Annotated in this window: 43 protein-coding genes, 1 tRNA gene, 1 other RNA gene and 1 pseudogene (2 of these 46 running past the window's edge); 23 read left to right on the forward strand and 23 right to left on the reverse strand. The window is 70.8% G+C overall.

Going from position 1 to position 57,671, the window contains the following annotated elements; all coding sequences use genetic code 11:
• The 4 genes from MB1_RS12145 to MB1_RS12160 form a co-directional block, all read right to left on the reverse strand.
• Positions 1-986, reverse strand: partial view of a sensor histidine kinase gene (locus MB1_RS12145; RefSeq protein ID WP_066907214.1) — the 5' portion only. It extends 208 nt beyond the left edge of the window; the window shows 986 of its 1,194 coding nt (coding positions 1-986); its start codon is at positions 984-986; its stop codon lies off the left edge, out of view.
• 396 nt (positions 987-1,382) lie between these two features.
• On the reverse strand, positions 1,383-4,394 hold the full coding sequence (locus tag MB1_RS12150) for a bifunctional [glutamine synthetase] adenylyltransferase/[glutamine synthetase]-adenylyl-L-tyrosine phosphorylase (protein WP_066907217.1): 3,012 nt from the start codon (positions 4,392-4,394) through the stop codon (positions 1,383-1,385).
• A 234-nt stretch (positions 4,395-4,628) separates the two neighbouring features.
• Positions 4,629-5,966, reverse strand: coding sequence for a type I glutamate--ammonia ligase (gene glnA, locus MB1_RS12155; protein WP_066907220.1), 1,338 nt, complete (start codon positions 5,964-5,966; stop codon positions 4,629-4,631).
• A 59-nt stretch (positions 5,967-6,025) separates the two neighbouring features.
• Entirely contained in the window at positions 6,026-7,534 is a 1,509-nt protein-coding gene (locus tag MB1_RS12160; RefSeq protein ID WP_439646941.1) for an alpha/beta fold hydrolase, read from the reverse strand.
• Positions 7,535-7,926: 392 nt separating this feature from the next.
• Here MB1_RS12160 and panB point away from each other — a divergent pair, with 392 nt between their 5' ends.
• The 3 genes from panB to MB1_RS12175 all read left to right on the forward strand — a co-directional run bounded on the left by panB (position 7,927) and on the right by MB1_RS12175 (position 13,558).
• Complete coding sequence (gene panB, locus MB1_RS12165; RefSeq protein ID WP_066907470.1) at positions 7,927-8,778, forward strand: 3-methyl-2-oxobutanoate hydroxymethyltransferase; 852 nt, start codon at positions 7,927-7,929, stop codon at positions 8,776-8,778.
• A 125-nt stretch (positions 8,779-8,903) separates the two neighbouring features.
• Positions 8,904-9,362, forward strand: coding sequence for a hypothetical protein (locus tag MB1_RS12170; protein WP_066907224.1), 459 nt, complete (start codon positions 8,904-8,906; stop codon positions 9,360-9,362).
• 323 nt (positions 9,363-9,685) lie between these two features.
• On the forward strand, positions 9,686-13,558 hold the full coding sequence (locus MB1_RS12175; RefSeq protein ID WP_066907227.1) for a thioesterase domain-containing protein: 3,873 nt from the start codon (positions 9,686-9,688) through the stop codon (positions 13,556-13,558).
• Between the two features lie 51 nt (positions 13,559-13,609).
• On the opposite strand, the gene MB1_RS12180 is transcribed toward MB1_RS12175, so the two are convergent.
• Both MB1_RS12180 and rnpB read right to left on the reverse strand, forming a co-directional pair.
• Positions 13,610-13,798, reverse strand: a complete 189-nt coding sequence (locus MB1_RS12180) for a hypothetical protein (protein ID WP_066907230.1) — start codon at positions 13,796-13,798, stop codon at positions 13,610-13,612.
• A 137-nt stretch (positions 13,799-13,935) separates the two neighbouring features.
• Positions 13,936-14,353: RNase P RNA component class A (gene rnpB / locus MB1_RS12185), an RNA gene on the reverse strand.
• A 169-nt stretch (positions 14,354-14,522) separates the two neighbouring features.
• Between rnpB and MB1_RS12190 the strand changes: the two genes are divergently transcribed.
• Positions 14,523-16,004, forward strand: coding sequence for a sugar transferase (locus tag MB1_RS12190; protein WP_169801647.1), 1,482 nt, complete (start codon positions 14,523-14,525; stop codon positions 16,002-16,004).
• Positions 16,005-16,061: 57 nt separating this feature from the next.
• Here MB1_RS12190 and MB1_RS12195 read toward each other — a convergent pair whose 3' ends face one another.
• The 3 genes from MB1_RS12195 to MB1_RS12205 form a co-directional block, all read right to left on the reverse strand.
• The gene (locus MB1_RS12195) at positions 16,062-17,246 is read right to left on the reverse strand and encodes a bifunctional RNase H/acid phosphatase (protein ID WP_066907235.1); all 1,185 of its coding nucleotides are present in this window, start codon (positions 17,244-17,246) and stop codon (positions 16,062-16,064) included.
• Between the two features lie 33 nt (positions 17,247-17,279).
• Positions 17,280-18,017, reverse strand: coding sequence for a zinc ribbon domain-containing protein (locus MB1_RS12200; RefSeq protein WP_066907240.1), 738 nt, complete (start codon positions 18,015-18,017; stop codon positions 17,280-17,282).
• A gap of 100 nt (positions 18,018-18,117) precedes the next feature.
• On the reverse strand, positions 18,118-19,254 hold the full coding sequence (locus MB1_RS12205; RefSeq protein ID WP_245650154.1) for a Nif3-like dinuclear metal center hexameric protein: 1,137 nt from the start codon (positions 19,252-19,254) through the stop codon (positions 18,118-18,120).
• An 84-nt stretch (positions 19,255-19,338) separates the two neighbouring features.
• Here MB1_RS12205 and MB1_RS12210 point away from each other — a divergent pair, with 84 nt between their 5' ends.
• Genes MB1_RS12210 through MB1_RS12220 form a run of 3 tightly spaced genes read left to right on the forward strand, consistent with a single transcriptional unit; the run spans position 19,339 to position 21,665 of the window.
• Positions 19,339-20,079 (forward strand): HAD hydrolase-like protein, encoded by a 741-nt coding sequence (locus tag MB1_RS12210; RefSeq protein ID WP_084351623.1) that lies wholly within the window; start codon positions 19,339-19,341, stop codon positions 20,077-20,079.
• On the forward strand, positions 20,076-20,594 hold the full coding sequence (locus MB1_RS12215; protein WP_281190020.1) for a low molecular weight protein-tyrosine-phosphatase: 519 nt from the start codon (positions 20,076-20,078) through the stop codon (positions 20,592-20,594). Before MB1_RS12210 ends, MB1_RS12215 begins: the two co-directional genes overlap by 4 nt.
• A gap of 51 nt (positions 20,595-20,645) precedes the next feature.
• Positions 20,646-21,665, forward strand: coding sequence for an SURF1 family cytochrome oxidase biogenesis protein (locus MB1_RS12220; RefSeq protein ID WP_084351625.1), 1,020 nt, complete (start codon positions 20,646-20,648; stop codon positions 21,663-21,665).
• Here the strand turns inward: MB1_RS12220 and MB1_RS12225 are convergent.
• On the reverse strand, positions 21,647-22,657 hold the full coding sequence (locus tag MB1_RS12225) for a cobalamin biosynthesis protein (protein ID WP_084351627.1): 1,011 nt from the start codon (positions 22,655-22,657) through the stop codon (positions 21,647-21,649). The two genes, MB1_RS12220 and MB1_RS12225, sit on opposite strands and share 19 nt — an antisense overlap.
• A 103-nt stretch (positions 22,658-22,760) precedes the next feature.
• Here MB1_RS12225 and MB1_RS12230 point away from each other — a divergent pair, with 103 nt between their 5' ends.
• Positions 22,761-23,258: a thermonuclease family protein gene (locus MB1_RS12230; protein ID WP_157084034.1), complete on the forward strand. Its 498-nt coding sequence runs from the start codon at positions 22,761-22,763 to the stop codon at positions 23,256-23,258.
• Between the two features lie 94 nt (positions 23,259-23,352).
• Here MB1_RS12230 and MB1_RS12235 read toward each other — a convergent pair whose 3' ends face one another.
• Positions 23,353-24,231: a glycosyltransferase family 2 protein gene (locus tag MB1_RS12235; RefSeq protein WP_169801648.1), complete on the reverse strand. Its 879-nt coding sequence runs from the start codon at positions 24,229-24,231 to the stop codon at positions 23,353-23,355.
• Between the two features lie 259 nt (positions 24,232-24,490).
• On the opposite strand from MB1_RS12235, the gene MB1_RS12240 reads away from it, so the two are divergent.
• On the forward strand, positions 24,491-24,955 hold the full coding sequence (locus tag MB1_RS12240) for a transcriptional regulator (protein ID WP_245650155.1): 465 nt from the start codon (positions 24,491-24,493) through the stop codon (positions 24,953-24,955).
• Positions 24,956-25,003: 48 nt separating this feature from the next.
• Here the strand turns inward: MB1_RS12240 and MB1_RS12245 are convergent, their stop codons facing one another.
• The 3 genes from MB1_RS12245 to MB1_RS12255 are packed head-to-tail and all read right to left on the reverse strand — an operon-like array spanning position 25,004 to position 27,740.
• Positions 25,004-27,319, reverse strand: a complete 2,316-nt coding sequence (locus MB1_RS12245; RefSeq protein ID WP_066907249.1) for a heavy metal translocating P-type ATPase — start codon at positions 27,317-27,319, stop codon at positions 25,004-25,006.
• The gene (locus MB1_RS12250) at positions 27,316-27,531 is read right to left on the reverse strand and encodes a hypothetical protein (protein ID WP_066907253.1); all 216 of its coding nucleotides are present in this window, start codon (positions 27,529-27,531) and stop codon (positions 27,316-27,318) included. Before MB1_RS12250 ends, MB1_RS12245 begins: the two co-directional genes overlap by 4 nt.
• Complete coding sequence (locus MB1_RS12255; protein WP_066907256.1) at positions 27,531-27,740, reverse strand: heavy-metal-associated domain-containing protein; 210 nt, start codon at positions 27,738-27,740, stop codon at positions 27,531-27,533. The genes MB1_RS12250 and MB1_RS12255 overlap by 1 nt, the downstream gene beginning before the upstream one ends.
• 85 nt (positions 27,741-27,825) lie before the next feature.
• Here MB1_RS12255 and MB1_RS12260 point away from each other — a divergent pair, with 85 nt between their 5' ends.
• Positions 27,826-28,833: an AEC family transporter gene (locus MB1_RS12260; RefSeq protein WP_157084035.1), complete on the forward strand. Its 1,008-nt coding sequence runs from the start codon at positions 27,826-27,828 to the stop codon at positions 28,831-28,833.
• 103 nt (positions 28,834-28,936) lie between these two features.
• Here MB1_RS12260 and MB1_RS12265 read toward each other — a convergent pair whose 3' ends face one another.
• On the reverse strand, positions 28,937-29,836 hold the full coding sequence (locus tag MB1_RS12265; protein WP_066907262.1) for a helix-turn-helix domain-containing protein: 900 nt from the start codon (positions 29,834-29,836) through the stop codon (positions 28,937-28,939).
• Between the two features lie 165 nt (positions 29,837-30,001).
• On the opposite strand from MB1_RS12265, the pseudogene MB1_RS12270 reads away from it, so the two are divergent.
• A pseudogene (locus MB1_RS12270) lies at positions 30,002-30,819 on the forward strand (SDR family NAD(P)-dependent oxidoreductase).
• Between the two features lie 26 nt (positions 30,820-30,845).
• Here MB1_RS12270 and MB1_RS12275 read toward each other — a convergent pair.
• Positions 30,846-30,918: transfer RNA gene (locus MB1_RS12275), tRNA-Val, on the reverse strand.
• 144 nt (positions 30,919-31,062) lie between these two features.
• Here MB1_RS12275 and MB1_RS12280 point away from each other — a divergent pair.
• The gene (locus MB1_RS12280; protein ID WP_066907264.1) at positions 31,063-31,563 is read left to right on the forward strand and encodes a hypothetical protein; all 501 of its coding nucleotides are present in this window, start codon (positions 31,063-31,065) and stop codon (positions 31,561-31,563) included.
• A 6-nt stretch (positions 31,564-31,569) separates the two neighbouring features.
• Here the strand turns inward: MB1_RS12280 and MB1_RS12285 are convergent, their stop codons facing one another.
• Positions 31,570-32,034, reverse strand: coding sequence for a peroxiredoxin (locus tag MB1_RS12285; protein WP_066907267.1), 465 nt, complete (start codon positions 32,032-32,034; stop codon positions 31,570-31,572).
• 79 nt (positions 32,035-32,113) lie between these two features.
• On the reverse strand, positions 32,114-32,536 hold the full coding sequence (locus MB1_RS12290) for a DUF3052 domain-containing protein (RefSeq protein ID WP_066907270.1): 423 nt from the start codon (positions 32,534-32,536) through the stop codon (positions 32,114-32,116).
• A 694-nt stretch (positions 32,537-33,230) separates the two neighbouring features.
• Between MB1_RS12290 and aceE the strand changes: the two genes are divergently transcribed.
• The 5 genes from aceE to MB1_RS12315 all read left to right on the forward strand — a co-directional run bounded on the left by aceE (position 33,231) and on the right by MB1_RS12315 (position 40,201).
• Entirely contained in the window at positions 33,231-35,978 is a 2,748-nt protein-coding gene (gene aceE, locus MB1_RS12295; RefSeq protein WP_245650156.1) for a pyruvate dehydrogenase (acetyl-transferring), homodimeric type, read from the forward strand.
• A 3-nt stretch (positions 35,979-35,981) separates the two neighbouring features.
• On the forward strand, positions 35,982-37,451 hold the full coding sequence (locus MB1_RS12300; RefSeq protein WP_084351634.1) for a PucR family transcriptional regulator: 1,470 nt from the start codon (positions 35,982-35,984) through the stop codon (positions 37,449-37,451).
• A gap of 127 nt (positions 37,452-37,578) precedes the next feature.
• A complete protein-coding gene (locus MB1_RS12305; protein ID WP_066907273.1) occupies positions 37,579-38,487 on the forward strand; it encodes an ACP S-malonyltransferase in 909 nt (302 codons plus the stop codon).
• A 149-nt stretch (positions 38,488-38,636) separates the two neighbouring features.
• A complete protein-coding gene (acpM, locus tag MB1_RS12310) occupies positions 38,637-38,942 on the forward strand; it encodes a meromycolate extension acyl carrier protein AcpM (protein ID WP_066907276.1) in 306 nt (101 codons plus the stop codon).
• Complete coding sequence (locus MB1_RS12315) at positions 38,939-40,201, forward strand: KasA/KasB family beta-ketoacyl-ACP synthase (RefSeq protein WP_066907278.1); 1,263 nt, start codon at positions 38,939-38,941, stop codon at positions 40,199-40,201. The genes acpM and MB1_RS12315 overlap by 4 nt, the downstream gene beginning before the upstream one ends.
• A gap of 254 nt (positions 40,202-40,455) precedes the next feature.
• On the opposite strand, the gene MB1_RS12320 is transcribed toward MB1_RS12315, so the two are convergent.
• From MB1_RS12320 to MB1_RS12335, 4 genes are all read right to left on the reverse strand, one after another.
• Positions 40,456-40,959 (reverse strand): DUF3145 family protein, encoded by a 504-nt coding sequence (locus MB1_RS12320; protein ID WP_066907282.1) that lies wholly within the window; start codon positions 40,957-40,959, stop codon positions 40,456-40,458.
• 114 nt (positions 40,960-41,073) lie between these two features.
• The gene (locus MB1_RS12325; RefSeq protein WP_066907285.1) at positions 41,074-41,928 is read right to left on the reverse strand and encodes a serine hydrolase domain-containing protein; all 855 of its coding nucleotides are present in this window, start codon (positions 41,926-41,928) and stop codon (positions 41,074-41,076) included.
• 4 nt (positions 41,929-41,932) lie between these two features.
• Complete coding sequence (locus MB1_RS12330; RefSeq protein ID WP_066907289.1) at positions 41,933-43,495, reverse strand: putative bifunctional diguanylate cyclase/phosphodiesterase; 1,563 nt, start codon at positions 43,493-43,495, stop codon at positions 41,933-41,935.
• Between the two features lie 300 nt (positions 43,496-43,795).
• Complete coding sequence (locus MB1_RS12335) at positions 43,796-49,966, reverse strand: non-ribosomal peptide synthetase (RefSeq protein WP_169801649.1); 6,171 nt, start codon at positions 49,964-49,966, stop codon at positions 43,796-43,798.
• 746 nt (positions 49,967-50,712) lie between these two features.
• Here MB1_RS12335 and MB1_RS12340 point away from each other — a divergent pair.
• The 4 genes from MB1_RS12340 to MB1_RS12355 all read left to right on the forward strand — a co-directional run bounded on the left by MB1_RS12340 (position 50,713) and on the right by MB1_RS12355 (position 54,443).
• Positions 50,713-51,753: an NAD(P)H-dependent flavin oxidoreductase gene (locus tag MB1_RS12340; protein WP_066907295.1), complete on the forward strand. Its 1,041-nt coding sequence runs from the start codon at positions 50,713-50,715 to the stop codon at positions 51,751-51,753.
• Positions 51,754-51,848: 95 nt separating this feature from the next.
• Positions 51,849-52,937 (forward strand): DNA cytosine methyltransferase, encoded by a 1,089-nt coding sequence (locus tag MB1_RS12345; RefSeq protein ID WP_066907298.1) that lies wholly within the window; start codon positions 51,849-51,851, stop codon positions 52,935-52,937.
• A 62-nt stretch (positions 52,938-52,999) separates the two neighbouring features.
• The gene (locus MB1_RS12350) at positions 53,000-53,833 is read left to right on the forward strand and encodes a DNA-formamidopyrimidine glycosylase family protein (RefSeq protein WP_066907301.1); all 834 of its coding nucleotides are present in this window, start codon (positions 53,000-53,002) and stop codon (positions 53,831-53,833) included.
• Between the two features lie 103 nt (positions 53,834-53,936).
• Complete coding sequence (locus MB1_RS12355; RefSeq protein WP_066907304.1) at positions 53,937-54,443, forward strand: hypothetical protein; 507 nt, start codon at positions 53,937-53,939, stop codon at positions 54,441-54,443.
• A 70-nt stretch (positions 54,444-54,513) separates the two neighbouring features.
• Here the strand turns inward: MB1_RS12355 and MB1_RS12360 are convergent, their stop codons facing one another.
• Complete coding sequence (locus tag MB1_RS12360; RefSeq protein ID WP_066907306.1) at positions 54,514-55,905, reverse strand: serine hydrolase domain-containing protein; 1,392 nt, start codon at positions 55,903-55,905, stop codon at positions 54,514-54,516.
• Positions 55,906-56,268: 363 nt separating this feature from the next.
• Here MB1_RS12360 and MB1_RS12365 point away from each other — a divergent pair, with 363 nt between their 5' ends.
• The gene (locus MB1_RS12365) at positions 56,269-56,901 is read left to right on the forward strand and encodes a TetR/AcrR family transcriptional regulator (RefSeq protein ID WP_066907491.1); all 633 of its coding nucleotides are present in this window, start codon (positions 56,269-56,271) and stop codon (positions 56,899-56,901) included.
• Positions 56,902-57,040: 139 nt separating this feature from the next.
• A protein-coding gene (locus MB1_RS12370) for an LLM class flavin-dependent oxidoreductase (RefSeq protein ID WP_066907309.1) crosses the window boundary here: on the forward strand, positions 57,041-57,671 show its 5' portion. It continues 581 nt past the right edge of the window; the window shows 631 of its 1,212 coding nt (coding positions 1-631); the start codon lies at positions 57,041-57,043; the stop codon falls past the right edge of the window.

Below are 57,671 nucleotides of genomic sequence, written 5' to 3' on the forward strand. Positions count from 1 at the left end.
TCGACGGTGATCGCCGCGGCGCCGGAATGCCGCACCGCATTGCGCAGCGCCTCACGGACGATCACGAACACCTCGTCGCGGGTGCGATCCGGCAACCACGCCGATGACCCGACCACCCGGATCGCGACCGAGGTCGACTCGAGGCACATCGCGGCGACCGCCGATTCGAGGGCGACCCGCAGGTCGACGGTCGCGATCGCCTCCCGCTCGCCGGTGCCCGAGCCGTAACCGGCGGCGCTGCCGGCGCCGGGGTCGCGGCCGGAGCCGGCCGGTAGACGCGGCCCGGACAGTCCGGCGCGCAGCGCGGTGGTCAGATCCGAGACCTCGTGCATCGCGGCGGTCAGCGCCGATACCGCGGGCTGCATCGCATCCGCGGTGGTCGAGGCGCCCGCCAGCTGTGCCGCCTCGAGGATCTCCAGGCGGCGGGCCGCGGCGCTGATCGTATTGCCCACCCGATCGTGCAGATCCCGGGCGAGCCGACGCCGTTCGTCCTCGCTACGGCGGCGGTCGCGCCGGAGGGCGGCGTCGTCGTGGCGGCGGGCGGCCTGCTCGAGGTGCATCCCGGTGATCACCCGGAGCACCTCCGCCGCGAGGGCGATCCGTTCGACCCCGCGACGATCCTCGGCGACCAGGGCGCGCACCTCGTGCAGGACCACCGAGAACAGCAGCGACGCCGCCCGGATCTCCTCCTCCGGTGGCATCCCCACGTCGTGCCCGCGCTGCGCCATCAGTCGGTAACCGGCGACCGACTCGGCGACGGACACCCGCTCGGTCGCCAGCGTGACCGTGCAATCGGCGACCACCCGTCGGGCGTGATCGGCGTAATCCGGCCACACCCGGGCGTCGTCCACGATCGGATGTCGATCGGCGATCAATGCCGATCGGTAGCGGTCGACAATTCGATCGGTGCGCACCCGCAACAACTCACCGAATTCGACAGCGGAGATTTGTCGTTCACGTGATCGACAACCCACCTGGTCGATCATTCGACCGGGCGTACGCATACGTTCCGGCGTCGGAAGTGTCGCGGCGCGAACCCCCGCAATTCCGCGTTCCCGAAATCCACGCGGCACCGCCCCGGATTTCATCCGATCCGCGCCGTCGTATTCGCCGGCCGTCATCCAACTCACCGTCATGGCAGCTCCGCCCCCCGCAGCCTGCTGATGCACGCAGTCTAGTGGATATGCCCGCTCGTCTTCCTCAACTTCGCGGATACCGGTCGGTACGAGACTATTCCGGCGTCAGCGGCGTTCGGCCCCACCCGGCCCCGCGAACGCCCGCACGAACAATTGGGCGTCCGCAACACCCGGCAATGGGGAGCGTACTACCGCAATACCGACCCGGCTTTACAACCGCGCAGGACCGCGGTGGCGGCCCGCCCGCTATTCACCGAAGATTCGCTCGACCACCACACGCGCACGACGGGTGATCCGCAGATACTCGTCCAGAAAATCGCCACCGGAAACAGACCGATCGGAAGCAATAACGGCCACCGCATTCAATACCTGACCCGATGTCGGAAGCTGGTCGGTCGGTTTACCTTTTGCCAACACGAGTGCATTTCGCGTGCGGGTGACCAACAACCACGCGTCCCGCAATCGGGCGGCGTCGTCACCGGAGAGCAGCCCCTCCTTCTCGCACGCGTCGAGCGATTCGAGGGTCGAGGTGTTGTGCAGGCTGGGATACCGCCCGGCGAACCGCAATTGGAGCAATTGCACGGTCCACTCGATATCGGTCAGTCCGCCGCGCCCGAGCTTGGTGTGCGTCTTGGGATCGGCACCCTTGGGCAGTCGTTCGGAATCGACGCGGGCCTTGATCCGCCGGATCTCGCGGACCGTCTCGGGCGAGACCCCGCCCTCGGGATAGCGGATCGGATCGACCATGTGCAGGAAGCGGATTCCCAGATCCTCGTCCCCGGCGACCTGGTGCGCGCGCAGCAGCGCCTGCACCTCCCAGGGTTCGACCCACTTGTCGTAGTAGACCCGGTACGACTCGAGGCTGCGCACGAGCGGCCCGCTGCGGCCCTCCGGTCGCAGATCCGCGTCGACCTGCAACGGCGGATCGGCGCTCGGGGCGCCCAGCAGCGTGCGCAGCCGGTCGGCGATCTGATTGGCCCACCGCACCGCACCGCTCTCGTCGGCGTCCTCGCGCGGCTCGCAGACGAACAGCACGTCGGCGTCGGAGCCGTACCCGAGTTCCGCGCCGCCGAGCCGGCCGACGCCGATCACCGCGATCTTCGCCGGCGCCGGCTCGCCGAGATCGCGCACGCTCGCGCGGATCGCCGCGTCGAGCGCCGCGTTGATCGCCGCCGCCCAGACCGACGACAGGGCCTTGCAGACCTGCCGGACGTCCTGGAACCCCAAGACGTCGGCCGAGGCGATCCGGGCCAGTTCGCGCCGGCGCAGCGCCCGCACCGCCGCGACCGCCCGCACCGGATCGTCGTGGCGGGCGGAGGACGCGAGGATCGCCCGGAAGCTGTCCTCCGGTTCGCCGGCCAGCAGCATCGGACCCGCCGGACCGTCGCCGTAGATCCGGATGATCTCCGGGACCTTGAGCAGCAGGTTCTGCAGGTAGATCGAGGTGCCCAGGACGTGCATCAGCCGCTCGGCGACCGGCCCCTCGTCGCGCAGGGTGCGCAGGTACCACTGCGCGTCGCCGACCTGCTCGCACAGCCGGCGATAGGCGAGCAGACCGCTGTCCGGATCCGGGGTATCCCCCAACCATTCGAGCAGCGTCGGCAGCAGCACCCGCTGGATCTGTCCGCGCCGGCCGGGGGCCTCCACCAGGGCGCGCAGGTGACCGAGGGCGTGTTCGGGAGCCTGGTAGCCCAGCGCCGCCATCTGCCGGGCGGCGGCCTGCGGGCTCATCCGCAGCGTCTCGGTGTCGAAGCGGACGACCGATTCGAGCAGCGGGCGGTAGAACAGCTTCTGGTGCAGACGCCGCACCCGGCGGGTATTGCGCTTGAGGTCCTCGCGCAGCACCCCGGCCGCGTCGTGTCGACCGTCCGGACGGATATGGGCGGCGCGCGCGAGCCAGCGCATCGCCTCCTCGTCGTCGTCCGGCGGCAGGGTGTGGGTGCGGACCATCCGCTGCAGTTGCAGTCGGTGTTCGATCACCCGCAGGAATTCGTAGGAGGCGGCGAGGTTGGCCGCGTCGTCGCGCCCGACATAGCCGCCGCGCCCCAGGGCGGCCAGCGCGTCGAGGGTGTCGCGCTCGTGCAGCGAATCGTCGAGGCGCCCGTGCACCAATTGCAGCAGTTGCACCGCGAACTCGACGTCGCGCAGGCCGCCGTAGCCGAGCTTGATCTCGCGTTCGCGCATCGGGGCCGGCACGTTCTGTTCGACCCGGCGCCGCATCGCGCGGGTATCGGAGACGAAGTCCTCACGCTCGGACGCCGTCCACACCATCGGGCTGACCGCGGCGTGATAGCACCGGCCCAGCTCCATATCGCCGGTCATCGGCCGCGCCTTGAGCAGCGCCTGGAACTCCCAGGTCTTCGCCCACCGCTGGTAGTACGCCAGATGGGAATCGAGCGAGCGGACCAGGTCGCCCTGCTTGCCCTCCGGCCGCAGCGCGGCGTCGACCTCGAAGAAGGTCGCCGAGGCGAAGCGCATCAACTCACCGGCCAGCCGCGCGGCGTACCGGTCGGCGGGCTCGGCGACAAAGATGACGTCGACATCGCTGACGTAGTTCAGCTCGCGGGCACCGCACTTGCCCATCGCGATCACCGCCAGCCGCACCGGGCAGGGCTGACCCGGGAAGGTCACCGCGATCGCGACGGCCAGCGCCGCGGTCAGCGCGGCATCGGCCAGGTCGGCCAGGTGTTCGCCGACCTCCCGGAAGGGCAGGACCGGTTCGTCCTCGACGACGGCCGCGACGTCGAGCGCCGCCAGCAGCAGCAACTCGTCGCGATAGGCCTCGCGCAGCAGCAGCGTCGCCTTCGGACCGGTCACCCCCGCCCGGTGCAGCAGCTCGGTCGCGTTGGGACCCTGCTCCGGGACCGCCTCGACCGCGGCGAGCAGCCGTTCGATCAGCTGGTCGCGGGTCGGCAGCCGCATCTCGTCGGTGTCGAGCAGATGCCAGCGCTGTGGCTGGGCCACCAGGTGATCGCCGAGGGTGATCGAGGAGCCGAAGAGCCCGAAGAGCCGGCCGCGCAGCCGCTTGCTCGTCCGCAACCGGGTGTCGAGTTCCGGCCACGCGTCACCCAACTGCTCGCGCATGCGCACCAGGGCGCGCAGGGCGAGGTCGGGATTCGGCGAGCGCGAGAGCGCCCACATCAGCTCGACGCTGCCCTCGTCGTTCCATCCGAGGGTCACCAGATACTCGGAGGAGCGCTCCTCCAGCAGGCCCAAACGGCCCGGACCGGGTATGACGGATCGGCCGGTCGGCGACATAGGCGCGGTACCTTCCCCAACCTCGCGGGCTGTCCCGACGCCCACGGCAGGGTCCGGATGACGGACCTCGGGCCCGGAGGGTCGGGAAGCGGGACCTCGACGACCCGCCGTCACCGAAAATACTGCACGCGAAGCCGGCCGCGGGCGGGCATCACCCATTCCGCGGCGGCCGCGGTCGGTGTGCGCCGCGCTCGACACCGGTGGTGACTCGGGCCCTCGGCGAGCCCCGCCCGGCTACAGGCTCAGGGAGGTCTCCAGCTCGTAGGGGGTGACCTGGCTGCGGTAGGCCTCCCATTCGCGGCGCTTGTTGCGCAGGAAGAAGTCGAAGACGTGCTCGCCGAGGGTCTCGGCGACCAGTTCCGACTGCTCCATCGCCACCAGCGCATCGCCGAGGCTGGTCGGCAGCTCCTTGTAGCCCATCGCGCGACGCTCGGCCGGGGTGAGCGACCAGACGTCCTCCTCCGCCTCCGGGGGCAGTTCGTAGCCCTTCTCGATCCCCCGCAGTCCGGCGGCGAGCAGGACGGCGAAGGCGAGGTACGGGTTGCAGGCCGAATCGGGGCTGCGGATCTCGACGCGACGCGACGACGCCTTGTTCGGCGTGTACATCGGCACCCGGATCAGCGCCGAACGGTTCGACGGTCCCCAGGACGAACTGGTCGGGGCTTCGCCGCCCCGGATCAGCCGCTTATAGGAGTTGACCCACTGATTGGTGATCGCGCTGATCTCCCCGGCGTGCTCGAGCACGCCGGCGATGAAGGCCTTGCCGACCGCGGAGAGCTGCATCGGATCGTCGCCGTCGTGGAAGGCATTGGTATCGCCCTCGAAGAGGCTCATGTGGGTATGCATCGCCGAGCCCGGCTGGTCGCGGAAGGGCTTGGGCATGAACGTGGCCCGCACGCCCTCGTCGATCGCGACCTCCTTGACGATGTAACGGAAGGTCATCACGTTGTCGGCCATCGAGAGCGCATCGGCGTAGCGCAGGTCGATCTCCTGCTGGCCCGGTGCGCCCTCGTGGTGACTGAACTCGACCGATACCCCGACCGACTCCAACGCCTCGATCGCGTGCCGTCGGAAATTCGGGGCGCTGTCGTGCACCGCCTGGTCGAAGTAACCACCGGTGTCGGCGGGTATCGGCGGGCTGCCGGCCTCGAACTTCTCCATCAGGAAGAACTCGATCTCCGGATGCACATAGCAGCTGAAGCCGAGGTCGCCCGCCTTGCCGAGCTGGCGGCGCAGGACGTGACGCGGATCGGCCCAGGACGGGGTGCCGTCGGGCATGAGGATGTCGCAGAACATGCGCGCCGAATGCTGGTGGCCGCCGCTGGTCGTCCAGGGCAGCACCTGGAAGGTCGTCGGGTCCGGCATCGCGATCGTGTCGGCTTCGGAGACCCGCGAGAATCCCTCGATCGCCGAGCCGTCGAAACCGATGCCCTCCTCGAAGGCCCCCTCGAGTTCGGCGGGCGCGATCGCCACCGACTTGAGGTAGCCCAGGATGTCCGTGAACCACAGCCTGACAAACCGAATCTCGCGCTCTTCGAGACTGCGGAGCACAAACTCCTTCTGGCGATCCATGGTCGTCAGGCTAGGCACGGTTCGTTAAGACTGTGTTACGGCCCCCACGTCAGTGGGGGTCAGCAGCTGATTCGACCGACGTTCTCCGGGGTGAGCAGATAGTCGGCGACCACCGAGTCGACGCAGTCGACACCCGAGAACACGACGGTGTGCTGTTCGCCGGTGTAGCTGATCAGGCCGGCGTCGATGCGGTCGGCCAGCGAGACGCCGTCCTGATAGGGCGTCGCCGGATCGCCGGTGGTCGAGACGACCAGTGCGGGCGGCAGATCGGTCGGCAGGTCGGTCGTCGGCGGGGTCGCCGGCGGCACCGGCCAGAAGGCGCAGACGTCGAGCGGCGCCGCACCGGTGCCGGTACCGGAGTCGGCGAACGGGGCGACCTCGCGGATGCGGGCATCGAATTGGGCGGCGACCGCCGGGTCGGTGATCGCGGGCTCATCGACGCAGCGCACCGCGGTGAAGGCGTCGTCGGTGTTGGTATAGCTGCCGTCGGCGTCCCGACCCATGTACTGGTCGGCCAGTTGCAGCAGCCGGTCGCCCTGCCCGGCGGCGACCCCGGCCAGCCCGTCGACCAGCGACCGCCAGAGCGCCGAGTTGTACAACGCCTGGTAGGTGCCCACCATCGCGTCCGAGTAGCCGAGCATCCGGCCGTCGCCGGCCGGGATCGGCTGATCGATCAGCGGGGTGACCAGTGCCCGAAATTGCGCAACCGCACCCGCCGGATCGGTCCCCAGCGGGCAGGCCGGCTGCGAGGTGCAGTCGCGGGCGAAGTCGTCGAAGGCCGCCTGGAAGGCCGCCTGCTGGGCGACGACATCCTCGGCCGCTTCGTAGGCCGCGTCCTGCGGGCTCTCCGCCTCGAGGTCGATCACGACGCCGTCGAGCACCAGCGCGCGCACGTTCTGCGGGAACAGTCGCGCGTAGATCGTGCCCAGGCGGGTGCCGTAGGAGAAGCCGAGGTAGGTCAGCTTCGGGTCGCCGAGCGCCGCGCGCAGCACGTCGAGGTCGCGGGCGACGTCCTCGGTGCCGACCCGGGCGAGCACGTCGGTGCCGACCCGGTCCTCGCACTGCTTGATGAAGTCGCGCGATTCCTGCTCGGTCTCGGCGATTCCGGCCGGCGACATGTCGACATCGAGGTCGGCGCGGTCGGCATCGATCTCCGCGTCGGTGCGACAGCGCACCAGCGGCCGCGACGCCCCGATCCCCCGCGGGTCGAATCCGACGACGTCGAAGCGTTCGGCGACCTTCGGCGGTACCGGCAGGTCCGCCATCCAGGTGCCGGCCGCACCGGGACCGCCGGGGTTGGTGATCAGCGAACCGACGCGCGATCCCGCGGCGCGGCGGGAGACCGCGATCGTCGCGGTGGTCCCGCCGGGGTCGGAGTAATCGAGCGGGACCTCGAGCAGCGCGCACTCGACCCCCTCGTTCACCGGGTAGTCCAGGTCGAGCAGGGTGCAGTCACCCCAATCGAGTTGCTGGTCGTAGAACCGTTCGAGCCCGGCCGGGACGGCCGGACCGGTATCCGCCTGCGGGGCGCCCTCGATCGCGCTCCCGCAGGCGGTCGCCACCACCATCGGGACCAGCACCAGCGCCGAGAGCGCGGCCGGACGCCCGGTACTCCTCCGGCGGGATCGCAGTGTCGCCCACCGTCGTCCGGCGGCCTTGCGCATCGTCGAATCCACCTGCGTGATGCTGCCATGCGACCGAGGACCCGGGGCCCGCGCCGACCGCTCGCGTCCGATTTCCGCGGCTCGGTCGACCGGCGACCCGGCGCACCGATCGACCCGGCATATCGCGCCGAGCTTGTGACGAATAACACAGTCACAGTGCAGGTTCGGCATCGGCGCGCGACCCCGGGCGGTGGCACACTGGGCCGCGTCAACCCATCCCGGAGACCGGTGTTTTCGACCGGCTTCGAGGCGACGAAAGAGGGACAAGGATGTCCACCACGGGTCATGGCTCCCCCATGCACGCAACGGCTCCCTACGGCGGCACCGGCGGCTCGGCCGCGAGCACGGCGCTGACCAAGCCGATCCGCACCCATCACCTGCAGGCGATGAAGGCCGAGGGCGAGCGCTGGTCGATGCTCACCGCCTACGACTACTCGACCGCCCGCGTCTTCCACGATGCCGGGATCCCGGTGCTGCTGGTCGGCGACTCGGCCGCCAATGTCGTCTACGGCTACGACACCACCGTCCCGATCACGATCGACGAACTGCTGCCGCTGGTGCGGGGCGTCGTGCGCGGCGCACCGAACGCGCTGGTGGTCGCCGATCTGCCCTTCGGCAGCTACGAGGCCTCGCCGCAGCAGGCCCTCGAATCCGCGATGCGGATGATGAAGGAGGGCGGCGCGAAGGCGGTCAAGCTCGAGGGCGGCGAACGTGTCGCCGACCAGATCGCCGCGATCACCCGCGCCGGCATCCCGGTGATGGCCCACATCGGCTTCACCCCGCAGAGCGTCAACGGCTTGGGTGGTTTCCGGGTCCAGGGCCGCGGCGACGGCGCCGAGCAGCTGGTCGCCGACGCGCTGGCCGTCCAGGAGGCGGGCGCCTTCTCGGTGGTGATGGAGATGGTTCCGGCCGACCTCGCCGGCCAGATCACCCGCAAGCTGACCATCCCGACCGTCGGCATCGGCGCCGGCGTCGAATGCGACGCGCAGGTCCTCGTCTGGCAGGACATGGCCGGGATGACCAGCGGGCGTACCGCGAAGTTCGTCAAGACGTTCGGAGCGGTCGGCGAGCACCTGCGACAGGCCGCCGTCGCCTATCGCGACGAGGTCTCCCGCGGCACCTTCCCGGACGCGAGCCACAGCTTCTGATCGACGTCCGATCGACCCGGGCCGACGGCCCGATCCCGCACCGGTCGCCCGGCGCCGCGGACCACACCGGCCGCGGCGCCGGCCGGCAGGATGGTGACGGGCGGGATGTTTGGGACGGAGGGTCGATGACCAACCACACGAGGGCGCTGCGGACGACGATCGCGGCGATCTGCTGTGCGGCCGCGTTGGCCACGGCGGGCTGCACGATCACCGTCGAGGGTGCATCGAACGGCTCGGCGACCACGACCGTGCCACCGGTCGCACCCGCTCCTGCCCCGGCGCCGGCGACCGGAGTACCGGGCGTCACCGCCCCGTCGGTCGATTCCGGCGCGGCGCAGCGACTGTGTTCCGATATCGGCGCGCAATTGTCGAATTGGCGTATTCAGGGCCCGACACTCGGGCGCGGCGGATTCAATCTGGTCGTGCAGTCGTGGGCGGCGGCGTCCGGCGGAATCAACCTGGGCGTGCTGACCAATCGGACGGTGATCGACGATACGACGCAGGCGTATTGCCCCGATATCCGCAGCCAGACGCTCGATCTGCTCGACATCCCCACCCTCGCAGCCGGACTGGTCGGTCTGTAAAGAAACCGGCGTGGCGTCCACCCACACGCCAACAACCGACGTTCGGTCGCCTACCGATGCGCGGGGATCAACGGCAGCCCGTTATGCCCGGACGACTCCGGCCGTGCGACTATGATTCGGATCGTTGGCGACTCCGCCCGACCGCGCCCAACGGCCGGCCGGAAGGGTACGTCGGCGCAATGGCACATCCGGGGGGAATCAGTGGCCGGGGGGAGCGTATCGATGCCGGGGACAGGTCTGCACCGCGCGACGAACAGCGGCCGACGCCCGTCGATCGCCGAATGCACCGCTAATCGCCGCATCCTGCGGCCCGGGCGACGCGCATGAGCATCGAGGCGGACGTGGCACCCGAGTCCGCGTCGCATACCCTCGACGAGCCGTTCGAATTGACGGTGCCGCAGCGAGGTATCTGGCTGGCACAGCACCTGGCTCCGATGATCCCGATGGCCTCGGCCTATCGGCTCGACATCAGCGGTCCGCTGTCGGTCGACGTCTTCGCCCGGGCCACCGCGCGCACCGCCTCCGAATTCGCGCTCCCGCTGACGCGGCTGGTGGTCCGCTCCGGCGGCGCCCACCCGGGGGTACCCCGGCAGAAGCTCGACGCCGCCCCCTCCGCTCCCCAACCGATCGACGTCTCCGGCCGGGAGGACCCCGGCGCCGCCGCCCTCGAGTGGATGCGTCGCGAACTCGCCGCCCCGATCGACATCAACCGGGAGCGCCTGGTTCGCCACGCCCTCATCCGCCTCGACGACCACCGGCACATCTGGTTCGTCCGCGTCCACCGGGTCGCGCACGACGGCGGTTCGATGGCCGCGATGCTCGCCCGCGTCTGCGCGCACTACAACGCCGAGCTGATCGGGCGGGTCGCCGAGCCGATGGCCGCCCGCGATCCCCGATCGTCGCTGGACTCCGACCGCCGGTATCGGGACTCGCCGCGCTTCGCCGCCGACCGGGAGTACTGGCACGGACTGGTCTCCCGGCTGCGCCTGCCGATCGGCCCGGCGGCCGCCGTCGCACCGCCGTCGCCGGCCAACGTGATCACCGGCACCGACCTGCCGATTCCGGTGGCGAGCCGGATCGCGTCGGTGGCGATGTACGCGCAGGTCGGCGTCGAGACGGTGTTGACCACCGCGTTCTGCGCCTACCTGGCGGGCCGCACCCGCCGCGACGACGTCGTCTTCGGCCTCGCGCTGCCGACCAGCCCGCGGCGGGGATGCCGATGGCCCACCGGTCCGGCCGCCGATCCGCTGCCGACCGAGGTGCGCTGCGACCGCGATGTCCGTCTCGACCACCTGGTCGCCCGCACGCTGGCCGCCATGCGGCGAACCGCTCGCCATCGCCTCTTCCCCGCCTCGGAGATCCCGGCGGCCTCGGCGAACGCGATCGGGCATATCGGCACGTTCGGGCCGACGGTCAACCTGGTGTCGGTCCCGGCCGAGGTACGCCTCGGCGAGGCGATCGGCCGCATCGAACCGATGTGCACCGGCCCGACGACCGACCTGACCCTCACGGTGTTGATGCCGGGCCCCGGTCGGGCGCCGCAGCTCTACTTCGAGGGCAATCCGGCCCTCTACACGGCCGACGAGTTGGCGGCCGATCTCGCCGACTACGTCGCCCATCTCGACCAGTTCTCGCTGGCCTCCGGCGCGACCAGCCTCGGGGACCTCGTCGACCGGGCCCGCGCCCCCGAGCCGGGACCGGACGCGCGGGTCATCCCGCTGCACCGCCTGGTGTTGCCGCCCGACGTCGGCACGATCCTGCCGACCGTCGAGCCCTCCGATCCCGCCGACCCGAACGAGGCGGACCCGGATCGGCCCGCGCCGGAGGATGTCGAGTCCTACGGCTACCCGGCGCCGCCCCGCATGGCGGCGTCGCTGCCGGACCTGCTCGCGATCGGTGTCGCCCTCGCCCCGGACGTCGCGGCGGTGGTCGACGGCGATCGCGAGCTGACCTATCGGGATCTCGACGTCTGGTCCAACCGCCTCGCCCGCGTCCTGATCAGCGAGGGCGTCGGACCGGAGACGATCGTCGCCACCCACGTTCCGCTGTCCCTGGAATCGGTGCTGGCCACCTGGGCGGTCGCCAAGACCGGGGCCTCGTTCGCCCCGATCGACCCCGAACTGCCCGCGACCGACCGGACCGACCGGCTGCGCCGATCCGGCGCGTCGATGGGCATCACGCTCGACGCGGTGCTGCCGACGGTCCGCGGCACGATCCACTGGATCGTGATGACCTCCGAGGACCTGGTCGACACGATCGGCTACTTCGACGGCTCACCGATCTCCGAGAGCGAGCGGTCGGCCCGCCTGCTGCCCGACAATCCGGTCTTCACCGCGACCACCGACGACGAGGCCGCCACCGGCCTGACCCTCACCCAACAGGGCATCGGCGTCCTGGCCCGCGCGCTGGGCGGCGTCCACCGGATCGGCGTCGGCAGCCGGCTGCTGCACCGCACCCGGCGCGGATCGCTCGAGGCCGCGGTCGAGGTCGCCGCCGCCTGCGCGGGAGGCGCGACCCTGGTGATCGCCCCGACCGGACGCGGCGCCGCGAGCCGAGGCCCGGTCGCGCCCGACGGCATCGTGATCGACCGGGCGATGATCCTGCAGGTCTCGCGGCCCGACGCGGCCGGCCCCTATCTGCTCGACCGTCACCTGGCGCCGGTCCTGGGCCCCGGCACCCGCGGCGAGCACTACCTGCCCGATCCCGGCCTGCGCGGATTCCGCGGCAACCCGGCGCTGACCGCGGTGCGGATGGTCGCCGACCCCTACGGGCCGCCGGGCTCCCGGATGTACCGCACCGACGCCCATCGCCGGCCGGAAGGGGCTCCCGTACGTTATCTTCGCCTGGCTCCCGAGCCGCCGAGCGAGACTTCCCCGGCGCCACCGAGCGTCGACGACACGCCCGGGTCGGCCGCATCGTCGCCGGCCGACCCCGTCGACACGACCGCCCCGGGGGAACCCGATCAGCGGTCGACGCCCGACGGGGACCCGTCACCGACCGACGAAGCAGAGGCAGTACCCATGACCGAAACCGGAACGCACCATCGGATCACCCCCACCCTCGATACCGAGGACGCCGGTGAGCCGCTCGTCGTTTCGTTCGCACCCGATACCGACACCGACGAGGTGACCGCCGAACACGCGACCGTGTCCTCGGCGACCACCGCCGGCACCGGCGGATCAGCACCGTCCGGTACCGGACCGTCGGCTGCCGCCGGGACATCGGGCGGTGGGCTGTCGGGCGGTGGGCTGTCGGGCGGTGGGCCGGCGGGAAGCGGGTTGGCGGGGAGCGCAACCGCCGGGGCGGCGGTGTCGTCCACGAGCGTGTCGTCGTCCACGACCGTGTCGTCCACCACGGCGGCGCCGGCCGAGCCGCGCTCGACCGGGCGGCATACCGCCGAGGCCCCCCGGCCCCTGGCGCCGGTGATCACCCTCTCATCGCCGGAGGGGCCCGGTCTGCGTCCGCCGCTGTTCGTGATCCACCCGACCGGAGGACTGGTCGGGCGCTACCGGCGCATCGCCGAATTGGTCGACCCGGCCCTGCCGATCCACGGCGTCCAGGCCCGCGGCATCGAATGGCCCGCCCCGGAGCCCGCGTCGATCGGGGAGATCGCGCGCGACTACATCAATACGATCCGGCCGCTGGCACCGACGGGACCGTTCCGGCTCCTCGGCTTCTCGGTCGGCGGGGTGATCGCCCACGCGATGGCCGTCGAGCTCCAGAAGCTCGGCGAGACGGTCGACCTGATGGTGATCGACGCCTACCCGCGGCCGGAGGTCGCCGCGCCGATCGAGCTGATGCCGCTGCTGGCGGAGTCGATCGATCTGCAGACCGACGGTGTCGTGACCGCCGCCAGCGCCGCGACGATCCTCACCAGCGAGTTGGACGATCCGTCGATCACGATCGACCACGTCACCCGGATGGTCGAACGGGGGCGGCTGCTCGAACGGCTGGCCGCCGAGCACGACCCCGGACGGTATGTGGGCGATCTGCTGTTCTTCTCCCCCGTCGCGATCTCCGACGACGAGGACGAGGACGACGACTTCGAACCGAAGCCGTGGAAGTGGCGGCGCCATGTGCGCGGAGCGATCACGGACGTGCCGATCGAGACCCGTGGGGCCCTGATGCACGATGCGGACGCCCTGGAGGTCATCGCCGCCCGCCTCGACGTGCATCTGCGGCACTCCGAGTCCTGACCGGGACGAGCGGCGTGCGGTCCGGCCCCTCGGGGCCGGACCGTCGGGCCGTCAGTCGTTCCACTCCCGGTCGGCGTCATCGGCGGCCTTGTTCCGCTCGGCGACAATCTCGAGCGCGCGCTCGGCGCTGGCCTTGTCCGGATAGGGGCCCATCCGGTCGGACCAACTGGCCTGCTTGCCCTGCGCCACGGTGCCGTCGCTGATGCTGTAGTACCACTGATCGTCGGACGAATCGCCCACCCGTCAACTCCATTCTCACGTCGCGCTTCCGGACCTCGGAAGACTCTGCGGCATCCCGAATCCTCCCGCTCGGGCGCCGCTTCACAGTCTGCTACGCGGCCGGACGCGACGCTACGACATTCGCTACACGGGTGAGGCGAACGAGCCGGCCTATAAGCCGGATCCTGTCCTCCGACGCGAGTCGGAGTGACGACCATCCATCTCGACACACCGTCACCGGGTGCCTGTAGCGGTCCACCCGCAGGCTCGGGCGGGCAGCCCTCGAACACCTGCGCCTGCCGCACCGCTGGGGTGCGGCCTTCGACCTTGCTCCGGACGGGGTTTACCGAGCCGCCCCGGTCACCCGGGGCGCTGGTGCGCTCTTACCGCACCGTTTCACCCTGACCCACCTCGCACGCGAGATGGGCGGTCTGTTTTCTGTGGCACTGTCCCGCGGGTCACCCCGGGTTGCCGTTAGCAACCGTCCTGCCCTGTGGAGTCCGGACTTTCCTCGGCATCGAGCCTGTCGGAGTCACCCCCGACGGTTCTCGACGACGCGGCCGCCCGGCCGGCTCGTTCGCGTTGTCGATCGTAGTGCCCCGCCCCGGCCGCCGACCGCCCGCCGCCCCCTCGAAGCCGACACGCCATTGATAACAACGTCATGAAGCGTCACCCTGGTTCGGTTTCCGATCGGGTAACGTGATTCCGGTCCGAAATCTTTCACGTAAACCAAATGGATGGACGATTGGACTGGACAACGGTGGCCGCGGGGGCCGATCGGCAGGAGCCGACCGGACCACCCGCGGTGCACGGCAACACCGACACGGCGAGCCGCCACGAGCCCGAACGTCGCCAACGGCGGCCGGGACGCCAAGTGGAGCGGCCGCGCATCGAATCGATCAGCGGGGTTCGCGCCGGTCTGATCGCCGTCGAGTGCGGCTCCCTCGTGGTGGCCTATCTCCTTTCTCACGTCTCGCCGACGCCATTTTTGATCTTTGCCGCGGTTTTGATCGTCGGCCGTTCCGCGGTCGGCTTTTATCGCCCGCGCCTGCACCTGTCGGTCATCGAATCGGTGCCGGCGGCGATCGGCACCCTCGCCGGGGCGACGCTGGTACCGATCCTGCTGCTGCCCTATATCGACCCCGGCGCGTCACCGCTCGATCTGGCGAATATGGTCGCGATCCACGCGATGCTGTCGCTCCCGGGCGCGGTGATCGCCTTCGCGGCGGGTCGCTGGGTGCGGCGATCCGTCGGCCGACGGGAGCGCACGATCATCCTTGGCGCCGGTCTGGTGGGTCAGGGCCTCGCGCGCACGATGCACGAGTATCCGGAGTTCGGCCTGGAACCGATCGGTTTCATCGATCCGGATCCGCGGATCTCCGACGGGGACGCACTGCCCGCTCCCCTGCTCTCGCATGATCCGGGCGACCTCGAGGAGATCGCGCACCGGACCGGCGCCGGCAGCGTCATCATCTCCTTCGCCGTCACCAAGGAGACCGACCTGGTCGATACCGCGATCGCCGCCGATCAGTTGGGCTGCCGGGTCTTTGTGGTGCCGCGGCTGTTCGAGCTGCACCGGGACGGTCGCGGGGTCGAACGCATCCGCGGCTATCCGCTGATCCACCTCAACTCCGATCCGACCCGCTCGACGAGTTGGTGGATCAAGCGGGCGGCGGATGTCGCGATCGCGGTCGCGACGCTGGTGCTGATCCTGCCGGTGCTGATCGCCTGCGCGGCCGCGATCCTGATCGACTCCGGTCGGCCGATCTTCTTCGGTCAGGAGCGCATCGGCCGCAACGGCAGCCGGTTCACCATCTACAAGTTCCGGTCGATGCGGCAGGCGCCGGCCGGGGTCACCTCGACGACGTGGAGCGCCGCCGACGATCCGCGGGTCGGTCGGGTGGGCGCGATCCTGCGGCGGACCTCGCTCGACGAGCTGCCGCAGCTGTGGAACATCGTGCGCGGGGAGATGAGTATCGTCGGTCCGCGGCCGGAGCGCCCGCACTTCGTCGAGCAGTTCGAGGGTGAGCACGATCGCTACTGGGCGCGACACCGGGTCACGGCGGGGTTGACCGGGTGGGCGCAGGTCAACGGGTTGCGCGGGGATACCTCGATCCTGGAGCGGGCCCGCTTCGACAACTACTACATCGCCAACTGGTCGCTGTGGTTGGACGCGAAGATCGTCCTGATGACCGTCCGCCAGCTCTTCCGCAGCGGCCGCCACTGACGCCAACGATCGGGGACAGTAACTCGCGCTCAGCGACGCCAACTGTCCCCGATCGTGCTATCCGATGGGGTCGAGGTGGGCGGTGTCGTTGACCAGGCGCACGGTGGCGCCCCCGTCCGGGTAGAAGTCCGCGATGCTCAGCGACGCCAGGTCCAGGTGCAGGCGGAACAGCAGGCTCGGCCCGACGGCGAGCGCCTGGCGCAGGATCAGCTTGATCGGGGTGACGTGCGAGACCACCAGGACCGTCTTCCCGGCGTAACGCTCGGTCAGCGCGGCGAGCGCGGCGGCGACCCGCTCCCCCGCCGAATCGAAGCTCTCACCGGCCGGTGGGGGCACCGAGGTATCGGATACCCAGCGGTCGTGCAGGTCGGGGTACTGCTCGCGGGCCTCGCGGAAGGTCAGGCCCTCCCACTTGCCGAAGTCGGTCTCGATGAAACCGTCGTCGGTGGACACCGGCAGGCCGATCTTCCCGGCGACCGCCTCCGCCGTCGCGAGCGTGCGGGCGAGCGGGGACGCGACGATCGCGTCGATGGTGAAGGCGTCGCCGGCGAGCCGGTGGGCGGCCCCCCGGGCCTGACGATGGCCCAGTTCGGTCAGCCGGGGGTTGCCGCGCCCGGAGTAGCGCCGCTCGATCGACAGTTCGGTCTGGCCGTGGCGCAGCAGGATCAGGCGGGTCGGCGCGCCGTCGCGCCCGGTCCAGGCGGTCGGCGCGGCGGCCGGAGCCGACGGGGCCGCGGTCGAGGTCGGGGTCACCGCGGTGGCGGCGGTCCCGGACGTGGCGGTGGAGGTGGAAGCGGTACCGGCGCCGGAGTCCTCGGCCCGATCCATCGCGGCGTTGGCCAGGGCGTCGGCCCGACTGTTGCGGGCCCGCGGAATCCACTCGTAGTCGATGTGGTCGAACTCCCGCGCGATCGTGGTGGCGCGCTCCCGCAGCACCGCCAGATCGGCGTTCTTGACCTGCCACCGCCCGGCCATCTGTTCGACCACCAGGCGCGAATCCATCCGCACCAGGACGTCGGTCGCGCCGAGCCGCCGCGCCTCGGTCAGGCCGGCGATCAGCGCGCGGTACTCGGCGACATTGTTCGTCGCCCGACCGATCGCCTCGTTGACCGTCCCCAGGGGCGGCCCGTCGACGTCGCCGGCGTCGAGCACCAGGGCGCCGAAGCCGGCGGTACCGGGGTTGCCGCGCGACCCGCCGTCGGCCTCGACCACCACCGACCGGACCGTGCCGCCGTCACCCACGGAACCGGCCCCTCACCGCCGAGCGCAACGCGCTCACAGGCCGGACTCGAAGGTGCGCACCAGGATGGTGCCGCATTCCGAACAGCGGATCAGTGCCGTCGGGGGCGCGGCCGCGATCCGGGCGATCTCGCCGCGGTCGAGTTCGAGCCGGCAGCCGCCGCAGCGGCGGGCGCGCAGCAGCGCCGCGCCCACACCGGAGCGTTCCCGCTGCCGGTCGTAGGCCTCGATCAAGGCGGAGTCGATGTCACCGACCACCGCGGCGCGAGCGGTGGTGCGATCGGCGATGCGCTCGTCGAGGTCCCCCACCGCGGCCTGGACGAGCTTCTCCGCCTCGACCAATTGCGACTCGACGTGGTCGAGCTGTGCCCCGGCGCGGTCGTGATCGCTCTGCAGCGCCTCGCGCTGCTCCATCACTCCGAGCATCTCGTCCTCGAGCAGCGCCTGCCGGCGCTCGAGCGAGCCGACCTCGTGCTGGATCTCCGAAAGCTGCTTCGCGGGGGCGGAACCGGCGGCGAGCAACTGCTGATCGCGTTCGAGCCGGCGGCGCACCGCGTCGACCTCACCCTCGAGCCGGCGGATATCGGTGTCCAGGTCGTCGATCGAAATGCCGATGGCGACCGCGGCGTCCTTCGCGGCGTTGCGTTCGCGCGCGAGCCGTTCGACGTCCTTCTCTTCCGGGAGTGCCCCGAGACGGTGCCGCAGCTGCGTCAGTTCGGTGTCCACGGCGGCCAAATCGAGCAGGCGCCTCTGCATTCCGGGGTCGACATCCATCCCGTCACCCTACTGGGCGCGAGCGGTCCGCCCGGCCGATCCGACGCGGGCCGGCGGCACTACGTCACCGACGCGTCGACACTCGGCCTTCTCGATCGGTTCAGCGAACCGCGATCGACCACGGATCGGTGCGTCGCTCGACCACCGCGCAGGTCCAGTCGACGTCTTCCGCGAAGCGCCGGTCGAGGATCTCGCGCGCCTGGTCGCACCACGGGAACTCGCCCGCCCAGTGGGCGACGTCGATCACCGGGCACCCGCCCGCCCGCAGATGCTCGTCGACCGGATGATGGCGCAGATCGGAGGTGACGTATACGTCGACGTCAGCAGCCCGGACCGCGTCGAGCAACGAATCTCCGGCGCCGCCGCAGACCGCAACGCGGCGGACCATCCGATCCGGGTCGCCGGCCGCGCGCACGCCGGTCGCCGTCGCGGGCAGCCGTTCGGCCACCCGGGCGGTGAACTCGCGCAGCGCCATCGGCGTATCCAGCTCGCCGATGCGGCCGAGCCCGGTGTCCGATGGCACCGGCGCCATCTCGATCAGGTCGAAGGCCGGTTCCTCGTAGGGGTGGGCCGCGCGCAGGGCGTCGACGACAGCCCGGCGCAGCGACCGCCGGGCGACCAATTCGAGGCGGTCCTCGGCGACCTGTTCGTCGAGCCCGACCGAGCCGATCGCCGGGTGGGCGCCGGCACCCGGCCGGAAGCGCCCGGTCCCGGAGGTCTGCCAACAGCAACGGTCGTAGTCGCCGACCCGACCGGCGCCGGCGGCGAACATCGCCTCGCGGACCGCCTCGGCGTCGGCGGAGGGAACGCGCACCACCCAGCTGTCGAGCGGCGCGGCCGGCACGTCCTGGATCGGGCGCAGCGGGGTGACCCCCAGCCGCCGGGCGAGCGCATCCGAGACGCCGATCGGCGCGGAGTCGGCGTTGGTATGGGCGGTGTACAGCGCGCAGCCGCTGCGGATCAGCCGATGGATCAGGGCGCCCTTGGGCGTATGCACGCCGACGGTGTCGACGCCGCGCAGCAACAAGGGATGATGCGCGACGATCAAATCGCAGCCGATGCTCACCGCGTGGTCGACGACCTCGGCGGTGACGTCGACGGTCACCAGCACCGAGCGCACCGGCTCCGCCGGGTCGCCGCAGACCAGACCCACCGAATCCCAACTCTCCGCCAGCCGGGGCGGATAGGCCGCCTCCAGGGTGGCGACGACATCGGCGAGGGAGACGCTGGCGACCACGACGGCCAGCCTAGTGGCAGTCGCCGACGGGGCGGGATGTCCGCCGAAGGGCGGGCCGATCCGGCGCCCACTACTGTTCATCGCATGGTCTCGCTCGTCCCCGATCGTCCGCTCGCGCTGCCCCCGGTGGTGCTCTTCGACCTCGACGGCACCCTGATCGACTCCGCCCCCGGCATCATCGACGGGCTGCGGCACGCGATGGAGACGATCGGTCGGCCGATGCCCGACGAGTCGCGGGTGCGCGAACTGATCGGACCGCCGCTGCCGGAGATCCTGCGACTGCTCGGCGCCGGATCGGACGCCGACGATCCCGAGATCGCCCGCGCCGAGGTCGAGCGGGGGCTCGCCGCCTACCGCCGGATCTACCGCGAGAGCGGCTGGTCGCACAGCCGCGTCTTCGACGGCTTTCCCGAGGCGCTCGACGAACTGCTCGCCCACGGTGTGCGGTTGGCGGTGGCCACGTCCAAGGCCGAGGTGGTCGCCGAGCAGGTCCTCGATCACTACCGGCTACGGGACCGCTTCGAGTTCGTGGCCGGGGCTTCCGAGGACGGCAGCCGCACCCTCAAGAAGGACGTGATGGCCCGCGCGCTCAGCCGGCTCGGGGTGGCGGCGGTGATCGGCGGCACGACCGGGGTCGCGATGATCGGCGACCGCAGCCACGACATCGAGGGCGCCCGGCACTGGGGTGTCCCGTGCATCGCGGTCACCTGGGGCTACGGCACCGAGGCGGAACATGCGGCCGCGGACGTGGTCGTCGACCGGCCGAAGGATCTGATCGCCGCGCTCGACGGTTTGGTCCCCGATCTCGGCGGGCGGACGTCGTGACCCCGCCCGAGCCGGGCGTCGTGACGCCGCCCGAGCGTGTGCCGGTTCACGTCACCTTCGTCTGCACCGGCAATATCTGCCGCTCCCCGATGGCCGATCGGATCGTCGCGACCGCGGTCGAGCGGGCCGGGCTCGCCGACGAGGTGCAGGTGACCAGCGCCGGCACCGGCTCCTGGCACGTCGGTGATCGCGCCGATGCCCGCGCCCGCGCCGAACTCGAACGGCACGGCTATCCGAGCGCGCATACCGCCCGCCACGTCGACGACGACATCCTGTCCGCCGATCTGATCATCGCCCTCGACCGCGGGCACGCGAAGGCGCTGCGGGCCCTGGGCGCCGACCCGTCGCGGGTGCGGCTGCTGCGCGAATTCGATCCGCAGGCGGTCGGCGACCTGTCGGTCGCCGACCCCTACTACGGTTCGGCCCGCGACTTCGCGGAGGTCCGCGAACAGATCGAGGCGGCCGTGCCGGGGTTGCTCGAGGAGATTCGCACGCTGGTCGGCACCGACCGGTAACCCCGGCGCCCGCGGCACCGCCGATCGCGGCGGAACGATACGGTGGCTGGTGTGCATCGCCTCGGGTACTTCCTCAAACCGCGCTGGCTGATTCTCGCCGGCGTGGTGGCGGTGTTCACCTACCTCTGCTTCGTCATCCTCGCGCCCTGGCAGCTGGGCAAGAACACCGAGACCGAGCACCGCAACGATCTGATCAGCGAGGCGCTCGACACCCCGACCGCCCCGTTGGGTGATGTGCTGGTCGACGGATCGCTGCCCGCGGACCGCGAATGGCGCTCGGTCGAGCTGACCGGTTCCTATGTGCAGGGCACCGAGGTCGTCGTGCGGCTGCGGTCGACGGCCGGCTCCCCCAGTTACGAGATCCTCGAGGTCTTCCGCACCACCGACGGCACCGATGTGGTGGTCAACCGCGGCTACGTCCTGCCGGACAACGGCAATCGGGTCCCGGCGATCGAGGCCGCCCCGACCGGGACGGTCACCCTCGACGGCCGCGTCCGCCGCCCGGAGCCGACCTCGCCGGAACGCCCGCCGCTGACGGATACGACACCGCCGCAGGTCTACTCGATCGCCCCGGATCAGGTCGCCGAGCTGACCGGTACCGATCCGATCGACGGGTGGATCGCCCTGGCCGACGCTCAGCCCGGCGGGCTCGGCGTGATCGGCCTGCCGCAGCTCGATGCCGGCCCGTATCTGTCGTACGGCCTGCAGTGGCTCGCCTTCGGCATCATGGCGCCGCTCGGTTTGGGCTACGTCGTCTACTCGGAGATCCGGGAACGCCGGGCGGCGAAGGCCACGGCGAGCGGATCGTCGGTCCCGGTGTCCGCCACGGAACCGGTGACCACCCCCGCCGACTCCTTCGCGACGTCGCCGGCCACCTCCCGGGACGGTTCGGCACGCGCCGCCGCAGCCGTCACCACCGTCGCCGAGGCGCCCGCGCCCACCGACGAACCGGCCCCGAAATCCCCGTCGCCCGACACCTCACCCGCGGACGCCCCGGCCGGCGAGACCGCCGATGCCCGCGCCGCGGCGACCCGCGACAAGCTCGACGCCCGCTACGGCCGGCGTCGCTGAATCCGCCGCACTCCGTAGACCGCGCCGAGCGCGACCGCCGCGGCGAGGACCGCCGCCTCCTGGACCCGTAGCGACAACGTCGCCGCCCGACGCACATCGTCGGGACCCGGGTCGCGACCGCCCGCGCCGAGCACCGGGCGCAGCTGGGTGCCGTACCGATAGGGGGTCGGCCCGCCGAGGGAGATGTCGAGCGCCCCGGCCCACGCCGCCTCGCAGACTCCGGCGTTCGGGCTCGGATGGGCGGCGGCGTCCGCCCGCCACACCCGCAGCGCCGCGGCTCCCGAACCGCCGACCACCCGAGCGCGGAGCGCCGCGAGCACCCCGGTCAGCCGGGCGGCCGGGTAGCCGAGGACGTCGTCGGCACGCGCCGCGGCCCAACCGAATCGGCCGTAGCGCTCGGATCGGTGGCCGACCATCGCGTCGAGCGTGTTGACCGCACGGTAGGCGACCACCCCCGGGGCGCCGAGGATCGCCCCCCAGACCACCACCCCGACCGCCGCGTCGGCGGTGTTCTCGGCGACCGACTCGATGCCGGCGCGGGCGAGCGCGGGCCGATCGAGCTGATCGGGCAGGCGCCCGCAGAGCATCGGCAGCCGGCGGCGGGCGGCGGTGAGGTCGGGATCCTCGAGGTCGTCGGCGAGGTCGACACCGACGCGGGCCAGGGTGGTGCCGCCGGTCGCGGCCCATACGGTCGCGGCGGTCAGCCCCGCCCGGGCGAACGGCACGGTGCGGGCGGCCCGGTCGAGCGCCGCGGTCGCCGCGACCGGCGCGCCGACCGCCACCACCCAGAACAGTGCGCCCGCCCACCGGCTGTCCCGGTAGGTCAGTCGCTCCAGGGCGCCCGCCGCGCGGCCGAATCCGGCGACCGGATGCAGGCGCTGCGGGTCCCCCAGCACCCGATCGAGGGCGAGACCGAGCACCAGGCCGGCGATCGTGTCGGGGCCCCCGTCGGCCCATCGAACACGCCTGTGACCGACACGACCGAGCGACATGCCGGGAACTCTACGACGCCCGACGCGCGGGGAAGTGGACCCTACCGCTACCATTCCCCGGGAATGCCGGGTTCATCGAGCGAAAACGAGGAACATGTTCGGAATGCGCAGCATCATTCGTGTCGTTGTCGGGTTCTGCGCAGTCGCGGCGATCGTGGCCGGACCGACGATTCCCGCGGCGTCCGCTCAGCCGGTCACCCCCAATGGTCTGACCACACAGGTTGTCTCGGGTGACACCTTCACCACGTTCAGCTTCCAGCGCGCCTGGGTGCATGTGCGCGTCTTCGGTATCGACGCCGCACAGCCCGGTCAATGCTTCGGCAACGAGGCCACCGCCTTCGCCGCCGCCGCGATGACCTGGCAGCCCACCCTGCTCGAGGCCGATCCCCGGTGGCCGTCGGCCGATCCGACCGGCGTGACCACCCTGGCGCACGTCATTCGCTGGGACGGCTTCAACTACGCCGTCGAGGCCGCCCGCGCCGGGATCGCCCGCGCCGTCTACGTCGGCCAGTTCAAGGACGAGGTTCGCGCCGCGGAGCAGGAAGCCAAGGACGCCCAGCGCGGTATCTGGAGCGCGAACTGCAACTTCGGCCAGGAGTAACCCTCCGGCCCGGACCGAAGGGTCCGGGCGGGCAGGTTTCCCGGTCGTGACGGCCGCTATCGAATCCCCGTGGATCCGATGGCGGCCGTCGGCGTCAGAAGTAGAAGACCCGGTTCTCGATGCTGCCGCGCAGCCGGCCGAGCAGGGTCGCGGCATGGAAGAGCCAGATCCCGGTGTTGTTGCGCCGGATGAAGCGCGGCATCCACGGATTGCGCAGGATCAGGTACCCGATCGTGCGCAGCACCGCGGGCGGCGGGCGGCGCGGCATCCCGTGCTCGCGGTAGTCGGCGTAGAGGCGCGCCTCGACGCGGCCGAGGGTGATCCGCCGCCGCCAATGGGTGTCGAGGGTGTCGCGCAGCCGGTAGGCGACCAGCGCGTCCGGCGCGTGCGCAAGCGTCAGACCGTGGACCCCGAGTCGCAGGCACAGTTCGTAGTCGTCGCCGGCGAGGTCGTACTCCTCGTTCCAGCCGCCGACCTCACGGTAGGTCGAGCGCCAGAGCGCGAGGGTGCAGCCATTGGCCACCGGGTGGTAGCCGAAGACGCGGGCCTGCTCCTCCGGTCCGGGTTCCGGCCGCCAGGCGACCACCTCGGGGGTGTTGATGCCGTCGATCTCGATGACCCCACCGACCGCGTCCGCCTCCCCGGCGGCGGCGACCATCGCGGACAACCAGCCGGGGTAGACGCGGTCGTCGGCGGCCGCGTAGACGAGTAGATCCCCTTGGGCCGCTTCCGATCCCACGTTGCGGGCGTGTGGCGCGCCGTCGCGGTCCGAGGCGTCGACCCATCGCAGGTTGAGTGGGCCGCCGAGGGGATGGGCGGCGAGATGCTTGCGCAGCCCGTCGGTGGATCCGTTGTCGCTGATGATCACCTCGAGCGGACCGGAGTAGTCCTGCTCGGCGAGCGCGTCGAGCTGCTCGTCGAGTTCCGGAAGCGCGTTGTGGGTGGGGATGATGATCGACACGTAGCTGGGCACCCGGGGACCGGGCGTGCGCGGGCCGGTCGCACGCGACCGCAGGGTGGTGCGACGGGAGGGTTCTCGGCCGATCACGGTGGTGGTCGGTCGCGGTCGATGATCGACATTCTCACCTCCCCGTCCGTCGTCCACCATAGGGCGGGTTGTCGACGGATACCACCGTCCGGAAAGCCGGTTTGTCACCGTATGGCCCTGCGGCCGGCCCTCACCACCGCGATCGTCGCCACACGCGGCCGCCGCGACGAGGCACAGTGGAGAGGTGACGTCGACTCCCGAACCGGCGGAACCGGCGGGCGTTGTTCCGGACCGGTCGCTGCCGGTCCCGTCGACACTCATCCCGCCGCTACCCACGGCGTCGGCGGTGCCGCCCCCTCCGCTGCCGACGATCGGGCTCGACGACGTCGTCCATCAGCGGGTGCGATTGGGCGTCCTGACGCTTCTGGCGGACGGTTCGACCATCGAATTCGCGGTCCTGCGCAATACTCTCGACCTGACCGACGGCAACCTGGCGCGGCATCTGTCGGTGCTCGAACGCGCCGGCTTCGTCACGCGGCGCCGAAGCGACGCCAACGGTGGTCGCACCCGCACCTGGATGGACATCACCCCCACGGGGCGCGCCGCCCTCGACACCGAGATCGCCGCGTTGCGCCGGCTGATCGCTCACCTCGACCGAGTCGGCCCACCGCACGACGACGAGCGGGCCGGGCCCGCGCTCGGCCCCTGATCCGATCGTCGACGCCGCGCTCAGTGCCCGACGCCGGCGACGCCGCCCTCAGCGCTCGGAGCCGGCGACGCCGCGGAAGCCGCGCAGCCGCAGGCTGTTTCCGACGACGAAGACGCTCGACAGGGCCATCGCGGCGCCGGCGAGCATCGGGTTGAGCAGCCCGAGCGCGGCGGCCGGAATCGCCGCGACGTTGTAGGCGAACGCCCAGAACAGATTCGATCGGATCGTGCCGAGCGTGCGCCGGGACAGCCGGATCGCGTCGACGACGCCGCGCAGATCGCCGCGCACGACGGTGATGTCGGCGGCCTCGATCGCGACGTCGGCGCCGGTACCCATCGCGATGCCCAGGTCGGCCCGGGCCAGCGCGGGCGCGTCGTTGACCCCGTCGCCCACCATCGCGACCACCCGACCCTCGGCCTGCAGCCGGGCGATCACGTCGACCTTGTCGGCGGGCAGCACCTCGGCGATCACCCGGTCGATCCCGACCTCCGCGGCGACACGACGGGCGACGGTCTCGTTGTCCCCGGTCAACAGCACCGGGGTCAGGCGCAGGTCGATCAACCGCGCGACCGCCTCGGCGCTGGTGGGTTTGACCGCGTCCGCCACGATCAGCAACCCCCGCACCCGGCCATCCCAGCCGGCGACAACGACGGTGCGTCCCGCCTCCCGCGCGGCCTCGGCCGCGGCGGTCAGCTCGGCATCCCATCCCTCGATGCCCTCGACACCCCCCACGCCCTCAACGGCGCCGACGGCGCGGACGGTGCTCCCGGGGGCGACCAGGGACAGGCGTCCGACGGTGACCTCCCGGCCGTCGACGACCCCGCGCACCCCGAGTCCGGGGACGTTCGCGAAGTCGGTCACCGCGGCGGGCGGGCCGATCTGCTCGGCGGCAGCAGCGGCGATCGCCCGAGCGATCGGGTGCTCCGACGAGTCCTCCAGGGCGCCCGCCAGGCGCAGCACCTCGGTGCGGTCGGTACCTGCCGCGGGCACCACGTCGAGCAGCGTCATCCGCCCGGTGGTGACGGTGCCGGTCTTGTCGAGGACCACGGTGTCGATCGCCCGGGTCGACTCGAGGACTTCGGGCCCCTTGATCAGGATGCCGAGTTGCGCGCCGCGACCGGTGCCGACCAGCAGGGCGGTCGGCGTGGCCAGCCCGAGGGCGCAGGGGCAGGCGATCACGAGGACCGCAACCGCCGCGGTGAAGGCGGCCGAGGCAGGGAAGCCCGCGCCGAGCCAGGCGCCGAGGGTGGCGACGGCGATCAGGATCACGATCGGCACGAAGACGCCGGAGACCCGATCGGCCAGGCGCTGCACCTGCGCCTTGCCGGTCTGGGCGTCCTCGACCAGGCGGGCCATCCGGGCGAGTTGGGTATCGGCGCCGATCCGGGTGGCCCGCACGACCAGCCGCCCGCCGGCGTTGAGGGTCGCTCCGGTCACCGCGTCGTCCGGGCCGACCTCGACCGGCACCGATTCACCGGTGAGCATCGACGCGTCGACCGCGGACGTTCCGGAGACGATCACCCCGTCGGTGGCGATCTTCTCCCCCGGCCGCACGACGAACCGGTCGCCGACGGCGAGCCGGTCGATCGGAATGGTGGTCTCGACGCCGTCGCGCAGGACCGCGACGTCCTTGGCCCCGAGTTCGAGCAGGGCGCGCAATGCCGCCCCCGCTCGCCGCTTCGACCGCTTCTCGAAGTACCGGCCGGCGAGGATGAACATCGTGACCCCGGCGCCGACCTCGAGATAGATATTGGCGGCGCCGTCGGTGCGGGTGAGCATCATGTCGAAACCGTGGGTCATGCCGGGGACGCCCGCGGTGCCGAGGAAGAGGGCGTAGAGCGACCACAGGAGGGCCGCCGAGGTGCCCATCGAGATCAGCGTGTCCATGGTGGCCGCGCCGTGCCGCAGGTTGATCCAGGCGGCGTGGTGGAAGGGCCACGCGCCCCAGACGATCACCGGTGCGGCCAGCGTGAGCGACGCCCACTGCCAGTAGGTGAACTGCAGGGCCGGGATCATCGCCATCGCGATCACCGGCACGGTCAGCAGCGTCGAGACGATCAGTCGGGTGCGCAGGCTCGCCAGTTCGAGGTCCGTGTCGGACGGCTGCGGGCCCGGGTCCGCCTGTGGCGGTGGGGGCACCGATGCGGCGTAGCCGGCCTTCTCGACCTCGGCGATCAGGGTGGCCGGGTCGTATCCGGCGGGCACGGTCGCCTTCGCCTTCTCGGTCGCGTAGTTGACCGTCGCGGCGACCCCGTCGAGCTTGTTGAGCTTCTTCTCGATCCGCATGGCGCACGAGGCGCAGGTCATCCCGCGGATGTCGAGTTCGACGCTCGTCGGCGTCGCCGCCGGGGTGGGGGCGCTCATCGCCCGTCCCCCGTACCGGCGTCACCGTGACCGCCGTCGTGCGAGTCCGCGCCGTCGGTGCCGGTGTGCGTGCCGACGTCGTGGGTGCCGCCGGCCGGCTGCCATCGGTCGGCGAAACCGTCCGGGACCACGGCAGCCGCGATCCCGAAGGCGGCGCCGAAGACCAGTACGGCGGCCACGGCGAAGGCCCCGAGCCGAGCGGCGACGTTCATCAGACGCGGACCGCCGCGTACCCCGCCTCGTCGACCGCCTCGACCACCAGCGCGTCGTCCACCGGAGCGGATGCGGTGATCACCAGCGTGCCGGTGCGGGCGTCGACCTCGATGCCGTCGACTCCGCCGATGCGCGCGACCTCCTCGCGGACCGCCGACTCGCAGTGACCGCAGGACATTCCGGTGACCCGATATTCGGTGACCGTCATTGCCCACCCCTTTCGATCCATACCCCCGTTGGGTATCCGACCGCCAGCGTACACCCGTACCCCCCAGGGGTATCAAGGCTTGGTCATGGGAAGCGCTCGCCTGCCGTTAGAGTGGGCGCCGATCATGGACACCGTCTTCGCGGCCACGCTGCCGTTCTTTCTGATCCTCGGGCTCGGAGCCGCGACCAGCTATACGAAGCGCTTCGCGGGTACCGAGCCGGCGATCAACGCCTTCGTCTTCTGGATCGCGCTGCCGGCGTTCCTGTTCGACGCGATCGCGCGGACCGATCCGGCCGCGGGTGTCCCGCCGCTGTTTCTGCTGCTGGCGGCCGGCGTGACGATCGTGATCACCGTCGGCGCCTACGCCCTGGCACACCTGACGCCGGTCTTCCGCCGCGTCGGCCCCGCGCAGTTCTCGCTGGCCGCCGGGTACGGCAATGTCGGCTATCTCGCGGTGCCGATCGTCATCGCCCTGGTCGGCCCCGATGCCGCGTTGGCGGTTGCGATCGGTCAGCTGCTGCACAATCTGGTCTTCATGATCGGCTACCCGCTGATCCGCACGATCGTCGCCCAACGGACGGCCGCCGCGGACGGGGCGACCGGCGGCATCGCGATCTGGCCGATCGTCAAACGGGCGCTGGTGGCCAATCCGGTGGTGCTGAGCATCTTCGCCGGGCTCGCCGTCGCCGTGGCCGATGTACCGCTGCCGTCCCTGATCGACGACAGTGTCGGGATGCTCGGCCAGGCGGCGATCCCCGCGGCGATGTTCGCGATCGGCCTGACCCTGCGCCCGGCGCTGGCGGGTATCCGCGCCGGCGGCATCCCACCGAGCGCGATCATCGCCGCCACCGCGGTCAAGCTTGTTGTTTTCCCGGCGGTTACCCTGCTGCTCGTCCGCCTCTTCCCCGGCGACCTCGCCGGCCCCTGGGGCCCGACGCTGGTGCTGCTGGCCGCCATGCCGGTCTCCTCGACCGCGTTCATCCTCGCCGAGCAGTACGACGGCGACGGCCGCTTCGCCGCGGCGACCATCGTGGTCACCAGCACCCTGGCGATCGTGGCGATTCCGCTGTTCGCTGTCGCCGCCGGCATCTGAGCCGACGGCCGTCACAAGACGCTCCCCACGGGCTCGCCGCGACAACTATCTCCTCGCCCCTGCGCCACGGGAACCTGTTGTGGCGACGATCGGCACCGACCGATCAGCCGCGCCCCACCCGGGAGGCGTTCGCGCCGTCGCGCGCCCAGTGGTTGAGCAGCTGCATCGCGTCGGCCGAGGGGGTGCCCGGCTCCGGGCTGAAGGTCAGGATCGCCAGATCCGGGTCCGCGTCGAGGTGCAGGTTCTCGTAGGCGAGGTCCATGCGCCCGACGATCGGGTGGTTGACCCGTTTGGTGCCGCTGGTATGCCGCCGCACATTCTGCGAGTTCCAGCGGCTGCGGAATTCGGGGACGGTCAGCAGCTCGTCCAGCAGGTCGCGCCGGCCGCGATCGAGCGGGGCGGGGTCGAGTGGGGCCGCCCCGATCTCGGCGCGCAGGATCTGTACACCGTTGTCCGCGATCACGTCCCAGTCGACCCAGAACCGCCTCGACTGCTCCTGGCGCAGGAACTGGAACCAGGTGTGGTTGACCGGATCGCGACCGTCGTCGTACATCTGCACGTAGAAGGCGCGCCCGAGGATATTGGCCGCGACGATGTCGCCGATCCGGTTGACCGCGAACGCCGGGACGGTCTCCATCGACTCCAGCAGTCGGCGGGCCGAGGGGCGGATCCCGGTCACCGCCCGCACCGGCGGGTTGCGGTGGCCGGCGGTGCGCGCGGCGCAGAGGCGGCGTAGGTATTCGCGCTCGACATCGGACAGGCGCAGTACCCGCGCGATCGCGTCGATCACCGAGTCGGACGCCCCGGCCGCGTCGCCGCGCTCGAAGCGCACGTAGTACTCGACCGAGACCCCGGCGAGCATCGCGACCTCCTCGCGGCGCAGGCCCTTGACCCGCCGGGTACCACCGCCTTCGTGGATGCCGACGTCGCCGGGGCTCACCCGCTCGCGGCGGGAGATCACGAAGTCGCGGATGCGCCCGCGGACGTCCTGCGCAGCACCCATACGTTCGATCGTAGGTGCGCCGATGCACGCCAGGGGGTCACTGAGCGGACCTGCTTGTTGCCGACGCGGCTTCCTAGCGTCGGTTGTCGAGCGGCTCACCGAAGGACATCGACCGAGTCCGGGGACCCGAGCCGCCACGATTCGACAGGGGAGAACGTGAGCAAGATCTGGTTCATCACCGGCGCATCCCGCGGCTTCGGCCGCACGTGGACCGAGGCCGCCCTCGAGCGCGGCGACAGCGTCGTGGCCACCGCCCACGATACCGCGACGTTGACCGATCTGGTCGACCGGTTCGGTGACCGGGTGCTGCCGCTGCGCCTGGATGTCACCGACCGGGCCGCGGCGTTCGAGGTCGTCGCGAAGGCGCACAGTCACTTCGGCCGGCTCGACGTGATCGTCAACAACGCCGGCTACGGCCTGCTCGGCGCGGTCGAGGAACTCGGCGAGGACGACCTGCGCCGCATCATCGACACCAACGTCTTCGGCGCGATCTGGGTGACCCAGGCCGCGATCCCGTTCCTGCGGGAACAGCGCAGCGGCCACATCCTGCAGGTCTCGTCGATCGGCGGCATCACCGCCTACCCCTACGTGGGCGGCTACAACGCGTCGAAGTGGGCGCTCGAGGGCATCAGCCAGGCCCTGGCCGGTGAGCTCGCCCCCTTCGGCATCAAGGTGACGCTGATCGAACCCGACTCGTTCGCCACCGGATTCGGAGCGACCGCGAGCTTCGTGGACCCGAACCCGGCCTACGACCCGCTGCGCGCATCGCTCGGGGCGACGACTTCAAGCGCGCATTGCGGTCCGGCGGCGACCCGGACGCCTCCGCGCGGGCCGTGCTCGAACTGGTCGACCTCGACGAGCCGCCGCTGCGCCAATTCTTCGGCAGCAAGCCGCTGGCGACCGCGACCGCGGATTACGAAGCACGCCTGGCGACCTGGCGGGCGGGACAGGATCTCGCGGTGCGGGCCGGCGGCGGTTTCTGAGCCGATCGGCCGGCGTGATTGGTGGGTGGGCGCAGAGGGATTTGAACCCCCGACCGCTGGTGTGTAAGACCAGAGCTCTAACCACTGAGCTATACGCCCGATCGGGGCCGACGCGATACGCCGAGCCGCCGGCAAATCTATCGTGGAACCCCGCCAATCCCCAACTCGTGGTGCGGCCGGGGTTTAGCCTGCGGGGACATCTTCGCCGTTCGGGGCCGGCGACCCGAGACGAGGGAGCCTCCGATGCGCCCGTCCACCCGCAGTCCGAAGATCGTTCGCCGCACCCGCTCACGGCTGGCCCGAACGTCCGCGATCCTCGCCGGCGCCCTGCTGGCGGCGACCGCCCTGGCCGCTCCGGCCGGGGCGCAGGAGATCAACTTCGAACCGCCCGCCGTCGACCCCGGACCCTATCTGGTCGGCGATACCGCGTACTTCTCGGTCGGCTCCTGGAATTGTTCGATTCGCCCGAATAGCGATGTCGGCTGCGACCTTCCGGGTGGCGCCTTCATGTCCCAGGTGCCGTTCGCCCCGCGCGTCTACGACGTCGCGATCGACCTGCCGTTCCTGCCGGCGCACCCCACCTTCGGCATCGGCGGACCGCAGGGGCGCGGCGGCAGCCCCCAGTTGACCGGAACGCTCCATCACGCGGGCGTCAAGTGCACCTTCGGTTTCAAGGGTGTGTTCTCGTGCCACTCGAAGGGGCACAGTTTCGCGCTGTGGCCGCCCACCCTCACCGTGAGCTGAGCGACGCTAGTCGACGGTGGCGAGGGCGTCGGTCCAGATCTTCGGGTCGCGCGCCTCGCCGGGGCCGTTCATCTGCGAGTACCGGATGACCCCGCCGGTATCGATCATGAAGGTGCCCCGATTGGCGAATCCGGCGGACTCGTTGAACACCCCGTAGGCCTGCGCGACCTCACCGTGCGGCCAGAAATCCGACAGCAGCGGGAAGGTATATCCCAGTTCCGCGGCCCACACCTTGTGGGTGGGCGGCGGGCCGACGGAGATCGCCAGGGTGGCCGTCGTGTCGTTCTCGAACGTCGGCAGCGCATCGCGGACCTGACACAACTCGCCCTGGCAGGTGCCGGTGAAGGCCAGCGGGTAGAACACCAACAGCACGTTCTTGACACCCCGATAGGACGAGAGGGTCACGGGCTGGTTGTTCTGGTCGCGCAACGTGAAATCCGGCGCTACGGCGCCGATGGGGAGCGGTGACATGGCAGAGCTCTCCTGCTCGAGGTGGGCTGTCGGCTACCGACCGTAGCGTCGACCGGACGCGCGGCCGACGCCGCCTCTCTCACCGCTTCGAGCGTTCACCCTTGGGCTGCACCAAACGCGACCCGGTCCACGATCCGAGATTGACCGTGGAGGTCTGGGTCAATCCGGCCGTGGGCGCCGACTCGGCGATCTCGGTGGGATCGACGTGTCCGGACTGGCCGGTCTTCGGCGTGAGCACCCAGACGGTGCCCTCCTCCGCCAGAGGTCCGATCGAATCCATCAGGGCGTCCACCAGGTCGCCGTCCTCGTCGCGCCACCAGAGCAGCACCACGTCGACGACATCATGGGAGTCCTCGTCGAGGAGCTCATCGCCGATGACCTCCTCGATATCGGCCCTGATGTCGTCGTCGGTGTCTTCGTCCCATCCACGCTCCTGGACGGCCATGTCCTTGGTGATGCCCAGTTTCTGCGCGTAGCTCGGGGTGTCCGCCGCGGCGACCACGGTGGGGTCCTCCTCGTGTCGATGGGTACCGGCAAACCGGTACGGGGGGTTCGATTCGTATCGGCATACCGATACGGGTGTCTCGGATGTTTGGACATGCGTCCGATGGACGCGTAGTACTCCAAAGCGAACATGTTTGTTTGCCAACGCGCAAGCCGACACGGCACCTTCCCAGGTCCCGAATCCGGACAACTCGCCCATCGCGCCGTCCGAGACCCGATTCCGGCAAAGTACGACGTCGCGTCGTTGATTGATACGACGCCGCGTAGTGGAACCGGCAGGTCTCTCGGGTGCGCGGCACGCCATCCCGCGACGCCCGCCGGGCCGGCGCCGGCCGCGGCATCGAGGCCCGGCCTCCCATTCGCACGCGCCCCGAGCCTCCCCTGCGTACGGCCCGGAGTCGAGCGTTCGGACCGCCGGAGGCGGCCCGCGGGACGACCGGAGGCAAATCACCGGGCCATAGCCGGGCGCCCGGGTACCGGTAGGTGCAAGGATTGGGGTCGAGGACCGAGGACGCGGAGCACATCACCCACGTGCGACCGCACCATCAACTGGCCGGTACCGCCGGCCACGCGTCGGAAGAGAGGACCACGTGTCGCAGTCGAGCAGCACCCCCGACACCGCCGGAACCGCGAGCCCCCCCACCACGTCGAACGGGTCGGGACCGACGGCCAACGGTGGCGGAAAGGCGCGGGTGCGCGTCATTCGAGAGGGTTTCGCGACCTACCTGCCCGATATCGACACCGACGAGACCGACGAGTGGCTCGAATCCTTCGACGAGCTCGTTGCCCGATCCGGCCCGGAGCGGGCGCGCTATCTGATGCTGCGTCTGCTCGAGCGGGCCGGCGAGCGCAAGGTCGCCGTGCCGTCGCTGACCTCGACCGACTACGTCAACACGATCCCCGGTGACCGCGAACCGTGGTTCCCGGGCGACGAGGACGTCGAGCGCCGCTACCGCGCCTGGATCCGCTGGAACGCCGCGATCATGGTGCATCGCGCCCAGCGCCCCGGCGTCGGCGTCGGCGGCCACATCTCGACGTACGCCTCGTCCGCCGCGCTCTACGAGGTCGGCTTCAACCACTTCTTCCGCGGCAAGGACGCCCCGGGCGGCGGCGACCAGGTCTTCATCCAGGGTCACGCCTCCCCCGGCATCTACGCGCGCGCCTTCCTCGAGGGCCGCATCCCCGAGGCGCAGCTCGACGGCTTCCGCCAGGAGATCAGCCACCGCAACAAGGGCGGCGGTCTGCCCTCCTACCCGCACCCGCGGTTGCTGCCGCACTTCTGGGAGTTCCCGACGGTGTCGATGGGCCTCGGCCCGATGAACGCCATCTATCAGGCGCGGTTCAACCACTACCTGCAGGACCGCGGCATCCAGGACACCTCGGATCAGCACGTCTGGGCCTTCCTCGGCGACGGCGAGATGGACGAGGCGGAGTCGCGCGGTCTGACCCACATGGCCGCGCTCGAGGGCCTGGACAACCTGACCTTCGTCATCAACTGCAATCTGCAGCGCCTCGACGGTCCGGTGCGCGGCAACGGCAAGATCATCCAGGAGTTGGAGTCGTTCTTCCGCGGCGCCGGCTGGAACGTCATCAAGGTCATCTGGGGCCGCGAGTGGGACAAGCTGCTCTTCGCCGACAAGGATGGCGCCCTGGTCAACCTGATGAACACCACCGCCGACGGCGACTTCCAGACCTACAAGGCCAACGACGGCGCCTTCGTGCGCGAGCACTTCTTCGGACGTGACCCGCGGACCAAGGAATTGGTCAAGGACATGACCGACCCGGAGATCTGGAACCTCAAGCGCGGCGGGCACGACTACCGCAAGGTCTACGCCGCGTACGCCGCCGCCCTGGCCCACAAGGGTCAGCCGACGGTGATCCTGGCGCACACGATCAAGGGCTACGGCCTGGGCACGCACTTCGAGGGCCGCAACGCGACCCACCAGATGAAGAAGCTGACCCTCGACGATCTCAAGGCCTTCCGCGACGCCCAGCGCATCCCGATCTCGGACGAGGTTCTCGAGAAGGACCCCTACCTGCCGCCGTACTACAACCCGGGACCCGAGTCGCCGGAGATTCAGTACCTGCTCGAGCGGCGGCGCAACCTCGGCGGCTTCGTCCCCGAGCGCCGGACCAAGGCGGCACCCCTGCCGGTGCCGGAGGACAAGGTCTTCGCCTCGATCCGCAAGGGGTCGGGCAAGCAGGAGGTCGCCACGACGATGGCCTTCGTGCGGGTGATGAAGGAACTGCTGCGCGATCCGGTGATCGGCAAGCGGATCGTGCCGATCATCCCCGACGAGGCCCGCACCTTCGGCATGGACTCGTGGTTCCCGACGCTGAAGATCTACAACCGCAACGGGCAGCTGTATCGGGCGGTCGACGCTGATCTGATGCTGGCCTACAAGGAGGACCAGGCCGGTCAGATCCTGCACGAGGGCATCAACGAGGCCGGTTCGACCGCTTCGTTCACCGCGGTCGGTACCTCGTACTCCACCCACGGCGAGCCGATGATCCCGCTGTACATCTTCTACTCGATGTTCGGTTTCCAGCGGACCGGCGACGGTCTGTGGGCGGCGGCCGATCAGATGGCCCGCGGATTTGTCCTCGGCGCCACCGCCGGACGCAGCACGCTGACCGGTGAGGGCCTGCAGCACGCGGACGGTCACTCGCAGATCCTCGCGTCGACCAACCCGGCGGTCGTCTCCTACGACCCGGCGTTCGCCTACGAGATCGCGCACATCGTCAAGGACGGTCTGCGCCGGATGTACGGCGGCACCGAGGGCGTCGAGGGCTTCGGCGGCGAGAACATCTACTACTACATCACCATGTACAACGAGCCGTACAAGCAGCCGGCCGAGCCCGAGGGGCTCGACCCGGAAGCGGTCGTGCGGGGTCTCTACCTGTACAAGCGCGGCGAGGGCGACGGACCGCGCGCCCAGATCCTTGCGTCGGGCGTCGGAATCCTGTCGGCCCTGCGGGCGGCGGAACTGTTGGCCGAGGAGTGGGGCGTCGTGGCCGACGTGTGGTCGGTGACGTCGTGGAACGAGCTGCGTCGCGACGGTGTCGAGGCGGATGTCGCCGCGCTGCGCGATCCGGCGGCTCCGCCGCGGGTGCCCTTCGTCACCGAGCAACTCTCGGGCGCCGACGGTCCCTTCGTGGCGGTCTCGGACTGGATGCACATCGTGTCCGATCAGATCCGCAAGTGGGTGCCGGGTGACTACACCACCCTGGGCGCGGACGGCTTCGGCTTCTCCGATACCCGCCCGGCGGTGCGTCGCGAGTTCAACATCGACGGCGAGTCGGTGACGGTGGCCGTGCTCTCGGCGCTCGGCCGGCTCGGCACGATCGATGCGGCCAAGGCCGTCGAGGCGGCCGCGAAGTACCAGATCGACGACGTCGATGCCGCTCCGGTCTCGTACGCGGATACCGGTTCCGCCTGACGTATGGGTGAACATCGCGCGGACGGTCCGCGCCGCCGGCGGCGAGCAGCTGCCGACGGCGCGGCCGTCCCGTCCGCGGCCGGCCGACGGTCCGGGACCGGGCCGACCACCGGCGCCAACCCGGTCGCCTACTCCGAGCTCGACCACGACCTGCCGATCGCGACCACCCCGAGCGGCGGCCGCGAGCAGGTTCCCGACGAGATTCACCTCTCCGGCGCTTTCCTTGCCGCCCCCCGCTATCGCGGCGACGACGATTCACATCTCCCCGACGCGCTGTTGCGGCGGGTCAAACAGTTCTCGAGTCGGCTCTCCCGCGAGGCGATCGAAACGATCCGGGAGCGGCTGCCCTTCTTCGACAACCTCGACGCCGCCCAGAAGGCGAGCGTGCACCTGCTGGTGCAGGCCGCGGTCGACAACTTCCTCGAATGGCTCACCGATCCCGACGGTGACATCACCTTCACCTCGAACGCGATCCCGAAGGATCTGGCGCGCAGTCTGACCCTTCGCCAGACGGTCGACATGGTTCGCGTCGCCACCGAATGCTTCGAGAAGTGGCTGCCCGCCCTCGCGCGCACCGACCAGCAGCTGGTCGCCCTGACCGAGGCGGTGTTGCGCTACGGCCGGGAGATCGGTTTCGCGACCGCTTCGGTCTACGCCGACGCCGCCGAGGCCCGCGGCGCCTGGGACACCCGGCTCGAAGCGATGGTGGTCGACGCGGTGGTCCGCGGTGACACCAGCTCCGACATCGTCTCGCGGGCAGCGACTCTCAACTGGGATGTCTCGTCCTCGGCGACGGTGCTGGTCGGTTCGCCACCCCCGGAGCAAGGGGTATCGGTCGTCGGCACGATGCACGATGTCGCCGCCCGCCACGGGCGCGCGGCGTTGGCGGTCGTGCAGGGCAGCCGCCTGGTGGTGTTGGTCAGCGGTCCACTCTTCGGCTCGCCGGGTGCGTCGGCCTTCCTGCACGAGTTGATGACGATCTTCTCCTCCGATCCGGTTGTGATCGGGCCCACGACACGCAGCCTCGCCACCGCCCATTCCAGCGCGGCCGAGGCCTTGGCGGGTATGGTCGCCGTTCATGGCTGGCGGGGCGCACCGCGCCCGGTCTACGCCGGCGAACTGCTGCCGGAGCGCGCCCTTCTCGGCGACCCGGCGGCGGTCACCGCACTGCTCGAACAGATCGTGTCACCGCTGGCCAAGGCGGGATCGAGCCTGAGCGACACCCTCGACGCGTACCTCGATTCCGGGGGCGCTGTCGAGACATGCGCGCGCCAGTTGTTTGTCCATCCAAATACAGTTCGATACAGGTTGCGACGCGTCACCGAAGTGACCGGTCGGGATCCCACCGATTCCCGTGACGCGTACGTGCTGCGGGTGGCGGCTACCGTCGGCCGACTTGGGGTTTCACCCCAAGAATTCGGCTCACAGGTCTCATCCAGCACCTCTGGCCCCATCGGACCGTTCTCGGTGTAACACCTCGATAGCTTTCAGCGATCCATCTCCACGTTCGACCCTTTTGTAGGGACCCCACAAAAGCAGGACGGAGAGTTCATTGAGCGCTACACCTGTGAAAGACCTTAAAGACGTGTTTCCTGTAGCAGTGATCTCGTTGCTTGCTCCCGGACAGGGCTCCCAGACCCCCGGCATGCTGACCCCCTGGCTCGCTTTGCCCGGTGCTGTCGACCGCGTCGCGCTGTGGTCGAAGATCAGTGGCCTCGATCTGGAACGCCTCGGCACGACCGCCGACGCGCAGGAGATCAGCGACACCGCGGTGACCCAGCCGCTGATCGTCGCCGCCTCGCTGCTGGCCTTCGAGGAGCTGGATCGACGCGGCCTGCTGCCGGAGTCGTTCATCGTCGCCGGCCATTCGATCGGTGAGTTCACCGCGGCCGCGGTCGCCGGTGTCATCTCCTCGGACGATGCGGTCGCGCTCGCCGCGCTGCGCGGCGCCGAGATGGCCAAGGCCTGCGCCATCACCCCGACCGGTATGTCGGCGGTGCTCGGCGGCAGCGAGCAGGACGTGCTGGCCCGCCTGGAGGAGCTCGGACTCGAGCCCGCCAATCGCAACGCGGTCGGCCAGATCGTCGCCGCCGGCCCGATCGAGGCGCTCGAGGAGCTCGCCGCGACCCCGCCGGAGAAGGCGCGCATCCGACCGCTCTCCGTCGCCGGCGCCTTCCACACCCGCTTCATGGAGCCCGCCCGGGCCGCCGTGGCCGGTGCGGTCGAGTCGATCATCCCGATGGAGCCCACCCAGGTCCTGCTGTCCAACCGCGACGGCCGACCGGTCTCGTCCGGCCAGGACGCGCTCGATCGTCTCGCCGACCAGATCACCCGCTCGGTCCGCTGGGATCGCTGCACGGAGTATCTGACCACCGCCGGCGTCACCGGCCTGGCCGAGCTGGCCCCGGGCGGTACCCTGACCGGTATCGCCAAGCGCGAGATGCGCGGCGTTCCCTCGGTCGCGATCAAGACCCCCGAGGACGTCGAAAAGGTCGCCGACCTCGCCTGATCCACCGGACGGGTACCACCTCGTCCGGATTCGCATCGACCTCGTCGACGCACCCGGCCCCGAGCCGGAAACCACCACAACACGCCCGAACCCTCGGGCACCGGGCAATCGGATCGTTCGATTCCCGAACACGAAAGGACACCACACACGTGGCTGCCAGCCAGGAACAGATCATCGCCGGCATCGCGGAGATCGTCGAGGAAGTGACCGGCATCGAGCCGTCCGAGGTCACCATCGAGAAGTCCTTCATCGACGACCTCGACATCGATTCGCTCTCCCTGGTCGAGATCGCCGTCCAGCTCGAGGACAAGTACGGCGTCAAGATCCCCGATGAGGAACTGGCCGGCCTGCGCACCGTCGGTGACGCCGTGTCCTACGTGCAGCGGCTCGAGTCCGAGGACGGCGACACCGCCAGCGCCATCCAGGCGAAGGTCACGGGCGAGTCCGCGGAATGACCTCCGCCGTGGCCGACGCCTCGACTGCGGGAGGCGGCTTTCGCAACGTGGTGGTGACCGCTGTCGCGGCCACCACGTCGATCGCCGGTGACGTTGACGGAACCTGGAAGGGTCTGCTGAACGGCGAGAGCGGCATCGGCGTTCTCGACGACGACTTCGTCACCGACTACGACCTTCCGGTCCGCATCGGCGGACGCCTGGCGGTCCTGCCCTCGACCCAGTTGAGCCGGGTCGAGCAGCGCCGCATGAGCTATGTCGAGCAACTGGCCGCGGTTCTCGGTCGCGACGTCTGGCGCAGCGCCGGCAGCCCGGAGGTCGATCAGGATCGGCTCGGGATCAGCATCGGCACCGGCCTCGGTGGCGGCGACGCCCTGCTCGACGCGGATCGCAAGATGCGTGCCGGTGGCTACCGCAAGGTGTCCCCGCTCGCGGTGCAGATGATCATGCCCAACGGTCCGGCCGCGGTGGTCGGGCTCGAGGTCGGCGCCCGCGCCGGTGTGGTCACCCCGGTGTCCGCGTGTTCGTCCGGTGCCGAGGGCATCGCCCATGCCTGGCGTTCGATCGTGCTCGGCGACGCCGACATCATCATCGCCGGCGGTGTCGAGGGCTATATCGACGCGGTGCCGATCGCGAGCTTCTCGATGATGCGCGCGATGAGCACCCGCAACGACGACCCGAAGGGCGCCTCGCGTCCCTTCGACGCCGATCGCGACGGGTTCGTCTTCGGCGAGGCCGGCGCGCTGATGGTCCTCGAGTCCGAGGAGCATGCCCGCGCCCGCGGCGCGAACATCATCGCCCGCCTGCTCGGTGTCGGTATCACCTCGGACGGCTATCACATCGTGGCGCCGGATCCCGAGGGCAAGGGTGCCGCCCGGGCGATCGGGCGCGCGCTGCGCACCGCGGGGTTGTCGAATACGGACATCACCCACGTCAACGCGCATGCGACCGCCACTCCGATCGGCGACCTCGCCGAGGCCAAGGCGATCACCTCGGCGATCGGTACCCACGCGTCGGTATATGCACCGAAGGGTGCGCTCGGGCACTCGATCGGTGCCGTCGGCGCGCTGGAATCGGTGCTGACCGTGCTGTCGATCCGGGACGGGCTCGTTCCGCCGACCCTCAACCTGGAGAACCAGGACCCGGAGGTCGATCTCGACGTCGTGCACGGCGAGGCCCGCCGCGACGACATCGAGTATGCGGTCAACAACTCGTTCGGCTTCGGTGGTCACAACGTCGCCCTGGCCTTCGGCCGTCCGTAAGCACCGCCTTCGGCCGACCGTAAGCACCGCCGGTGGACAGCCCACGGAAACAGACAAACGCCCGCCATCCCTTCGGATGGCGGGCGTTTTGTCGTCCGCGCCCCCGGTACTCCGCGGGCACGGTCGATCATGGTGGTCTGTGGGCCGCCGGTCGCGATACTGCCGGTCGTGGTGGTGTCACCGGCACCATCCCGGCGGCCGAGGTCGTTCGACGCCGTCAGGAGGCGTATGGGCGGCGGGAAGCCGCGGGTGGGTCAGGAGACGTACCGGTGCAGCCAGGTCACTTCGGCTCCGGCTCCGCCGAAGCGGAAGGGTTCGAGCGCCTCGTCCCAGGCGGTACCGAGAGCGCGACGGATCTCGCCGCCGACATCCGCACCACCGGCGAGGATCGCGCGCAAGCGCTGCTCCCCCACGACGACGTCGCCGACGGCGTTGGTGGTGCCCTGCCAGAGGCCGAGACCGGGTACGTGGCAGTAGCGCATGCCGTCGACCCCCTCGGAGGGGTCCTCGGTCACTTCGAAGCGCAGCAGACTCCAGGGCCGCAGGGCGGCCGCGAGGGCGCCGGCGGTACCGACCGGGCCGGTCCACTCCACGGAGGCGCTCAGCTGGTCGTCGAGGGTGGGAGACCACCGCAGATCGGCCCGCGCGCCGAGCGCGTCGGCCAGCGCCCACTGCACATGGGGGCACAACGCCGCGGGCGACGAATGGATGTACACCACGCCGGTCGACGACGCCGCGAACTGGTTGGATCCACGCACGTGGACACCTCCTGCCTGAGACGAGGGACGTCTTCCCCAACGACCTCTTGTCCGGCACAGGTGTGGCGTGCTGCTACCAGTGTGCCTCGAGGTGCAGCAGTTACACCAGTCGAATCAGAGCGGCTTCGGCGTGTCACCATGCGACACGCCGGTGATGTCGCGAATAATCCCATCGCTCAATTCGGGCCACAGCGGCTTCGCCCAGTCCCCGAAGGCGCGATCGGTCAGCACCACGGCGGCGGCCGCGATCGCCGGATCCACCCACAGGAACGTCCCGGACTGGCCGAAATGCCCGAAGGTGCCCGGCGAGTTGAGCGATCCGGTCCAGTGCGGGCTCTTGTGGTCGCGCAGCTCGACCCCGAGGCCCCAGTCGTTGGGCTTCTGCCGGCCGTAGCCGGGCAGGATCCCGTCGAGGCCGGGGAAGACCGGGTGGGTCGCCTCCGCGAACAGATCGGCGGAGATCAGCGTCGGGGCGAGCAGTTCGGCGGCGAATCGGCTCAGATCGCGGACGGTCGACTCGGCGCCGCTTCCGGCCGGTCCGACCAGCGCCGAGGACGCCATCCCCAACGGTTCGAAGATCGCCTCGCGCAGATAGTCCGGGAACGGGATCTCGGTGTGCGCGCGCACCGCGTCGGCCAGGACGGCGAAGCCGGTATTCGAGTAGAGCCGCCGCGCACCGGGCGCGGCGATCGCGTCCGGGCCGTCGAAGTCGAGTCCCGAGGCGTGGGCCAGCAGGTGCCGGATCGTCGATCCCTCGGGCCCGGCGGGGGTGTCGAGGTCGAGCGCACCCTCCTCGATCGCCACGAGCGCCGCCCAGGCGACGAGCGGCTTGGTGACCGACGCGAGGGGGTAGACCCGATCGATATCGCCGAAGGTCGTCACCTGCCCCGCCCGAACCACCGCCGCCGCGGCGTTGTCGACGGGCCACTGTGCGACGCCGGTATGCGCGATACCGGTCGGGGTGGTCATGCGATCAGTCCCTCTCGCTCGGATCGCCGTCGATCAGGGAACGCCCCCGAGCCAACAGCTGCTCGATCTCCTCCCGCGGGACCGGACGCGAGAACAGGTAGCCCTGCGCTCGGGTACAGCCCAGCTCGAGCAGAATACGCGCCGCGGGCTCGGTCTCGACGCCCTCGGCGACCACCTCGAGGTCCATCGCCTCGGCCAGTCCGATGATCGACTGGACGATCGCCAGGTCATCGGCATGTCGGCCGAGACCCGAGACGAAGGTGCGGTCGATCTTGAGGGTATGGAAGGGCAGTTCCCGCAGATGCAGCAGCGAGCTGTAGCCGGTCCCGAAGTCGTCGATGGCAAATCGGAATCCGAGGCGGACCAGGGCGGCGAGCGCCAGTCGCGTGCGCATCACATCGTCGACGACCGCGACCTCGGTCAGCTCCAGGCAGATATCGGCGGGCGCCACCCCGGCCCGCGCCACGATGCCGCGCACGGTCTCGATGTAGCCGGGGGTCGCCAATTCGACCGGCGAGACGTTCACCCGTATGCCGATGCGCCGGTCGGGTACCTGCCGATGCCAGCGCGCCAGATCGGTGCAGGCGCGATCGAGTACCCAGCGCCCGAGGTCGGCGGCGAGGTTGCCCTCCTCGGCGATCGGCACGAAGACCGAGGGCGGCAGGAGACCGCGCGAGGGGTGCTGCCAGCGCACCAACGCCTCGACCGCCAGGATCTCGCCGGTGCGCAGGTCGACCTCGGGTTGGTAGAAGAGCACAAAGGCGTCGTCCCGGATCGCGGAGTAGAGCTGGATCTCCAGTTCGTCGCGCAGATCGGCGTCGGTGTCCATGAACTCCGTATAGGTGGCGATCACGTCGCCGCCGAGGGCGCGGGCGCGCTCGGCGGCGCTGCCCGCGCGGCGCACGATCGTATGCGCGTCGGCGCTGCCCGGTTCGGCGACGGCGACCCCGATGCTCGCGGTGCGCACGACCGACAGACGATCGATCGGCACCGGTCGCGAGACGATCCGTCGAATCTCGCGGGCATCCTCCTCGGCCCGCTGATCATCGACGGGGCCGTCCGGCAGGACGACGAAGTTGTGCGGGCCGACCCGGCCGACGCGCCCGTGGCCGAAACGATCGGTCAGGCGGTCGGAGATCGTGCGCAGGAACAGGTCGCCGGCGGCGTGACCGAGGTATCCGTCGAGCACCGCCACCCGGTCGAGATCGACCGCGACCGCCGCGACCGGTCCCCCGCCCCCCGGGACGAGCCGTGCGTCGAGCGTCTCCTCGATCGTCCTCCGGTTGACCGTCCCGGTCAGTTCGTCGTGCCGCTCCAGGTAGGTGACCCGTCGGCGGGCGGCGTCGTGGCGACCCATCTCCGCGATCAACTCCGCGAGGATCTCGAGTTGCGCGCGTTCGCCGGCGGACCAGGGCTCGGCCCGACCGAGGCGCAGCGATCCGAACTCGACGACCGCCGACGCGTCGCCGGTCGGGACGGCAGCGGGGCTGGGGGAAGCGACCGCGGCGAACGCCTGCACACCGGTCGGCGCGCCGACCTGCTCGGAGTCATCGGCCCCGACGATCAATTGCGCTCGAAAATGGCGACCGACCCGTTCCGCTCTCTCGAGAAATGGCCGTTCGGACCTATCGGATCCTTCCGAAATCCGGTGCAATTCGACGATCAAGGAGGCCAGGTTCGAGGGCGGCTCTACCGCGCCGAAACCTCGACCCTCCACGTTCGTCCTCCCGTAGCCGATTCGCAGAACGTCCGACGATGACCGCTTTTCGCACCGCACGAACGGATATACGACCCACATCGGGGAATGTGCAACCCGCCCAGGAGATTATAGCGGGGATCCGACTCCACGACCACGGCAAAAGGTGATCTATGCCCTAATTCTGCGCTGCGGACGGGGCAGCAGTCCGTGTTCGACAAAGGATTCGACATAGGCGTCGATCAATGCGCAGTCCACCTCGGCCGGCGGAATTCCCGGATCGCCCGCGACCAGTTCCCGCACGTGCGTGTCGTCCCACCGAAGTCCGGAGGCCGGCCCGACGACGTATCCGGGTCCGAGCAGTGCGGCCCGCACGATGGTCGGGTCGGCCTCGGGTACATCCGCCGCCGCCGCGAGGGCCCGCCCGGTCACCTCGGCCGAGCGATGCTCGATCGTGAACCCGTGGGCGCGGAAGCGGTCGAGGATGGCCTCGATATCCGTTTCCGCCGTCGGGACCAGGTGGAACCGTCGGGGGGCCTCGGTGTCGGCTGCCTCCCGGCGGCGGGCGATCGCCACGATCGAGCGCGCGACGTAGTCGCCCGGGGTGAGCGGAACGGTGAAGCCGGCCACGTCGGGCGCCACCCCCACCAGGACCGCCGCGCGCATCAACGTCCAGAAGGAGTCGTCGGCACCGTTGTCGGGATGTCGATGCGAGCCGCTGACCAGGCCGGGCCGGTGGATGCAGGTCGGCACGCCGAGCAGCTGGGCCCGATCGACCAGTTCCTCCGCGACCCACTTCGAGGCGGTGTAGCCGTTGCCGACCACCGCGTCGGCGGGGGCCCGCTCGTCCTCGCAGACCACCGCGGAGGACGGCCGCATCGTCCCGAGCGCGGCCGAACCGGTCGACACGTGGTGGACCGGTTTGATCCGGCGGGTGCCCGCCAGCCGCAGGACCTCCGCGGTACCCAGGACGTTCGCGGCCCGCAGCTGCCGGTACGACTCGATGTGGTTGACCCGGGCGCCGCAGTGGTAGATCACGTCGACCATCTCGGCGAGCAGATCGAACGTGCCGGACTCCAGGCCCAGCCCGGGGGCGCTCAGATCGCCGGGGACGATCCGGATGCGGTGGCGGTGCTCGCGCAGGTCGATCCCGCGCCGCCGGGCGGCGGCCCAGAGTCGCTCACCGGCGTCGGCGCGGTCGCCGCCGCGCACCAGGCACCACACGGCGGCATCGGTCGTCTCCAGCAACGCCTCGAGCAGATACAACCCGAGGAAGCCGGTCGCGCCGGTGAGCAGCACGGTCGCCACCCGATCGTTCGGGACCGCGGGGGCGGCCTCCGGATCGATCGCCAGCGGCAGCCCGGCGTCCCGGATCAGGTCCTCGACCGCACTCGGCCCGCGCGATTCGGTGTCCCGGTCGGCGGTCCACTCGGCGATCCGCCGCACGGTGGTGTGGTCGAACAGTTCCCTCGCGGAGATCGGCAGATCGAGTTCGGCGGCCAGTTCGCGACGCAGCGCGAAGACGGTCAGCGAGGTCGCCCCGAGATCGAACAGGTCGTCGTCGATGCCGATATCCGTCACCGACAGCAGCCGCTCGACGATGCGGGTGATCGCCCGTTCGCAATCGTTGCGCGGCGGCACGTGGCCCGCGCCGCTGCCGGCGATCAACGGGACGTCCGCCAACGATCGGCGATCCACCTTCCCGGAGGTCGTCAGCGGTACCCGGTCGACGACCTCCACCGCGACGGGGCGTTGCCCGGCCGGCAGATGGCGGGCGAGATGGGCCCGCAGTTCCACCGGATCCGGGCGCCGACCGCCGTCGCGCGCGACGACCACCGAGACCAGCGCCGAACGGCCGGTGTCGTCGTGGCGCAGCACCGTGATCGCGGTCGAGACGCTCTCGTGGGTTTCCAGCAGCGCGTCGATGCTGCGCAGTTCGATCCGTTGGCCGTGCAGCTTGACCTGGAAGTCGGCGCGGCCGAGGTAGTGCAGCCGCTGTCCGCGGGCATCCCACCGCACCAGGTCGCCGGTGCGGTACATCCGCTCCCCCGGGCGCCCGCTCGGGTGCGCGACGAAGGCGGCCGCGGTCGATCCGGGACGGCCGCGGTAGCCGCGCGCCGGTGTGGCCCCGGACAGGTAGAGCTCCCCGATCGCGCCGGTGGGCACCGGTCGCAGGGCGGCGTCGAGGACGTGCACGGTGACCCCGTCGATCGGGGTGCCGATGTCGACGGGCCGGTCGACCGACATCCGCTCGCTGCCGGTGGCCCAGATCGTCGCCTCGGTGGGCCCGTAGGCGTTGCAGAAGGTGCGGCCGGCGAGCACCCAGCGCTGCAGCAGGTCGTTGGCGCACCGTTCGCCGCCGACGATCACCGTCGACAGCCGCGGCACCGCCCGCGGGTCGATCGTGGCGAGCACCGCCGGTGTGATCAGGGCGTGGGTGACGCCGCCGCGGTCGATGACCTCCTCGAGCGCGGCCCCGGCGACGGTGTCCTCGTCGGCGATCACCAGGGCGGCGCCGCCGCTGATCGCCAGCAGCAGTTCGAAGATCGACGCGTCGAAGCTCGGCGAGGCGACCGCCAGCACGCGCCCGTCCGCGGGGACGGCGTAGCGCGCGCGGTGGGCGGCGACATTGGCGGCCAGACCCCGATGGGTGACCGCCACCGCCTTCGGGGCGCCGGTCGATCCGGAGGTGTAGATCAGATAGGCGAGGGTGTCCGGATGCACCGGCGCCGCCGCCACCTCGACCTCGGTCGCCGGGATGGCCTCGATGTCGATCGTCACCCCGGCCAGGGGCGCCACCCGGTCACGGGACGCCCCGACGACCAGGGTGAGCGCCGCCCCGGAATCGTCGAGCAGATAGCGCAGCCGCTCCGGCGGCGCGGACGGATCGACCGGGACGAACGCCGCACCGACCAGCGCGATCGCCCGGACGGCCACCAGGTACTCGACCGATCGGGGGATCGCGATCGCGACGACGTCCTCCGGCCCGATACCGCGCGCGAGCAGGACCGCGGCCAGCGCGGATGCCCGCTCGCGCCAGCGGCGGTGGGTCACCGTGCGACCGTCGGCGACCAGCGCGATGCGGTCCGGCGGGGCGCAGTCGTCGAGTAGGTCGCTCAGCGAGATCGGGGAACCCGCAGTCGGGCCGACGGCCAGCGGGCGCGGTCCGCGGTAGCCGAGGTCGATCGACCCGACGGGAAGGTCCGGTCGGGCCATCAGGGAGCGCACGGTCGCGGCGGTCAGGTCGGCGATCAGCCGCGCGGTCGCCTCGCCGAAGAGGGCGGTCGCGTAGGTCAGCACGCCGAGCACCTCGTCGCCGTCGGCCGCGGGGGCGCGGAAGGCGAAGGACAGATCGAACTTCGCACCCACCGGACCGCCGGAGAGTGGGGTGACCGTCAGGCCGGGAAGGTCGATCGAGTCGGGGGTCGGATCGTCGACCGACAGCGACACCTGGAGGAACGATTCCGCCGACCCGGAGCGGTCGAGCCGGGCGATCACGTCCTCGAAGGGCACGTCGGCGCGGGCGAGCGCCTCGACGTCGGCCTCGCGGACGGCGGGCAGCAGTTCGGCGAAGGACGCCCCACGGTCGACGCGGGTGCGCAGGGCGATCGTCTCGACGAACATGCCGACCGCGTCGATCATCCGCGGGTCGTCGCGGCCGGCGGTCACGGTGCCGACCACCAGGTCGTCGTTCCCGGTCAGCCGGGCGAGGGCCACGGTCAGCGCGGCGTGCAGGACGACGAACATCGTGGTGCGGTTGCGGCGGGCGCAGCCGCTCAGGGCGGCGGCGGTGGTCGGATCGATCCGCAGGTCGACCGTCGCCGCGGCACGGTCCTGGGTCGCGGGCCGCAGCCGATCCATCGGCAGACCGAGGTCGCCGGGCGCGTCCGCGAGCGTCGCCTCCCAGAACTCCAGGCCCGCGCGGTCGTCGCGGCCGACCGCCGCGAGCGCGTGGTCGGCGGGTTGACCGACCGGTCCCGCCCATACCGGCGGATGCCCGGCGACGCGGGCGGCGTAGGCGATGAGCAGGTCGCGGCGCAGCACCTGCAGCGACCAGCCGTCGACGCCGATGTGGTGGGCCACCAGCGTCAGCACGTGCTCCGGCCGGGCAGGGTCGGCAGGGCCGCGGGGGTCGGCGGGGGCGCCGGGGGCCTCGGACCGGGCGGGATCGACGGCGATGATCGCGGTGGCGATCGGCGGCGCGGCGGTGACATCGAAGGCGCGGGTGGCCTCCCGACGAACCTCGTCGAGCAGGTCGGCTGCGGCGGCATGTCGCAGCCGCGGGGTCGGCAGCACGTCGGTGACCACCTGCACCGCCCCGCCGTCCTGCTCCGGGTACACGGTGCGCAGCGCCTCGTGGCGCAGCGCGAGGTCGCCGACGGCGGTCTGCAGGGCGCCGACGTCGAGCGCCCCGGTCAGCCGGACGGCGATCGCGACGTTGTAGGCGGCGGACCCGCCCTCGAGCTGGTTGATCATCCACATGCGGTACTGGGCGGCCGACAGCGGGATCGCCGCCGGGCGCTGCGGTACGTCGAGGCCCGTGACGGCCGGCCGGGCGTCCCGGTCGATCGCCGCCGCGAACGCCGCGACCGAGCCGCCCTCGAAGATCGCCCGCACCGGGACCACGATGCCCAGGGTGTCGCCGAGGGTGGCGGCGACCCGCACCGCGGACAGCGACGTGCCGCCGAGGGAGAAGAAATCGTCCTCGCGCCCCACGGCCGCGACGCCGAGCACCACGGCGAAGGCGTCGGCGACCGCGCGCTCGGTCGGCGTCTGCGGGGGCCGGTCGGCTCCCCCGCCCGGCGCCACCGGATCGGGTAGCGCGGACCGATCGATCTTGCCGTTGGCCGTCAGCGGGATCGCGGGGATCACGACGATGGACGCGGGCACCATATGGCGCGGCAGGCTCAGCGCGATCGCCCGCCGCACCTCGGCGACGTCGATCGTGGCCTCGCCCGCCGGCACGACATAGGAGACCGGCACGACGTCGCCGGGAGCCACCTCCGCGGTGCCGGTGACCGCTGCGGCGATCGTCGGCAATGCGCTCAGCGCCGCGTCGATCTCGCCCAGTTCGACCCGCAGGCCGCGCAGCTGCACCTGGTGATCGTTGCGGCCGACGTAGACGATCTGGTCGTCGCCGCGACGCCAGGCCAGATCGCCGGTCCGGTAGGCGCGGGCGCCGGGCGGACCGGTCGGATCGGCGACGAAGCGGGCGGCGGTCTGCGCGGGTCGCCCGTGGTAGCCGCGGGCCAGGCCGACTCCCGCGATGTAGAGCTCGCCGATCGTGCCGGAGGCCACCTCGTCGAGCGCCTCGTCGCGGATCGTGATGCGCTCGCCGGGCAGCGCCTCACCGATCGTGACCTGATCGCCCGGGACCAGCGGATCGGAGATCGCGGACATGATCGTCGTCTCGGTCGGCCCGTAGCCGTCGAAGACGCCGCGGGTCCGACCGCAGGCGATCGGAGCGGCCCAGTCCTCGACCAACCGCGGCGGGCAGGCCTCGCCGCCGGCGATCAGGACGATCAGATCGTCGAGGCCGTTCGGGTCGAGGGTGGTCAGCACCGACGGGGTGACGAAGGCGTGGGTGATCCGCCCGCCGCGCATCACCTCGTGCAGGGCCGGACCGCTGGAGACATCGGACGGGGAGACCACCAGTCGGGCACCGGCGGCGATCGCCAGCAGGAATTCGAGGATCGACGCGTCGAAGGACGGCGACGCCAGGTGCAGGACCCGACTCTCGCGCGTCACCCGGTAGCGGCGACGCTGTTCGGCGGCGAACCGCGCCAGGCCCCGATGGGTGACCACCACGCCTTTCGGCGTTCCCGTCGAGCCGGAGGTGTAGATCAGATAGGCCGGATGCGCGGTATGCAGCTTCGACCGACGTTCCCGGCCGGCGAAGGGCACCACCCGCTCGTCCGAGCCTCCGGACTGCGGGACGAGGTGGTCGTCGACGACCAGCCGCTCGCCCGCGAAGGGTGCGTAGTCGTCGAGATCGTCTCGGGTGATAGCCACCCGGGCGCCGGAGTCGGCGAGCATCACGCGGGCGCGTTCCGCCGGCTGGACGGTGTCGATCGGCACCGCGGCCGCACCGGACTTGGCGATGCCGACCAGGGCGCAGACCGAGGCGGCGGACCGCGGCAGTACGACGGCGACGAGGTCCTCCGGGCCGACGCCACGTTCGATCAGCGCCCGGGCGATGACGGTGGACCGTCGGTCGAGTTCGCGGTAGGTCAGCACCGCGTCGGCAGCCTCGACCGCTATCCCGTCGGGGTTGTTCTCGACCGCTCCGGAGAACAACCCGGCCAGGGTCGCGCCGGCCGCTCTCCCCTCGGCCCTGCTCACTGCGACTGACCGGCGGCGGTCCTTCTGTCCACCGAGCCGTTGTGCCGCTGAGGATCTCGTCGCCGCATTGCCCGCCTTCCACTTTCCCTCAATCGCGACCGACCGGCTCCGAGGAACCAACCCCGCCCCCGATCGAGCGAGTATAACCCGACCGACCAGCATCTAATCCGTATGAAACGGGCATAAGGTCCGGGTACGCATGGTGGTTCATGGAACGCTACCCGGATTCACTGCGGCACGTCACCGGCCCGTTACCCGTTCGAGACACTCGACGAGCCACCATACGGCACCCCGCCGAACGATTCCCGATGCACACGACATGGCCTCGGTCACGCCGTCGCGCCGGTTGGTCGAACGGTTTCGACGCGGCCGGACAACCCGACCGCAGCCCTCCCGGGAGGTCGCCGGCAGGTGCCCGGGGATCGCCCGCGCACGGGCTTCCCGGCGCGGATTCCGAATGCGGCGAACCCGGCATCGCCGACCCGACCGACGAATCATCCACCGCGCCCGGCCCGCTCGATACCGACCGGCGCCGGGCGTGGGAATGGCGGTGCGAGTGAACGAATTAGGGGTGAACGCCCGAAGTCTCGAGGGTTGCTCGATCGTGAATCGCATCTCGCCTTCGCCGGACCTCGGCGACAACCGGGACATTGTCGTCTGCCGTCGATCCACGTAGCCTGACGCCCGGATCACCGACGTACCGTGGCGTCGAGGACAACTCGAGCCGCGCTGGAGGGAGCTGTTCGATGTCGACATGGCGGGACCGGGTGCGCTCGTGGAACAGTGACGCGGGCATCTCCGAGCTGCCGCTGATCCAGGCACCGATGGCCGGCGGGCCCTCGCGGCCCGCGCTGGCGGCGGCGGTCTCGCGAGCCGGCGGTATCGGCTTCCTCGCGGCGGGGTACCTCACCCCGGACGCCCTGGCTCGTCAGATCGACGAGCTCGCCGGTGCTCGGGTACCGGTTGCCGTCAATATCTTTCTGCCCGATGCCGATCCACCGCATGCCGCCGACGAGGTGGTCCGCTACGCCGATGAGCTCGAGCCTGCGGCCGCCCGGGTCGGCGCCACCCTGGACCCGACGGTCGCCTACACCGACGATGCCTACCGGGAGAAGATCGCGCTGCTGGTCGATCGGCGAGTCGCACTGGCCTCGTTCACCTTCGGCTGCCCGCAGGACTGGATGGTCGAACAGTTGCACGCCGCCGGCACCGCGGTGATCGCCACCGTGACCTCGATCGAGGAGGCGGACGCCGCGGCCGCCGTCGGGGTCGACGCGATCTGCGCCCAGGGCACCGAGGCCGGCGGTCACCGGGCGACCTTCGACCAGGCGACGTCGGCACCCGATACCGCCACGATCGACCTGGTCGACGCGTTGCGCCGGTTCGACCTACCGGTGATCGCGGCCGGCGGCGTCGCCGACAGCCGCGATGTCGCGGCACTGCTCGCCGCGGGTGCGGTCGCCGTCCAGGTCGGAACCGCCCTGCTGCGCGCCGACGAGGCGGGAACCTCGCCGACCCACCGCGCGGGGCTCGCCGCCTTCACCTCCCGACCGACCGTGCTGACCAGGGCGTACTCCGGCCGCCAGGCACGCGGTATCCGCAATCGCTTCATCGAGGAGTTCGACGCGGCCGCGCCGGCCGCCTATCCGCGGGTCAATTCGCTGACCCGGGCGATCCGCTCGGCCGGGTCGGACGATCCGGAGGTGATCAACCTGTGGGCCGGCACCGGCTTCGCAGCGGCCCGCGGCGGCCCGGTCGTCGAGTTGTTGCGAGCCCTGACGCCCTGACGCCCTGATACCCGACTCCGTCGCCCGGGTCGACCGGGGCCAGGCCACCGGCGCGCCGACGACGACGCGCCCCGTCGAGCCCGTACCATCGCGCCATGCCGACCCTGATCGATCTGTTCGCCGGTTGCGGCGGCATGAGCAGCGGCTTTCGTCGGCGTGGTTTCGATCCGGTCCTGGCGATCGAGTTCGATCTGGCCGCCGCGGCGACGTACGCGGCGAATATGGGCGCCGACCATACGATCTGGCGGGATATCGCCGCCGTGGACGCCCGCGAGATCCCGCGCGCCGACGTGGTGATCGGCGGACCGCCCTGCCAGGGCTTTTCGAATCTGGGCGCCAAGGATGTCAACGACCCGCGCAACCAGTTGTGGCGCGAATACCTGCGGGTGGTCACCGCGGCATATCCGCAGATCTTCGTGATCGAGAACGTCGATCGCTTCCTGCGGACCGACGAGTTCGCCCTGCTGCTCGATCAGGTCGACGGCGGGGCGCTGGCGGGATACAGCCTCGCCTACGGGCACCTCAACGCCGCGGACTTCGGCGTCGCGCAGAGCCGCAAGCGCACCATCGTCATCGGCTCCCGGATCGGCCCGATCGATCTGCCCGCGCCGACCCACTCCCGCGACCCGCAGTCCGGTCTGCCGGCCCGGCGGACCACCCGCGACCGGATCGCCGATCTGCCCGAGTTCCCGTCCTCGACCCAACTGCCCGACGCGACCGTCGAGTACTTCGGCGAACGGGTGCCCGGCATGTTCAAGGGGATCGACCTGCACCTCGGCCGCAATCCGACCCCGCTGTCGCGACAGCGCTACGACCACATCCCACCCGGCGGCGGCCGCTTCGACCTACCCGAGCATCTGCTCCCCCGCTGCTGGCGCGACAAGCCCACCGGGACAACCGATGTCATGGGGCGGATGCGCTGGGACCGACCGTCGCACACCATCCGGACCGAGTTCTTCAAGCCGGAGAAGGGGGCCTACCTGCATCCCCAGTGGGATGCCGCCGGTACCCATCGGGTCAACCGCCCGATCACCCATCTCGAGGCCGCGCTCCTGCAGGACTTCCCGGAGGACTACCTCTGGTGCGGCACGAAGACGCAGATCGCTCGGCAGATCGGCAACGCGGTGCCGGTCGGTTTCGCGGAGGCGATCGCCGGTCGGGTGCGCCGCGCCCTCGAGGCGTAGATCTCGACCGCTGCCGGGGGTGGCGACCGGGCCCGGCGGTCGGATGAACGAGACTGTCGACCGTGCCGGAACTCCCCGAGGTCGACAGCGCCCGTGCGGTGATCGCGGCCGCGGCCCTGCATCGACCGATCGCCGACGTCGACGACACCGACAGGTGGGAATGCCGTCCGCACGGCCCCGGCGAGATCCGCTCCGCCCTGCTCGGCCGCACCCTCTCCGAGGTCCATCGCCGGGGGAAATCGCTGTGGTGCGAGACCGGCGGCGTCGACGGATCCGCCGACGCCGGGCCGATCCTCGGCCTGCATCTGGGCATGAGTGGTCGGATCGTGATTACCGCAGCCGACGGCGCGAGCATCGAGGGTGGCGACTATTTCCGCGACGGTCGTTCGGCGGCCGAGCAGGCGGACGCCCACCCCGAGTGGACCCGCTTCTCGATCACCTTCGCCGACGGCGGAGCGCTGCGATTGTTCGACAAGCGGCGGCTCGGCCGGGTCCGCCTCGACCCCGATATCGATGCGCTCGGACCGGACGCCGCCGGGATACCGCGGCGGGTCTTCGTCGAACGGGTTCCCCGCGGCCACGCGGCGATCAAGGCCCGCCTGCTCGACCAATCGGTGATCGCCGGCGTCGGCAACCTCCTGGCCGACGAAACGCTCTGGCAGGCGCGGATCGATCCGCGCCGACCGGTCGACGAATTGTCGGCCGGCGAACTTGCGCGCCTACACGAATGCCTCGTGGCGGCAACGGATTCGGCGATCCGACTCGGTGGCGTGCATACCGGTGAGATCGTCGAACACCGCCACGTCGGCGGGCACTGCCCACGCTGCGGGACCGAGCTGCGGCGTGCGACCGTCGCCGGTCGCACGACCTTCTGGTGCCCGAAGGAACAGACCTGAAGTCTGTTCGCATACCGAATGGCCGGGCCGAAGCGCTGTTTTGTCGGGTTCGTTCGTATACTCACCCCCAAAACCGAACACGTGCAGTACCAGGGGGCTTGTCATGTCATCCACCAGCACCGAGCGGCCGGCGCCGCTCGGGCAGCCGCCATCGACCGGCGTGCGTTACGCACTGCGCCGGCTCATCCTCGCGGCCGTCATGGCCCTATCGGCTGCCCTACTCCTCCCGGCTGCGGCCTCCGCCCAATCCAGCGAGCAGGACTCCTCGGCCTACGTCGGCACCTGGACCGGCCGAAGCGGGGCGATGACCCTCGACCCGGACGGGACCGGCTACCTGACGATCTCCAACGAGTCGACCGGAGGCGAGGCCTGGAGCCTGAAGTGGTCGACGATGCCCGGTTCGATCGTCATCGAATTGCAGACGCGAGCGATCTTGGACGGCACCGGTTTCCGCGGCAACCTCGCGCCGGGGACGTGGTGGTACGCCACCCTGCAGCAGTCCGGTGGGGTGACCGTGCTGCGTTTGGTCGATCCACCGGGCGCCTCGGGCCTGGGCACCTACTGGTGCAACCCACAGGCCTACGGCACCGCGACGGTCTGCTCGAGCTGAGCAGCCGAGACCGGATCGCATCGATCGCCGGACCGCCCCGCACAGCGTCATCGTCGGGGCGGCTCCGGCGTCAACCGGGCGCGTCACCGGCCGTGTCCGCGCGGCCGGTACCCGCACCCGCGGCGGCCGCGGCGGCCACCTGATCGGCGACGTCCGCGGTGAACCGCTGGATGTCGGCGCCCAGCGGGCTGCCGTGGCAGACGGCCAGATTGCATCCCGAGTCCGAGTAGGGGCCGGTGCCGAGCAGGATCGCGATCGTATTGGCAGGATCGATCAGCCGGTCGAGATCCTCGGGTGTGCGCGCCAACGGTTCGTTGCGGACCGGATACCGATAGGGATCGTCGTACGGCTCCGGTGGGACGTCGGTCACCGCCGCCGTCAGCCGACGGAAGAGTTCCTTGAAATCGGGATTGGTTGTCCCGGTGAGTATTCCGGCGACCGTGGCCGGGTCGTTGCGGGACGGTCCCCCCAGGCGGACGATCACCATATCGCGGCTGGGCACGACGACCACGAATTGACCGAAGGCCCCGGAGAACATGTACATATCACGCGGCGAGCCGACCCAGAAGGGTTGGTCGATCACCTCGGGGATCGGGGCCCCCGCCGAGCGGTAGGTCTCGCCGGAGTTGGTCCACCACAGAAACCCGTAGGCCTCGTTGGCCTCGGTGCCGGTGGAACCCTCGCGGATGTACTCCGGATCGATCAACTGCCGATCGGCCCAGCTGCCGTTGCGCAGCAGCAGCTGCCCGAGCCGCGCGAGGTCGGCGGGTCGCATGGCGAGCCCACCGTTGATCGCGACATTCCCGCTGCGGTCGCGTACCCAGACCCAGTGGTCGCGGGCGATGCCCAGCGGATCGAACAACTCCTGCTGGACGAATTCGAGGAAGTCGCGGCCGGTGGTGCGGGCGATGATCTCCGGCAGGACGGCCAGGACGTTCTGAGCGTATTGGAAGGTGGTGCCTGCCGGGTAGTCGACCGGGGCGTGCAGGGTTTGCGAGATCTGGTCGGTGACCACGCCGGCGCCGTCGGACGGCCAGGTGAAACGCAGTCCGGTGGTCTGATTGAGCACCTGCCGGATCGTCAGGGCGGCATGTTCGGCGTCCGCCTCCGGGAAGAAGGTGCCGAGCGTGTCGTCGACATCGAAGTAGCCGAGGGTGATCGCCCGGCCGACCGCCACCGCGGCGACCCCCTTGGACGCACTGGCCAGGGGTAGCGGCGCGTCCCCGAATTGGGCCCGGCCGTCCACCAGGCAGCCGTGGCGATAGACCTGGACAGTATTGGCGCCGGTGCTCATGCCGAAGTCGATCGCATCGGCGACGGCGGCGCCGTCCATACCGACCTGCGCGGCCGACCGCGACTCGAAGGCCGCACCGGCCGCCGGATAGGCGCAGTCGATGCCGCCGGGGGTGGCGGCGGCGGGCACGGGCGTCACCACGGCGGACAGCAGTAGCGCGATCACCACCGCCGACGGCCGCAGGAGACCTCCGCCCCATCCGAGCGGCCCCCTCGTGCGAGCGCCGCGCGCGAGCCCGCCCCATTTCGGAGGGAGCGTCGCACGTCCGAAGCCCGGCATCATCTCCCCTTTCCGGCGCCGACGGTCGACCGCTCCGCCGGTACCCGCCGGGGCGCGATCGTCTCCGCAACCGCTCGGCCACATGCTATACGCGGATGTCCAAAATTCGACCGGGTCCGGCCGGGGATTGCCTCCAAAGAACCAATTCCGTCCGGTCGGTCTTGTTTGCCGCCACCGAGCGGCGCCACAATCGGGCGGATCGCCGACTTGTTTGGGGCATGTCGGCCCATGGGTACGGTCTAACCTGTGGAGATGGCTTCTTCCACCACCCCGCGCACATACGGCGGGCAGGCGGTGGAGGACCGACGACGAGAGCGTCGGGAACGGTTGTTACAGGCCGGCCTGGAGGTCTTCGGCGACGAGGGGTACCGCAACAGTTCGATCGCCAAGGTCTGCGCGACCGCGGATGTCGTGCGCGCCCAGTTCTACGAACACTTCACCAATCGGGAAGACCTGCTGGTCGCCGTCTACGACTGGATCCAGGCCGAGGCCCAGGCGGATGTGCTCGCGGCGCTGACCGCCGCTCCCGCCGACGCCGGTATGGAGGAGCGGGCGCGCGCGACGATGACCGCCTTCACCCGATCGATCGGCAACGACCCGCGACGGGCGGCGATCATGTTCGTCGAGATCGTCGGCGTCAGCCCACGGGTCGAGGAACGTCGCATCGCGCGCCGCGAGGTGTGGGCGGAGTTCCTGCGCTCGGAGATGCAGCGCGCACTCGGCGACTCGTTTGTGCCGCCGGGTGGCTATTCCACCGCGGCAGCCGGCTTCATCGGTGCGCTGACCGGGCTGGTCCACCACTGGGCCACCACCGACGCCGGGACCAATCCGGATGACATCGTCGAGGTCGCCACCCGCTTCCTGGTCAGCCTGATCCGGGGCTGATCGGCGCTCGCGGCGGCTCGCCGCGCGTATTCCCGCGACCGGAGAAATAACCAGGCTGAGCGATAGCCGGGTGCCGCCCGGCGTTCCGGTGAAGTGTGGATCGGCGGAAGTCCGAACTGCCGATCGCCGGGAGGATGCGATGAGCGAGCGGGATCAACCGAGGGTGGGTGTCGCCCTCGACGGGGCCGGATGGCATCCGGCGGCGTGGCGGGAGCCCAGCTCGCGCCCCGCCGAGGTGTTCGAGGCGCCCTACTGGGTCGACGTGGTGGGCGTGGCCGACCGGGGCGGGGTCGACTTCGTGACGATCGACGATTCGTTGGCGCTGCAATCGTCTGATCCCTTTGCCCCCGACGATCGCACCGACGAGGTGCGCGGCCGGCTCGACGCGCTGCTGATCGCCGCGCGGGTGGCGCCGACCACCGAGCGCATCGGGCTGATCCCGGTGGTCACCACCACGCATACCGAGCCCTTCCACGTCTCCAAAGCCGTTGCGACGCTGGACTACGTCAGCTCCGGCCGCGCGGGCTGGCAGCCGCGGATCTCGCACCGACGGGACGAGGCGCGCCACGTCGGCCGGCGGTCCGGGCTCGACGCGTCCGCCGGGTTCGAGCACGAGTCGGTGCGCAGCGCGGTCGGCGAACTGTTCGACGAGGCCGCCGACGCGGTGGAGGTCGCCCGCCGCCTGTGGGACAGCTGGGAGGACGACGCCGAGATCCGCGATGCGGCGACCGATCGCTTCCTCGACCGCACCAAGGTGCATACCGTCGACT

The organism is Millisia brevis NBRC 105863, assembly GCF_001552615.1.
GTDB lineage: Bacteria > Actinomycetota > Actinomycetes > Mycobacteriales > Mycobacteriaceae > Millisia > Millisia brevis.

Excerpts from the sequence above, each read along its gene's own strand:
- MB1_RS12150 (WP_066907217.1), bottom strand. The coding sequence starts at position 4,394 with ATGTCGCCGACCGGCCGATCCGTCATACCCGGTCCGGGCCGTTTGGGC.
- glnA (WP_066907220.1), bottom strand. The coding sequence starts at position 5,966 with ATGGATCGCCAGAAGGAGTTTGTGCTCCGCAGTCTCGAAGAGCGCGAG.
- MB1_RS12160 (WP_439646941.1), bottom strand. The coding sequence starts at position 7,534 with ATGGTGGTGGCGACCGCCTGCGGGAGCGCGATCGAGGGCGCCCCGCAG.
- panB (WP_066907470.1), top strand. The coding sequence starts at position 7,927 with ATGCACGCAACGGCTCCCTACGGCGGCACCGGCGGCTCGGCCGCGAGC.
- MB1_RS12170 (WP_066907224.1), top strand. The coding sequence starts at position 8,904 with ATGACCAACCACACGAGGGCGCTGCGGACGACGATCGCGGCGATCTGC.
- MB1_RS12175 (WP_066907227.1), top strand. The coding sequence starts at position 9,686 with ATGAGCATCGAGGCGGACGTGGCACCCGAGTCCGCGTCGCATACCCTC.
- MB1_RS12200 (WP_066907240.1), bottom strand. The coding sequence starts at position 18,017 with ATGGATGTCGACCCCGGAATGCAGAGGCGCCTGCTCGATTTGGCCGCC.
- MB1_RS12210 (WP_084351623.1), top strand. The coding sequence starts at position 19,339 with ATGGTCTCGCTCGTCCCCGATCGTCCGCTCGCGCTGCCCCCGGTGGTG.
- MB1_RS12225 (WP_084351627.1), bottom strand. The coding sequence starts at position 22,657 with ATGTCGCTCGGTCGTGTCGGTCACAGGCGTGTTCGATGGGCCGACGGG.
- MB1_RS12230 (WP_157084034.1), top strand. The coding sequence starts at position 22,761 with ATGCGCAGCATCATTCGTGTCGTTGTCGGGTTCTGCGCAGTCGCGGCG.
- MB1_RS12245 (WP_066907249.1), bottom strand. The coding sequence starts at position 27,319 with ATGAGCGCCCCCACCCCGGCGGCGACGCCGACGAGCGTCGAACTCGAC.
- MB1_RS12250 (WP_066907253.1), bottom strand. The coding sequence starts at position 27,531 with ATGAACGTCGCCGCTCGGCTCGGGGCCTTCGCCGTGGCCGCCGTACTG.
- MB1_RS12255 (WP_066907256.1), bottom strand. The coding sequence starts at position 27,740 with ATGACGGTCACCGAATATCGGGTCACCGGAATGTCCTGCGGTCACTGC.
- MB1_RS12260 (WP_157084035.1), top strand. The coding sequence starts at position 27,826 with ATGGGAAGCGCTCGCCTGCCGTTAGAGTGGGCGCCGATCATGGACACC.
- MB1_RS12265 (WP_066907262.1), bottom strand. The coding sequence starts at position 29,836 with ATGGGTGCTGCGCAGGACGTCCGCGGGCGCATCCGCGACTTCGTGATC.
- MB1_RS12280 (WP_066907264.1), top strand. The coding sequence starts at position 31,063 with ATGCGCCCGTCCACCCGCAGTCCGAAGATCGTTCGCCGCACCCGCTCA.
- MB1_RS12285 (WP_066907267.1), bottom strand. The coding sequence starts at position 32,034 with ATGTCACCGCTCCCCATCGGCGCCGTAGCGCCGGATTTCACGTTGCGC.
- MB1_RS12300 (WP_084351634.1), top strand. The coding sequence starts at position 35,982 with ATGGGTGAACATCGCGCGGACGGTCCGCGCCGCCGGCGGCGAGCAGCT.
- MB1_RS12315 (WP_066907278.1), top strand. The coding sequence starts at position 38,939 with ATGACCTCCGCCGTGGCCGACGCCTCGACTGCGGGAGGCGGCTTTCGC.
- MB1_RS12325 (WP_066907285.1), bottom strand. The coding sequence starts at position 41,928 with ATGACCACCCCGACCGGTATCGCGCATACCGGCGTCGCACAGTGGCCC.
- MB1_RS12340 (WP_066907295.1), top strand. The coding sequence starts at position 50,713 with ATGTCGACATGGCGGGACCGGGTGCGCTCGTGGAACAGTGACGCGGGC.
- MB1_RS12345 (WP_066907298.1), top strand. The coding sequence starts at position 51,849 with ATGCCGACCCTGATCGATCTGTTCGCCGGTTGCGGCGGCATGAGCAGC.
- MB1_RS12355 (WP_066907304.1), top strand. The coding sequence starts at position 53,937 with ATGTCATCCACCAGCACCGAGCGGCCGGCGCCGCTCGGGCAGCCGCCA.
- MB1_RS12365 (WP_066907491.1), top strand. The coding sequence starts at position 56,269 with ATGGCTTCTTCCACCACCCCGCGCACATACGGCGGGCAGGCGGTGGAG.